At 55.4% G+C, this 57,671-nt stretch carries 46 protein-coding genes (2 of these 46 running past the window's edge); 27 read left to right on the top strand and 19 right to left on the bottom strand.

Annotated elements, in window-relative coordinates:
• The 5 genes from accB to ACOTX7_RS08410 form a co-directional block, all read right to left on the bottom strand.
• Nucleotides 1–131, bottom strand: partial view of an acetyl-CoA carboxylase biotin carboxyl carrier protein gene (gene accB / locus ACOTX7_RS08430; protein WP_003860389.1) — the beginning only. It extends 334 nt beyond the left edge of the window; 131 of the gene's 465 nt are visible here — the first part of the coding sequence; it begins with the start codon at nt 129–131; its stop codon lies beyond the left edge, outside the window.
• Between the two features lie 21 nt (nt 132–152).
• The gene (aroQ, locus tag ACOTX7_RS08425; protein WP_006812171.1) at nt 153–605 is read right to left on the bottom strand and encodes a type II 3-dehydroquinate dehydratase; all 453 of its coding nucleotides are present in this window, start codon (nt 603–605) and stop codon (nt 153–155) included.
• A gap of 234 nt (nt 606–839) precedes the next feature.
• A complete protein-coding gene (msrQ, locus tag ACOTX7_RS08420) occupies nt 840–1,439 on the bottom strand; it encodes a protein-methionine-sulfoxide reductase heme-binding subunit MsrQ (protein ID WP_006812170.1) in 600 nt (199 codons plus the stop codon).
• Nucleotides 1,440–2,441, bottom strand: coding sequence for a protein-methionine-sulfoxide reductase catalytic subunit MsrP (gene msrP / locus ACOTX7_RS08415; protein ID WP_047354090.1), 1,002 nt, complete (start codon nt 2,439–2,441; stop codon nt 1,440–1,442).
• A gap of 77 nt (nt 2,442–2,518) precedes the next feature.
• A complete protein-coding gene (locus tag ACOTX7_RS08410) occupies nt 2,519–3,493 on the bottom strand; it encodes an MDR family oxidoreductase (protein WP_221813307.1) in 975 nt (324 codons plus the stop codon).
• Between the two features lie 183 nt (nt 3,494–3,676).
• Here ACOTX7_RS08410 and csrD point away from each other — a divergent pair, with 183 nt between their 5' ends.
• From csrD to tldD, 8 genes are all read left to right on the top strand, one after another.
• On the top strand, nt 3,677–5,617 hold the full coding sequence (gene csrD, locus ACOTX7_RS08405; protein ID WP_221256530.1) for an RNase E specificity factor CsrD: 1,941 nt from the start codon (nt 3,677–3,679) through the stop codon (nt 5,615–5,617).
• A 282-nt stretch (nt 5,618–5,899) separates the two neighbouring features.
• Nucleotides 5,900–6,943: a rod shape-determining protein MreB gene (gene mreB, locus ACOTX7_RS08400; RefSeq protein WP_000913396.1), complete on the top strand. Its 1,044-nt coding sequence runs from the start codon at nt 5,900–5,902 to the stop codon at nt 6,941–6,943.
• Nucleotides 6,944–7,005: 62 nt separating this feature from the next.
• Nucleotides 7,006–8,022, top strand: a complete 1,017-nt coding sequence (gene mreC, locus ACOTX7_RS08395; protein ID WP_003860400.1) for a rod shape-determining protein MreC — start codon at nt 7,006–7,008, stop codon at nt 8,020–8,022.
• On the top strand, nt 8,022–8,510 hold the full coding sequence (gene mreD, locus ACOTX7_RS08390) for a rod shape-determining protein MreD (RefSeq protein WP_003860402.1): 489 nt from the start codon (nt 8,022–8,024) through the stop codon (nt 8,508–8,510). Before mreC ends, mreD begins: the two co-directional genes overlap by 1 nt.
• A gap of 9 nt (nt 8,511–8,519) precedes the next feature.
• Nucleotides 8,520–9,113 (top strand): Maf family protein, encoded by a 594-nt coding sequence (locus ACOTX7_RS08385; RefSeq protein WP_157506559.1) that lies wholly within the window; start codon nt 8,520–8,522, stop codon nt 9,111–9,113.
• Nucleotides 9,103–10,572 (top strand): ribonuclease G, encoded by a 1,470-nt coding sequence (gene rng / locus ACOTX7_RS08380; RefSeq protein ID WP_003860405.1) that lies wholly within the window; start codon nt 9,103–9,105, stop codon nt 10,570–10,572. The genes ACOTX7_RS08385 and rng overlap by 11 nt, the downstream gene beginning before the upstream one ends.
• Nucleotides 10,573–10,614: 42 nt before the next feature.
• Nucleotides 10,615–14,415 carry an AsmA2 domain-containing protein YhdP gene (gene yhdP / locus ACOTX7_RS08375; RefSeq protein ID WP_221813309.1) on the top strand — a complete coding sequence of 1,267 codons (3,801 nt, stop codon included), beginning with the start codon at nt 10,615–10,617 and terminating at the stop codon, nt 14,413–14,415.
• Between the two features lie 84 nt (nt 14,416–14,499).
• Nucleotides 14,500–15,945 carry a metalloprotease TldD gene (gene tldD, locus ACOTX7_RS08370; RefSeq protein WP_006812165.1) on the top strand — a complete coding sequence of 482 codons (1,446 nt, stop codon included), beginning with the start codon at nt 14,500–14,502 and terminating at the stop codon, nt 15,943–15,945.
• Between the two features lie 108 nt (nt 15,946–16,053).
• On the opposite strand, the gene aaeR is transcribed toward tldD, so the two are convergent.
• Nucleotides 16,054–16,980, bottom strand: coding sequence for an HTH-type transcriptional activator AaeR (gene aaeR, locus ACOTX7_RS08365; protein WP_006812164.1), 927 nt, complete (start codon nt 16,978–16,980; stop codon nt 16,054–16,056).
• Between the two features lie 179 nt (nt 16,981–17,159).
• Between aaeR and aaeX the strand changes: the two genes are divergently transcribed.
• The 5 genes from aaeX to ACOTX7_RS08340 all read left to right on the top strand — a co-directional run bounded on the left by aaeX (nt 17,160) and on the right by ACOTX7_RS08340 (nt 22,138).
• Nucleotides 17,160–17,363 (top strand): p-hydroxybenzoic acid efflux pump operon protein AaeX, encoded by a 204-nt coding sequence (gene aaeX / locus ACOTX7_RS08360; RefSeq protein ID WP_003860416.1) that lies wholly within the window; start codon nt 17,160–17,162, stop codon nt 17,361–17,363.
• A gap of 7 nt (nt 17,364–17,370) precedes the next feature.
• Nucleotides 17,371–18,303 carry a p-hydroxybenzoic acid efflux pump subunit AaeA gene (aaeA, locus tag ACOTX7_RS08355; RefSeq protein WP_221256528.1) on the top strand — a complete coding sequence of 311 codons (933 nt, stop codon included), beginning with the start codon at nt 17,371–17,373 and terminating at the stop codon, nt 18,301–18,303.
• Nucleotides 18,304–18,308: 5 nt separating this feature from the next.
• Nucleotides 18,309–20,276 (top strand): p-hydroxybenzoic acid efflux pump subunit AaeB, encoded by a 1,968-nt coding sequence (gene aaeB / locus ACOTX7_RS08350; RefSeq protein WP_006812163.1) that lies wholly within the window; start codon nt 18,309–18,311, stop codon nt 20,274–20,276.
• 86 nt (nt 20,277–20,362) lie between these two features.
• Nucleotides 20,363–21,817, top strand: coding sequence for an NAD-dependent succinate-semialdehyde dehydrogenase (locus tag ACOTX7_RS08345; protein ID WP_047354096.1), 1,455 nt, complete (start codon nt 20,363–20,365; stop codon nt 21,815–21,817).
• A 45-nt stretch (nt 21,818–21,862) separates the two neighbouring features.
• On the top strand, nt 21,863–22,138 hold the full coding sequence (locus tag ACOTX7_RS08340; RefSeq protein WP_221256526.1) for a barstar family protein: 276 nt from the start codon (nt 21,863–21,865) through the stop codon (nt 22,136–22,138).
• A gap of 56 nt (nt 22,139–22,194) precedes the next feature.
• Here the strand turns inward: ACOTX7_RS08340 and yhcN are convergent, their stop codons facing one another.
• Together yhcN and argR are read right to left on the bottom strand one after the other, a co-directional pair.
• Nucleotides 22,195–22,458, bottom strand: coding sequence for a peroxide/acid stress response protein YhcN (yhcN, locus tag ACOTX7_RS08335; protein ID WP_221256525.1), 264 nt, complete (start codon nt 22,456–22,458; stop codon nt 22,195–22,197).
• A 378-nt stretch (nt 22,459–22,836) separates the two neighbouring features.
• The gene (gene argR / locus ACOTX7_RS08330; protein WP_003860428.1) at nt 22,837–23,307 is read right to left on the bottom strand and encodes a transcriptional regulator ArgR; all 471 of its coding nucleotides are present in this window, start codon (nt 23,305–23,307) and stop codon (nt 22,837–22,839) included.
• Nucleotides 23,308–23,705: 398 nt separating this feature from the next.
• On the opposite strand from argR, the gene mdh reads away from it, so the two are divergent.
• Nucleotides 23,706–24,644: a malate dehydrogenase gene (gene mdh / locus ACOTX7_RS08325; protein ID WP_006812159.1), complete on the top strand. Its 939-nt coding sequence runs from the start codon at nt 23,706–23,708 to the stop codon at nt 24,642–24,644.
• Between the two features lie 51 nt (nt 24,645–24,695).
• On the opposite strand, the gene degS is transcribed toward mdh, so the two are convergent.
• The 3 genes from degS to zapG all read right to left on the bottom strand — a co-directional run bounded on the left by degS (nt 24,696) and on the right by zapG (nt 27,792).
• Nucleotides 24,696–25,763 (bottom strand): outer membrane-stress sensor serine endopeptidase DegS, encoded by a 1,068-nt coding sequence (gene degS / locus ACOTX7_RS08320; RefSeq protein ID WP_003860430.1) that lies wholly within the window; start codon nt 25,761–25,763, stop codon nt 24,696–24,698.
• 92 nt (nt 25,764–25,855) lie between these two features.
• Entirely contained in the window at nt 25,856–27,223 is a 1,368-nt protein-coding gene (gene degQ / locus ACOTX7_RS08315; RefSeq protein ID WP_221256524.1) for a serine endoprotease DegQ, read from the bottom strand.
• Between the two features lie 170 nt (nt 27,224–27,393).
• Nucleotides 27,394–27,792, bottom strand: coding sequence for a Z-ring associated protein ZapG (gene zapG, locus ACOTX7_RS08310; RefSeq protein WP_003860432.1), 399 nt, complete (start codon nt 27,790–27,792; stop codon nt 27,394–27,396).
• A 189-nt stretch (nt 27,793–27,981) separates the two neighbouring features.
• Here zapG and zapE point away from each other — a divergent pair, with 189 nt between their 5' ends.
• The 8 genes from zapE to ACOTX7_RS08270 all read left to right on the top strand — a co-directional run bounded on the left by zapE (nt 27,982) and on the right by ACOTX7_RS08270 (nt 36,038).
• The gene (zapE, locus tag ACOTX7_RS08305; protein WP_221256523.1) at nt 27,982–29,106 is read left to right on the top strand and encodes a cell division protein ZapE; all 1,125 of its coding nucleotides are present in this window, start codon (nt 27,982–27,984) and stop codon (nt 29,104–29,106) included.
• A 346-nt stretch (nt 29,107–29,452) separates the two neighbouring features.
• The gene (gene rplM, locus ACOTX7_RS08300; RefSeq protein WP_003860434.1) at nt 29,453–29,881 is read left to right on the top strand and encodes a 50S ribosomal protein L13; all 429 of its coding nucleotides are present in this window, start codon (nt 29,453–29,455) and stop codon (nt 29,879–29,881) included.
• 15 nt (nt 29,882–29,896) lie between these two features.
• On the top strand, nt 29,897–30,289 hold the full coding sequence (gene rpsI / locus ACOTX7_RS08295; protein ID WP_003860436.1) for a 30S ribosomal protein S9: 393 nt from the start codon (nt 29,897–29,899) through the stop codon (nt 30,287–30,289).
• A 307-nt stretch (nt 30,290–30,596) separates the two neighbouring features.
• Nucleotides 30,597–31,235 carry a stringent starvation protein SspA gene (sspA, locus tag ACOTX7_RS08290; RefSeq protein ID WP_006812155.1) on the top strand — a complete coding sequence of 213 codons (639 nt, stop codon included), beginning with the start codon at nt 30,597–30,599 and terminating at the stop codon, nt 31,233–31,235.
• 5 nt (nt 31,236–31,240) lie between these two features.
• Nucleotides 31,241–31,738, top strand: coding sequence for a ClpXP protease specificity-enhancing factor (gene sspB / locus ACOTX7_RS08285; RefSeq protein ID WP_032674148.1), 498 nt, complete (start codon nt 31,241–31,243; stop codon nt 31,736–31,738).
• Nucleotides 31,739–32,340: 602 nt separating this feature from the next.
• A complete protein-coding gene (locus ACOTX7_RS08280; protein WP_006812152.1) occupies nt 32,341–33,045 on the top strand; it encodes a fimbria/pilus chaperone family protein in 705 nt (234 codons plus the stop codon).
• Between the two features lie 9 nt (nt 33,046–33,054).
• Nucleotides 33,055–35,481, top strand: a complete 2,427-nt coding sequence (locus tag ACOTX7_RS08275; RefSeq protein WP_221813312.1) for a fimbrial biogenesis outer membrane usher protein — start codon at nt 33,055–33,057, stop codon at nt 35,479–35,481.
• Nucleotides 35,478–36,038: a hypothetical protein gene (locus ACOTX7_RS08270; protein WP_260630829.1), complete on the top strand. Its 561-nt coding sequence runs from the start codon at nt 35,478–35,480 to the stop codon at nt 36,036–36,038. Before ACOTX7_RS08275 ends, ACOTX7_RS08270 begins: the two co-directional genes overlap by 4 nt.
• Nucleotides 36,039–36,149: 111 nt before the next feature.
• On the opposite strand, the gene gltD is transcribed toward ACOTX7_RS08270, so the two are convergent.
• Together gltD and gltB are read right to left on the bottom strand one after the other, a co-directional pair.
• Nucleotides 36,150–37,568 carry a glutamate synthase small subunit gene (gene gltD / locus ACOTX7_RS08265; protein ID WP_205921362.1) on the bottom strand — a complete coding sequence of 473 codons (1,419 nt, stop codon included), beginning with the start codon at nt 37,566–37,568 and terminating at the stop codon, nt 36,150–36,152.
• A 9-nt stretch (nt 37,569–37,577) separates the two neighbouring features.
• Entirely contained in the window at nt 37,578–42,038 is a 4,461-nt protein-coding gene (gltB, locus tag ACOTX7_RS08260; RefSeq protein WP_047354101.1) for a glutamate synthase large subunit, read from the bottom strand.
• A gap of 687 nt (nt 42,039–42,725) precedes the next feature.
• Here gltB and ACOTX7_RS08255 point away from each other — a divergent pair.
• Nucleotides 42,726–43,667, top strand: coding sequence for a TIGR01212 family radical SAM protein (locus ACOTX7_RS08255; RefSeq protein WP_102765803.1), 942 nt, complete (start codon nt 42,726–42,728; stop codon nt 43,665–43,667).
• On the opposite strand, the gene ACOTX7_RS08250 is transcribed toward ACOTX7_RS08255, so the two are convergent.
• Complete coding sequence (locus ACOTX7_RS08250; RefSeq protein ID WP_205921364.1) at nt 43,647–45,149, bottom strand: helicase HerA-like C-terminal domain-containing protein; 1,503 nt, start codon at nt 45,147–45,149, stop codon at nt 43,647–43,649. The two genes, ACOTX7_RS08255 and ACOTX7_RS08250, sit on opposite strands and share 21 nt — an antisense overlap.
• A gap of 137 nt (nt 45,150–45,286) precedes the next feature.
• On the opposite strand from ACOTX7_RS08250, the gene ACOTX7_RS08245 reads away from it, so the two are divergent.
• Nucleotides 45,287–46,933, top strand: coding sequence for a dihydroxyacetone kinase subunit DhaK (locus tag ACOTX7_RS08245; protein WP_047354104.1), 1,647 nt, complete (start codon nt 45,287–45,289; stop codon nt 46,931–46,933).
• 92 nt (nt 46,934–47,025) lie between these two features.
• On the opposite strand, the gene ahr is transcribed toward ACOTX7_RS08245, so the two are convergent.
• From ahr to pepA, 5 genes are all read right to left on the bottom strand, one after another.
• Nucleotides 47,026–48,045 (bottom strand): NADPH-dependent aldehyde reductase Ahr, encoded by a 1,020-nt coding sequence (gene ahr / locus ACOTX7_RS08240; RefSeq protein ID WP_006812143.1) that lies wholly within the window; start codon nt 48,043–48,045, stop codon nt 47,026–47,028.
• Nucleotides 48,046–48,128: 83 nt separating this feature from the next.
• Nucleotides 48,129–48,632 (bottom strand): GNAT family N-acetyltransferase, encoded by a 504-nt coding sequence (locus tag ACOTX7_RS08235; protein ID WP_032674074.1) that lies wholly within the window; start codon nt 48,630–48,632, stop codon nt 48,129–48,131.
• Between the two features lie 123 nt (nt 48,633–48,755).
• Nucleotides 48,756–51,611: a valine--tRNA ligase gene (locus tag ACOTX7_RS08230; RefSeq protein WP_125358609.1), complete on the bottom strand. Its 2,856-nt coding sequence runs from the start codon at nt 51,609–51,611 to the stop codon at nt 48,756–48,758.
• Nucleotides 51,611–52,054: a DNA polymerase III subunit chi gene (gene holC / locus ACOTX7_RS08225; RefSeq protein WP_221256521.1), complete on the bottom strand. Its 444-nt coding sequence runs from the start codon at nt 52,052–52,054 to the stop codon at nt 51,611–51,613. The genes ACOTX7_RS08230 and holC overlap by 1 nt, the downstream gene beginning before the upstream one ends.
• 117 nt (nt 52,055–52,171) lie before the next feature.
• Nucleotides 52,172–53,683, bottom strand: a complete 1,512-nt coding sequence (gene pepA / locus ACOTX7_RS08220) for a leucyl aminopeptidase (protein ID WP_003861882.1) — start codon at nt 53,681–53,683, stop codon at nt 52,172–52,174.
• 265 nt (nt 53,684–53,948) lie between these two features.
• On the opposite strand from pepA, the gene lptF reads away from it, so the two are divergent.
• From lptF to arcB, 3 genes are all read left to right on the top strand, one after another.
• The gene (lptF, locus tag ACOTX7_RS08215; RefSeq protein ID WP_000584142.1) at nt 53,949–55,049 is read left to right on the top strand and encodes an LPS export ABC transporter permease LptF; all 1,101 of its coding nucleotides are present in this window, start codon (nt 53,949–53,951) and stop codon (nt 55,047–55,049) included.
• Entirely contained in the window at nt 55,049–56,131 is a 1,083-nt protein-coding gene (gene lptG, locus ACOTX7_RS08210) for an LPS export ABC transporter permease LptG (RefSeq protein ID WP_001147540.1), read from the top strand. The genes lptF and lptG overlap by 1 nt, the downstream gene beginning before the upstream one ends.
• 137 nt (nt 56,132–56,268) lie before the next feature.
• A protein-coding gene (gene arcB, locus ACOTX7_RS08205; RefSeq protein WP_221256520.1) for an aerobic respiration two-component sensor histidine kinase ArcB crosses the window boundary here: on the top strand, nt 56,269–57,671 show its 5' portion. 931 nt of this gene lie beyond the right edge of the window; only the first 1,403 of its 2,334 coding nucleotides appear in the window; its start codon is at nt 56,269–56,271; its stop codon lies beyond the right edge, outside the window.

The following is a 57,671-nucleotide window of genomic DNA, read 5'->3' as shown; positions in this document are numbered from 1 at the left end:
ATTACCGGGAAGCTAGCGGCTGGGGCTGCACGGCTGATGCGTACAGACTCTTCGCCTTCAGAAATTTCCAGTTCGGAGATGCCTGATTCTTCAACCAGCTCGATCAGTTTTTTAATCTTACGAATATCCATGAGTGGGTTCCGTACTCTTGTTTAGTGTGATTGTGACAAGCGTTTTACCGCTGTCTGTAAAGCGTATGAATAGCCGTCTGCACCCAGCCCACAAATCACGCCAGCGGCGATATCTGACAGGTAGGAATGGTGACGGAACGGCTCTCGGGCGTGCACGTTACTCAGGTGGATCTCGATAAACGGGATACTCACCGCGAGCAGTGCGTCGCGTATAGCAACACTGGTGTGCGTAAACGCGGCCGGATTGATCAGGATATAGTCCACAGTGTCTTTAGCCTGATGAATACGGTCGATGATTGCGTACTCCGCGTTTGACTGAAAATGGTCCAAATCCACATTCAGCGAAGCTGCTTCCGTACCCAGACGGTTAACAATTTCGTTCAATGTCAGCGTGCCGTACTTCTCTGGCTCACGGGTGCCGAGCATGTTCAGGTTCGGTCCGTTCAATACTAAAATTTGGAATTTGTCAGCCATTGTGCCGCTATCTCCTGCGATTTTCGGGTAAAAAACAACATATACCCTCAACGCGCAATTGTCACCCTTTCAGAGGCCTAAAACCCCTGTCCGGAAAACCGAAGTCGCACATTATAACGATTTCGTAGCATTTGGCAGCTAAATACTGGTCTTATCAGGGAAGATTATCAACCGCTATCCGAAAAAGATTCGCGGTTGATAAGTAATCTGCGGGAAAACGCACAGTTTCGTGAACTATCGCCACCACTGGCGGAACTTCTTGTAACGCCATGCTAAAAGGGCCAGTGCCAGCACGGCGTAGATGACCGGCTGAGGGGATAAAATCTTCACCGACCACAGATAATGGATGGGGGCGAGGATCGCGACAAGATAGACGAAGTTGTGCAGCAGTTGCCAGCGTCGACCCAGTTTTCGCTGCGCGTACTGCGTGGATGTCAGCGTCAGCGCCAGTAACACCAGCCAGCTTACGATACCCAGCGTCAGATAGGGACGCGTCACCAGTTCGCTGCCAAGGAGTGCCAGGTTGTTAATGCCCAGTTCCAGCAGGGCGTAGCTGGTGAGATGCAGCGTCGCCCAGGCAAAACACCATAGCCCCAAAAGCCGACGGGTGCGTATCAATAAGGGCTGTTTAGCGTAGCGCGCCAGCGGTGAGACGAGCAAGGTCGCCAGCAAAAATTTCAGAGCCATCCGACCCGTAAAATGCTGAATATCTTTCGCCGGATCGGCACTGAACTGTCCCTGACTGGCTGCCCAGAAGAGCCAGATAAAAGGGAGCAATCCGGCTAAATGCAGGAGTACCTTCAGCCAGGTTATCTGCTTTGCCGTTAAACGCACTTAGAAGTTCTCCCGTAAATTCAGCCCACGGTAGAGGGACGCCACCTCATCCGCATAGCCGTTAAACAGCAGCGTTGGTTGACGTTTAACATCCAGCGCGCCGCCGGAACCGATAAAACGTTCCGTCGCCTGCGACCAGCGCGGATGGTCAACGTGTGGGTTAACGTTGGCAAAAAAACCATACTCATCGGGTGCCGCCAGGTTCCAGGTGGTGGGTGGACGTTCGCGAGTGAGCTTAATGCTGACGATCGATTTGATGCCCTTGAAACCGTATTTCCACGGTACGGTTAAACGAATGGGCGCCCCGTTTTGCGGCGGCAGCGCTTTGCCGTAAACCCCGACGGTGAGCAGCGTAAGCGGATGCATGGCTTCGTCGAGACGTAATCCTTCTACATAGGGATACTCCAGCCCGCCGCCGATAAACCGATCCTTCTGGCCTGGCATCTCATCCGGGGCGTAGCGCGTCTGGAAGGAAACATACTTCGCGTTGCTGGTAGGCTCAACCAGCGCCAGCAGTTTGTGCAAAGGGAAACCCACCCACGGCACCACCATCGACCAGGCTTCCACACAACGCATCCGGTAAATGCGTTCTTCAAGAGGGAAGCGGGTGGTGAGGTCATGATGATCCAGCGTCAGCGGTTTTGCCACCTCGCCATCTATCTTCAGCGTCCAGGGATCGGTTTTCATGCTCCCGGCGTTGGCGGCAGGATCGGCCTTATCAAGACCAAACTCATAGAAGTTGTTATAGCCGGTGACTTTATCTTCCGGCGTCAGCGTCAGTTTATTCTGCCACTGCGCCGGTTTTGTGAAGGTAAGCGGTGCGCCGGAAGGGGCTTTCGGACGGTCATTGCCCTTAAACCAGTCGAGCAGATCGGCATGGGCCGCAGGGGTGAGGGTCAGGGCAGTGGCGCTGATGCCAAGCATTTTCAGGATCTGGCGGCGCTGTAGCATAAAGACAGACTCAGACGTTACGTCGGCTTCCGTCAGTTTTCGGGTTTTCATGGCATCCTCCGTCAGGCGTTTTTCTAAGCATGACGGAGGAGGAGGGTTAGCGCGAATATGTCACGAAAATTTGAAGATTAGGCGATCTTAACCAGCGCACGACCGTGGAACTGGTTGTCCATGATTTTATTCGCGAACTCTGGCGCCTGGCTCAGGGTAATCTCAGTGGCGCTTCGATCATAGAATGAGGCTGGCAGATCCCGTGCAAGACGTTCCCAGGCCTCTGTACGCCGCTCGGCTGGGGTCATGACCGAATCGACACCCTGGAGACGCACGTTACGCAGAATAAATGGCATCACCGTCGTCGGCAGGGCAAAACCACCCGCGAGACCACAGGCCGCCACGCAGCCACCGTAATTCATTTGCGCCAGCACTTTCGCCAGCACTTTGTCGCCAACGGTATCTACTGCGCCAGCCCAGACCTGTTTTTCCAGCGGGCGGGTCTCGGCGAACTCGTCGCGGCTCAGGATACGGTTTGCGCCCAGCTGACGCAGATAATCATGCGTACTTTCGCGGCCAGAGACGGCGGCGACCTGATACCCCAGCTTGTGCAGCAGCGTGACGGCCGTGCTGCCCACGCCGCCGCTGGCGCCGGTGACGACAATTTCGCCAGAGTCAGGACGGATCCCGGCCTCTTCCAGCGCCATCACGCAGAGCATGGCGGTGAAACCAGCGGTGCCGATGATCATCGCTTTACGACCGTCCAGGTCTTTCGGCATCGGGACCAGCCAGTCACCTTTTACGCGCGCCTGCGCTGCCAGTCCGCCCCAGTGGTTTTCACCCACACCCCAGCCGGTGAGCAGCACCTGCTGTCCGGCGTGAAAACGCGGATCTTCACTGGTATGTACGCGGCCTGCAAAGTCGATTCCTGGCACCATTGGGAAATTTCGGATGATTTTACCTTTTCCCGTAATGGCCAGTGCATCCTTATAGTTCAGGCTGGACCAGTCGATATCCACGGTCACGTCGCCCTCCGGCAGGCGGCTCTCCTCAATGGATTGCACCGAGGCAACGGTTTTGCCGTCCTGCTGTTCTAAGATCAAAGCCTGCATACAGGTCCTCACTAGGTTTGATGATGGGAAAATATGTTCTGAAGACTATACTCGCTCAGTGAAACGCAGTGCCGATTTAACGCAATAAATTGCCAGATACACCAGGTTTGGTAGTATGTCGCATTTAAAATGCAAGTTAGCGCTCACTTGCACCTCTCTTCAACCCACGGAGTAATCTCAAGGATGCGATTAACAACGAAGTTCTCAGCTTTTATCACCTTGCTGACGGGGCTGACCATATTTGTCACGCTAATCGGCTGCTCGCTGAGCTTTTATAATGCCATCCAGGATAAGCTGGTTAACCGTGTTGAATCGGTTGCATCGGTTATCGACACCCGCCTGATTACGACCTCCTTCCCGGCGCTTTCGCGTGAGCTGGATGAGTTAATGGTGCCTGTGGATATTGTGCAGATCGACATTAAACAGGGGAAGCGGACCGTTTTCAGCCATACCCGCCAGGGCAGCTATCGTCCTGCCGGTACGGTAGATCAGTATCGGGACGTAACGGTACACTCACTTAAACATCCGGGTATGACAATCCATCTGATGTACCAGGATCCGATGAGCAACTATTTACGCTCGCTCATGACCACCGCGCCCTTAACCATCGCCGTTGCCTTTATCGTACTGCTGATTTTTCTCGCCGTTCGCTGGCAGCGTCGTCAACTTTCCGGCCAGGAACTGCTGGAAACCCGCTCCGTGCGGATACTGAACGGCGAGCGGGGTCCGCAGGTGCGGGGATCGGTTTATGAATGGCCATCACGCACCAGTAGCGCTCTGGACGTGCTGCTCTCCGAAATTCAGTTTGCCAGCGATCAGCGTAGCCGTATGGACACGTTAATTCGCTCTTACGCCGCGCAGGATAACAAAACGGGCCTCAACAACCGTCTCTTCTTTGATAATCAGCTGGCTACGCTTCTTGATGACCCTGAAAAGGTGGGTACGCATGGCGTGGTAATGATGATTCGTCTGCCCGACTTCGATCTTCTCCGGGATACCTGGGGCCAGCGCGTGGCGGAAGAGAACCTCTTCACGCTGATCAACCTGCTGTCTACCTTTATTATGCGCTACCCCGGTGCGCTACTGGCGCGCTACCACCGCAGTGACTTTGCCGTCTTGCTGCCGCATCGCACCTTAAAGGAGTCCGAAAGTATCGCCAGCCAGTTGCTGAAAGCCGTCGACGCGCTACCCCAGAACAAAATGCTCGACAGAGACGACATGGTGCACATGGGCATCTGTGCCTGGCGCGGCGGTCAGTCGACGGAGCAGGTGATGGAACATGCGGAAGCGGCCACGCGCAACGCCGTCTTACAGGGGGCGAACGGCTGGGCGGTCTATGATGACACGCTGCCGGAGAAAGGGCGCGGCAACGTGCGCTGGCGAACCCTGATTGAACAGATGCTGAGCCGCGGTGGACCGCGCATCTATCAAAAACCGGCGGTCATGAAGAGTGGTCATGTCCATCATCGTGAACTGATGTGCCGTATCTTTGATGGGACCGAAGAGGTTATCTCCGCGGAGTATTTACCGATGGTGCTGCAATTCGGATTGTCCGAAGAGTATGACCGCCAGCAAATTACTCGTCTCATCCCGTTTTTATCGTACTGGCCTGAAGAAAATCTGGCTTTACAGGTGACCGTCGAATCGCTGATCCGCCCGCGCTTCCAGCGCTGGTTACGTGACACGTTAATGCAATGCGAAAAATCGCAACGCAAACGCATTATTTTTGAACTTGCAGAGGCAGATGTAGGTCAACACATCAGCCGGTTGCGCCCGGTGGTGCGTTTAATCAATGCGCTTGGGGCTCGCGTGGCGGTAACCCAGGCGGGTCTGACCCTGGTGAGCACCAGCTGGATCAAAGAGCTGGATGTCGAATTATTGAAGCTGCATCCGGGTCTGGTAAGGAATATTGAAAAACGCACGGAAAACCAGCTGCTGGTACAAAGCCTGGTGGAAGCGTGCAAAGGAACACAAACGCAAGTATTTGCCGCAGGCGTACGTTCACGAAGTGAATGGCAGATGTTGACAGAGCGCGGCGTGACGGGCGGTCAGGGGGATTTTTTTGCCGCCTCTCAGCCGCTTGACACCAATGTGAAAAAATATTTGCAAAGATACTCTGTTTGACCTGCCGTTTACTTTGTTTTCACGTAGAATATCGCGCCTGTAGCTTTGAGTAAGACGAGCATAAAAGCCAGTGAACGACCTTTAGTGGGTTACAAGTGAAAGTGAGGGACGCTGCTGTTTACTCAGCCCTGAGGGATTCAGGGGATGAATTTGTAACAAAGGAAACGTGCTGCACTAATTTTCACCGTAGCAGACTATTTTTGCGCCTTGTCGCTGCTGCGTGTGGTTGGTAAAGTAAGCGGATTTTGTTTTCCGCCCCAGCTTTCAGGATTATCCCTTAGTATGTTGAAAAAATTTCGTGGCATGTTTTCCAATGACCTGTCCATTGACCTGGGTACCGCGAATACCCTTATTTATGTAAAAGGACAAGGCATCGTATTGAATGAGCCTTCCGTTGTGGCCATTCGTCAGGATCGTGCCGGCTCGCCAAAAAGCGTGGCCGCAGTAGGTCATGATGCGAAGCAGATGCTGGGCCGTACGCCGGGCAACATCGCCGCGATCCGCCCAATGAAAGACGGCGTTATTGCTGATTTCTTCGTGACCGAAAAAATGCTTCAGCACTTCATCAAGCAGGTTCACAGCAACAGCTTCATGCGCCCAAGCCCGCGCGTACTGGTGTGTGTGCCGGTTGGCGCAACCCAGGTTGAACGCCGTGCGATCCGTGAATCCGCTCAGGGTGCCGGTGCGCGTGAAGTGTTCCTGATTGAAGAGCCGATGGCTGCGGCAATTGGTGCGGGTCTGCCGGTTTCTGAAGCAACCGGTTCTATGGTGGTGGATATTGGTGGCGGTACCACTGAAGTGGCCGTTATCTCCCTGAACGGTGTGGTTTATTCCTCCTCCGTGCGTATCGGCGGCGACCGTTTCGACGAAGCCATCATCAATTATGTTCGCCGTAACTACGGCTCTCTGATCGGTGAAGCGACCGCAGAGCGCATCAAGCACGAAATCGGTTCTGCTTATCCGGGTGATGAAGTTCGCGAGATCGAAGTTCGCGGTCGTAACCTGGCTGAAGGTGTGCCACGCGGATTCACCCTGAACTCCAACGAAATCCTGGAAGCGTTGCAGGAGCCGCTGACCGGCATCGTGAGCGCGGTGATGGTTGCACTGGAACAGTGCCCGCCAGAGCTGGCCTCCGATATCTCCGAGCGCGGCATGGTGCTGACCGGTGGTGGTGCGCTGCTGCGTAACCTCGACCGCCTGTTAATGGAAGAGACAGGGATTCCTGTCGTAGTTGCAGAAGATCCACTGACTTGCGTCGCCCGTGGTGGTGGCAAGGCGCTGGAAATGATCGACATGCACGGCGGCGACTTGTTTAGCGAAGAGTAGTCGGGTGTGAGAGGGTAGCAATTTGCTACCCTTTCTCTCTGACGCGAGAATACGCATAGCCTATGAAGCCAATTTTTAGCCGTGGCCCGTCGCTACAGTTTCGCCTGATCCTGGCGGTTCTGGTTGCGCTCGGGGTCATTATTGCCGATAGCCGCCTCGGTACGTTCAGCCAGATCCGAACGTACATGGATACCGCCGTCAGTCCTTTCTACTTTATTTCAAATGGTCCCCGTGAACTGCTCGACTCCGTGTCGCAAACGCTCTCATCACGTGACCAGCTCGAACTCGAAAACCGTGCGTTACGCCAGGAACTGCTGCTGAAAAACAGCGAGCTGCTGATGCTGGGGCAATATAAGCAGGAAAACGCACGTCTGCGTGAACTGCTTGGCTCGCCGCTGCGCCAGGATGAACAGAAAATGGTCACCCAGGTGATCTCCACCGTAAACGATCCGTACAGCGATCAGGTGGTGATTGATAAAGGCAGCGTGAACGGCGTCTACGAAGGTCAGCCTGTGATCAGCGATAAAGGCGTCGTGGGCCAGGTTGTGGCGGTTGCCAAACTGACCAGCCGCGTGCTGCTGATTTGCGATGCCACCCATGCACTGCCGATTCAGGTGCTGCGTAATGATATTCGCGTGATTGCCGCCGGTAACGGCTGTACCGACGATCTGCAACTGGAACACCTGCCTGCCAACACGGATATCCGCGTGGGCGACGTGCTGGTGACGTCCGGTCTGGGCGGTCGTTTCCCGGAAGGCTACCCGGTTGCGGTTGTCTCTTCCGTGAAGCTCGACACTCAGCGTGCCTACACCGTGATCCAGGCGCGTCCAACGGCTGGCTTGCAGCGTTTGCGCTACCTGCTGCTGTTGTGGGGTGCCGATCGTAACGGTGCTAACCCGATGACGCCGGAAGATGTGCATCGTGTGGCCAATGAACGCCTGATGCAGATGATGCCACAGGTGCTGCCTGCGCCGGATGCGATGGGGCCACCTGCGCCCGTACCGGCTCCGGCGACAGGGTTAACGCAGCCGCTGCCAGATGCGCCGCCACCGCCGCAAGTTTCGGGTGGAGGGCAGTAGTGGCCAGTTATCGTAGCCAGGGGCGCTGGGTAATCTGGCTCTCATTCCTCGTTGCACTGTTGCTGCAAATTATGCCCTGGCCGGACGACATTCTTGTTTTCCGGCCAAACTGGGTATTGCTCATTTTGCTCTACTGGATCCTGGCCCTGCCGCACCGCGTAAATGTCGGCACAGGTTTTGTGATGGGTGCCATACTGGATCTTATCAGTGGCTCTACGCTTGGCGTCCGCGCCTTATCCATGAGCATTATTGCGTATCTCGTCGCACTCAAATTCCAGCTCTTTCGTAACCTTGCGCTCTGGCAACAGGCGCTGGTGGTGATGTTGTTGTCGCTCGCTGCGGATATCGTTGTTTTCTGGGCAGAGTTTTTAGTGATCAACGTCTCTTTCCGACCGGAAGTGTTCTGGAGTAGTGTAGTAAACGGTGTGCTCTGGCCGTGGCTGTTCCTGCTGATGCGTAAAATTCGCCAGCAGTTTGCCGTGCAATAAAAGGTTTCTATGACGTCTCTGTATCTTGCCTCCGGTTCTCCGCGTCGCCAGGAACTGCTCGCGCAGTTGGGTGTCTCCTTCGAACGCATCGTTACCGGCATCGAAGAAAAACGTGCTGAGGGCGAAAGCGCTCAGCAGTATGTTTCTCGTCTGGCGCGTGAAAAAGCGCAGGCGGGCGTCGCATGCGTGCCGCGTGACTTACCGGTGCTGGGTGCGGATACCATCGTCATTCTCAATGGCGAGGTGCTTGAGAAACCCCGCGACACAGACCATGCGGCGCGGATGCTGCGTAACATGTCCGGACAAACCCATCAGGTAATGACGGCAGTGGCGCTGGCGGACAGCCAGTACGTTCTGGATTGCCTTGTGGTAACGGAAGTGACGTTCAGAGTCCTCACCGACGAGGAGATCGCCGGCTATATCGCCAGCGGTGAACCTATGGATAAAGCAGGTGCATACGGTATTCAAGGGTTGGGTGGCTGTTTTGTCAGGAAGATAAATGGCAGCTATCACGCCGTAGTCGGCTTACCGCTGGTGGAAACGTATGAGTTGCTGAGCAATTTTAACTCACTGCGTGAGGGAAGGGATAATTATGACGGCTGAATTGTTGGTAAACGTAACGCCATCGGAAACCCGTGTGGCCTACATTGATGGTGGCATTCTTCAGGAAATTCATATTGAGCGTGAAGCGCGACGCGGAATCGTAGGCAATATCTACAAAGGTCGTGTCAGTCGTGTACTACCGGGTATGCAGGCGGCTTTTGTAGATATTGGGCTCGATAAGGCAGCGTTTTTACACGCCTCCGATATTATGCCGCACACCGAATGCGTGGCTGGCGAAGAGCAAAAGCAGTTTGCGGTACGTGATATTTCTGAACTGGTGCGTCAGGGCCAGGATCTGATGGTGCAGGTGGTAAAAGATCCGCTGGGTACCAAAGGCGCGCGTCTGACCACCGACATCACCCTGCCTTCACGCTATCTGGTCTTTATGCCAGGTGCGTCGCACGTTGGCGTGTCACAGCGTATTGAGAGCGAAAGCGAGCGCGAGCGCCTGAAAAAAGTGGTCAGCGCCTACTGCGACGAGCAGGGCGGGTTTATTATCCGTACTGCGGCGGAAGGGATCAGCGAAGAAGATCTGGCCTCGGATGCGGCCTACCTGAAGCGCGTCTGGACCAAAGTGATGGAGCGTAAAAAACGCAACCAGACCCGCTACCGGCTGTACGGTGAGCTGGCGCTCGCTCAGCGCGTATTACGCGATTTCGCCGATGCGCAGCTTGATCGCATTCGCGTGGACTCACGTCTGACGTATGAAGCGTTGCTCGAATTTACCGCCGAGTACATTCCCGAAATGCCGGGCCTGCTGGAGCATTACACCGGCCGCCAGCCGATATTTGACCTTTATGACGTGGAAAACGAAATCCAGCGCGCGCTGGAGCGTAAGGTTGAGCTGAAATCGGGTGGTTATCTGATCATCGATCAGACCGAAGCGATGACCACCGTCGATATCAACACCGGCGCGTTTGTCGGCCATCGCAACCTGGATGACACCATTTTCAACACCAATATCGAAGCGACGCAGGCCATCGCGCGCCAGCTTCGCCTGCGCAATCTGGGCGGCATTATCATCATCGACTTTATCGATATGAATAATGAAGATCACCGCCGTCGCGTGCTGCACTCCCTGGAGCAGGCACTGAGTAAAGATCGCGTGAAAACCAGCATCAATGGCTTCTCGCAGCTCGGCCTGGTGGAAATGACCCGGAAACGGACCCGCGAAAGCGTGGAACATGTCCTGTGTAATGAGTGTCCAACCTGCCATGGACGCGGAACGGTAAAGACGGTGGAGACGGTCTGCTACGAGATCATGCGTGAGATTGTCCGTGTCCATCATGCCTACGACTCAGACCGTTTTCTGGTCTATGCTTCCCCTGCGGTGGCGGAGGCCCTGAAAGGGGAAGAGTCGCACGCGCTGGCGGAAGTGGAAATCTTTGTCGGCAAACAGGTAAAAGTGCAAATTGAGCCGCTCTATAACCAGGAGCAGTTTGACGTCGTCATGATGTAAACGCAGTTCGCTGCGAGATTAAAGGCTGACAAGGAGAGACGCGTGAGGCGATTGCCGGGGATTTTACTGCTTACTGGGGCAACGCTGGTCGTGATTGTCGCGCTGCTCGTGAGCGGGCTGCGTCTCGTCTTACCGCACCTGGACAGCTGGCGTCCGCAAATCCTGGCCAAAATCGAATCCGCCACCGGCCTGCCGGTGGACGTGAGCCATATCGAAGCAAGCTGGCAGAACTTTGGCCCGACGCTTGATGCACGGGATATCAGCGCCAGCCTGAAAGATGGCGGCCATCTTAAAATCAAACGCGTCACCCTGGCGCTGGATGTCTGGCAAAGCCTGCTGCATCTGCGCTGGCAGTTTCGCGATCTCACCTTCTGGCAACTTCAGCTGATGACCAACACGCCGCTGCGCAGCGGCGACAGCGATCGTGGTCTGGAAACCAGCCGTATCAGCGATTTGTTCCTGCGGCAGTTCGATCATTTCGATCTGCGCGACAGCGAAGTGAGCTTTATTACGCTTTCCGGTCAGCGCGCCGAGCTGGCAATCCCGCAGCTGACCTGGCTAAACGGGAAAGAGCGTCACCGCGCCGAGGGGCAGGTGAATCTTTCCAGCCTGAACGGGCAGCACGGCGTTATGCAGGTGCGGATGGATCTGCGGGACGACAATGGCCTGCTGAACAATGGCAGGGTTTGGCTACAGGCGGACGACGTGGATGTGAAGCCGTGGCTCGGTGAGTGGCTTCAGCAGAACATGCAGCTGGAAACCGCACGTTTCAGCCTCGAAGGCTGGATGACCCTGACGAACGGCGCGTTCGCCAGCGGTGATATCTGGCTTAAGCAGGGAGGTGCGAGCTGGAAAGGTGAACGTCATCAACATCAACTTTCCGTCGATAACCTTACCGCTCACGTCACGCAGGAAAAGGGCGGCTGGCAGTTCGCTATTCCGGATACGCGTATCTCCATGGATAACAAACCCTGGCCGCGCGGCGCGCTGACGCTGGCGTGGATGCCGGAGCAGTACGTCGGCGGGGTAAACGGCAAACGCAGCGACGAATTGCGTATCCGCGCCAGTAACCTGGATCTGACGGCGATCGAAGGTCTGCGTTCAATGGCCGCAAAACTCTCCCCGGATCTGGGCGAAACCTGGCTGGCGACGCAACCGAGCGGGCAGATAAACCGTCTGGCACTCGATATTCCACTTCAGGCCACGGAAAAGACGCGTTTTCAGGCGGCATGGAAAAATCTTGCGTGGAAACAGTGGAAACTGCTGCCGGGTGCTGAGCACTTCAGCGGTAAGCTGGAAGGAAGCGTGGAAAACGGCAGGCTGACGGCAGAAATGCAGGACGCGAAAATGCCGTACGAAACAGTCTTCCGTGCGCCACTGGAGATCGAAAAGGGAAACGCCACCCTTAACTGGCTGAAGAATGACAAAGGTTTTCAGCTTGATGGCCGCGATATCGATGTGAAAGCCAAAGCGGTACATGCCCGCGGTAATTTCCGTTATCTACAGCCTGAAGGTGATGAGCCATGGTTGGGTATTCTGGCGGGCATCAGCACGGATGACGGTTCGCAGGCGTGGCGCTACTTCCCGGAAAACCTGATGGGGAAAGCGCTGGTGGACTATCTCAGCGGTGCCATCCAGGGCGGTCAGGCGGATAACGCCACGCTGGTCTACGGCGGCAACCCGCACCTGTTCCCGTATAAGCATAATGAAGGTCAGTTCCAGGTTCTGGTGCCGCTGCGCAACGCCACCTATGCCTTCCAGCCGGACTGGCCCGCGCTGAAGAATCTGGATATTGAACTCAACTTCCTCAATGACGGCCTGTGGATGAAGACGGACAGCGTTGCGCTGGGTGGCGTGACGGCAAGCAACCTGACGGCAAACATCCCGGATTACTCCAAAGAGAAATTGCTGATTGATGCGGACATCAAGGGACCGGGTAAAGCGGTTGGCCCGTACTTTGAAGATACGCCGCTGAATGACTCCCTGGCAGCCACCCTTCAGCAATTGCAGTTAGATGGCGATGTGAATGCTCGCTTACATCTGGATATCCCGCTGGACGGTGAAATGACCACCGCCAAAGGCGACGTTCGCCTTAACAACAACAGCCTCTATATCAAGCCGCTGGACAGCACGCTAAAAAACCTCAGCGGTCAGTTCAGCTTTGTTAACGGCACGCTGAAAAGTGAGCCGCTGAAAGCAACCTGGTTCAATCAACCCGTCAATATCGATTTCTCCACCACCGAGGGCGATAAAGCCTACCAGGTGGCAGTCAATATGGACGCGAACTGGCAGCCGTCACGCATGGATGTTCTGCCGAAGCCGATTGAGAATGCGGTGGACGGGGCGGTGTCATGGAATGGCAAAGTTGCCATCGACCTGCCTTATCATGCCGGTGCGCGTTATAACGTCGACATTACGGGCGATCTGAAAAACCTCAGCAGCCAGCTTCCGGCACCGCTGAATAAGAAAAGCGGTGAAGCATTGCCTGTCAACGTCAAGGTTGCGGGCAACCTCAACAGCTTCGAGCTAACCGGCAACGCGGGCGGGACAAACCACTTCAACAGCCGCTGGCTGCTTAACCGCAAGCTGACGCTGGACAGGGCGATCTGGACGACGGACAGCCGCACCACGCCACCGCTGCCGGAGCAGGCGGGCGTTGAACTGAATCTTCCGCCGATGGATGGCGCCGAGTGGCTGGCACTGTTCCAGAAAGGTGTCGGGCAAAACGTCGACCAAACGGCGCAGTTCCCGCAGTCCATTACCTTGCGAACGCCAGCGCTGACGCTGGGTGGGCAGCAGTGGAACAACCTGAGTATTGTCTCCAGCCCGACGGTAAACGGTTCAAAGGTCGAGGCGCAGGGGCGTGAAATTAACGGTTCGTTGACGATGCGCGATAACGCGCCATGGCAGGCGGCTATCCGTTATCTCTATTACAACCCGACCTTTGCGGCATCTCACGCTCAGTCGACAAGCGCTTCTCCGTTAAGCGAGGCCACGCGCGTGGATTTCAGCGGCTGGCCCGATCTCCAGCTGCGCTGTGCGGAGTGCTGGCTGTGGGGGCAAAAATATGGCCGTATCGACGGCGACTTCGCCATCCAGGGCAACACGTTGAGTCTCTCTGGGGGGCTGGTCGATACCGGCTTTGGCCGCCTGACTGCCGCAGGCGAATGGGTGAACAAACCGGGTGAACAGCGCACCTCGCTGAAAGGCGATATTAAAGGCAACAAGCTCGACGCCGCGGCTAACTTCTTTGGTATCAGCACGCCGCTTCGGGGATCGTCGTTCGATGTGAATTACGATCTGCACTGGCGCGCAGCGCCGTGGACGCCGGATGAAGCTTCGCTTAACGGCATCCTGAAAACCAACTTCGGTAAGGGTGAGATTGCCGATGTGAGCACGGGGCGCGCCGGGCAGATCCTGCGTCTGCTGAGTTTTGACGCGCTGCTGCGCAAGCTGCGCTTCGACTTTAGCGACACCTTCAGCGAAGGTTTCTACTACGATTCCATTCGCAGCACGGCGTGGATCAAAGACGGCGTTCTGCACACCGACGACACGCTGGTGGACGGCCTGGAAGCGGATATCGCGATGAAAGGGTCAGTGGATCTCGTGCGCCGCGAGCTGGATATGGAAGCCGTGGTGGCGCCGGAGATTTCCGCAAGCGTGGGCGTTGCGGCAGCCTTTGTGGTCAATCCGATCGTCGGGGCGGCGGTATTTGCCGCCAGCAAAGTGCTGGGACCGCTGTGGAGTAAAGTCTCGATTCTGCGCTATCGCATTACCGGGCCGGTTGATAAACCACAGATTAATGAAGTGCTGCGCCAGCCGCGCAAAGAAGCACAGCAATGATTTGACGTGGGCAGGTAATTGCCTCACTCTCAATAAATACGATCTTTATACCGCCACTGGCGGCAACGAACGAGTAGCAATACGATGAGTCTGAACCTGGTAAGTGAACATTTGCTCGCAGCGAACGGCCTGAGCCATCAGGACCTGTTCTCCATTCTTGGTCAACTGACCGAACGCCGCCTCGACTACGGCGATCTCTATTTCCAGTCGAGCTATCACGAATCCTGGGTTTTAGAAGACAGCATCATTAAAGATGGCTCTTATAACATTGATCAGGGCGTCGGCGTACGCGCCGTCAGCGGCGAAAAAACCGGTTTTGCCTATGCAGACCAGATAAGCCTGGCCGCGCTGGAACAGAGCGCGCAGGCGGCTCGAACCATTGTGCGCGATACCGGCGACGGTCGCGTGAAAACGCTGGGCGAAGTGCAACACACCGCGCTCTATACCAGCATCGATCCGCTGCAAAGCATGAGCCGTGAAGAGAAGCTGGACATCCTGCGTCGCGTGGACAAAGTGGCTCGCGCAGCGGACAAGCGCGTGCAGGAAGTTTCTGCCAGCCTGAGCGGGGTCTATGAACTGATACTGGTGGCGGCGACAGACGGTACTCTGGCCGCCGACGTGCGTCCGCTGGTGCGTCTTTCCATCAGCGTTCAGGTGGAAGACGACGGCAAGCGCGAGCGCGGCTCAAGCGGTGGCGGCGGTCGTTTTGGCTATGACTGGTTCCTGGGCGATGTTGATGGCGAAGCCCGCGCGGATGCGTGGGCGAAAGAAGCCGTGCGCATGGCGCTGGTTAACCTGTCTGCCGTGGCGGCACCCGCCGGTACGCTGCCGGTGGTTCTTGGCGCAGGCTGGCCGGGCGTGCTGCTGCACGAAGCGGTCGGTCACGGCCTGGAAGGGGATTTCAACCGTCGCGGGACGTCCGTATTCAGCGGTCAGATGGGGCAGCTCGTCTCCTCCGAACTGTGTACCGTGGTGGATGATGGCACCATGCTCGACCGTCGCGGCTCGATTTCTATCGACGACGAAGGTACGCCGGGCCAGTACAACGTGCTGATTGAAAACGGCGTGCTGAAAGGCTACATGCAGGACAAGCTTAACGCACGGTTGATGGGCGTAGCGCCAACGGGTAACGGCCGTCGCGAATCCTACGCGCACCTGCCGATGCCGCGCATGACCAACACCTACATGCTGCCGGGTAAATCCACGCCGCAGGAGATTATCGAATCTGTTGATTACGGGATCTTCGCGCCAAACTTTGGTGGCGGTCAGGTGGATATCACCTCCGGCAAATTTGTCTTCTCTACCTCCGAGGCGTATCTGATTGAGAAAGGCAAAGTGACCAAAGCGGTGAAGGGCGCAACGTTGATTGGGTCCGGCATCGAAGCGATGCAGCAGATTTCCATGGTCGGTAACGACCTGAAGCTGGATAACGGCGTGGGCGTTTGCGGCAAAGAGGGCCAGAGCCTGCCTGTGGGCGTGGGCCAGCCAACGCTGAAGGTTGATAACCTGACGGTGGGCGGCACGGCGTAAATTTTCCCCCTCACCCCGGCCCTCTCCCCAAAGGGGCGAGGGAGAAAAGACCGCACGGAGCAGTCCCCTCTCCCCGTTGGGGAGAGGGTTAGGGTGAGGGGCGAATGCCTACTCTTTCCTTCTCCCCCGCATGCCCTGAAACAGCTCCGCCACTTCCACAAAATAGTCCGTCAGATAGTTAATACAGACCTGCACCTTCAGCGGCAGCTTGTCCTTTTCGGTATACAACGCGTACACCGGGCGCGGATCGGACTGGTAGCGCGGGAAGAGGATCTCCAGTTCGCCGCTGTTGATCTCGTTGATCACCCACATCAGCGGCACGTAGGCGATCCCGGCCCCGGCCACCAGCCATCGCGAGATTGTCATCGGATCATTGGTCACGAAGCGACCTTCTGGCAGCAGTTTAGTGGAAAGCCCTTCCGGCGCAATCAGTTCAAATTCGTTATCTGGCCGTACGCTGTATTCCAGCCACGAGTGGTTGCTCAGGTCGGCGGGTTTTTCCGGTACGCCATACTGTGCCAGATAGCTCTTCGAAGCGCAGACCACCATCGGCATGCTGCCCAGTCGACGCGAGAACAGGCTCGAGTCCTGCAATGCGCCAACGCGTATCACCACGTCTAACCCATCGGCAATCAGGTCCGGTGCTGGAATGCCCGTGACCAGATTGACGGATAAACCGGGATACTCTTTCAGCATTTCCGCCGTCATGGCAGCGAGAACATTTTGTGCCATAGTTGAAGAACACCCGATGCGCAGCGTGCCGATAGGGGTGTTATTAAAGGCATAGAGCTGCTCATGAACATCCTGCACTTCATGCAGCATTCGACGGCAGCCCTGATAGTAAATTTTCCCCGCTTCCGTCAGCCCGATGCTGCGGGTGCTGCGGTTGAGCAGCTTCACCTGAAGCTCATCCTCCAGTTTTGACACCGTCTGGCTAATGGATGAGACGCTCATTTGTAGCTGACGTGCTGCGGCGGTAAAAGAGCCTTGCTCGACAACTTTGGCAAACACCGACATGCGTTTAAGACGTTCCATTATTCACTCTGGCTTAAAAGTGATTTAGATCACATATGATAGATAACAGCATAACAGTTACGTTAATATATTATTAATTACATAACGGCTGCGCCACTCTCGCCCGGCAATTCTTGCTCTCCTGCGGCGGTGCGAGCTTAAAAATCCAGTAACCTGCACTCTCTTTAATCAAGGTCAACATGAGTCTGTTTCCCGTTATCGTGGTGTTCGGTTTGTCGTTCCCACCGATATTTTTCGAGCTTCTTTTATCACTGGCGATCTTCTGGCTGGTGCGCAAGGTGCTGGTCCCTACCGGGATTTATGATTTCGTCTGGCATCCTGCATTGTTCAATACCGCGCTGTATTGCTGCCTGTTCTATTTAATATCGCGCATGTTTGTCTGAGGTTGATGTGAAAACGCTAACAAGAAAAATCTCCCGCACTGCCATCACTATGGCGCTGGTCATCCTGGCGTTCATCGCTATTTTTCGCGCCTGGGTTTATTACACCGAATCCCCGTGGACGCGCGATGCGCGTTTCAGCGCGGAGGTGGTCGCGATAGCGCCCGATGTCGCCGGTCTTATTACGGCAGTCAACGTTCACGATAACCAGCTGGTGAAAAAAGATCAGGTGCTGTTCACCATCGACCAGCCGCGCTATCAAAAAGCGCTGGAAGAAGCGGAAGCCGACGTGGCCTATTACAACGCGCTGGCCTCTGAAAAACGCCGTGAAGCAGGACGCCGTAACAAGCTGGGCATCCAGGCCATGTCCCGGGAAGAGATTGACCAGTCCAATAACGTGCTGCAAACCGTGCTGCATCAGCTGGCAAAAGCGCAGGCGACGCGCGATCTGGCAAAGCTCGATCTGGAACGTACCGTTATCCGCGCCCCGTCCGATGGCTGGGTGACCAACCTCAACGTCTATGCGGGTGAGTTTATCACGCGCGGCTCAACCGCCGTTGCGCTGGTGAAACAGAACTCCTTCTACGTCCTCGCCTATATGGAAGAGACCAAGCTGGAAGGCGTGCGTCCGGGCTATCGCGCCGAAATCACGCCGCTCGGCAGCAACCGGGTGCTGAAAGGTACCGTGGACAGCGTTGCTGCGGGGGTGACCAACTCCAGCAGTACCAATGATTCAAAAGGAATGGCGACCGTCGATTCCAACCTCGAGTGGGTTCGCCTGGCGCAGCGCGTACCAGTACGCATTCGTCTGGATGAGCAGCAGAGCAACTTCTGGCCCGCAGGCACCACGGCGACGGTGGTGATCACCGGTGAAACCGACCGTGACGCCAGTCAGGACTCCATCTTCCGTCAAATCGCCCACCGCCTGCGCGAGTTTGGTTAATCACTATGGGCATTTTTTCCATCGCCAGCCAGCACATCCGCTTCGCCGTGAAGCTGGCATGCGCCATTGTGCTGGCGCTGTTTATTGGATTTCACTTCCAGCTTGAAACGCCGCGCTGGGCCGTTCTGACCGCTGCCATTGTCGCCGCCGGTCCCGCCTTCGCTGCGGGTGGCGAACCCTACTCCGGGGCAATCCGCTATCGCGGGATGCTGCGTATTATCGGGACCTTTATCGGCTGTATCGCCGCCCTGACCATTATCATCCTGATGATCCGCACCCCGCTGCTGATGCTGATCGTGTGCTGTATCTGGGCCGGTTTCTGCACCTGGATCTCTTCCCTGGTTAAGGTCGAGAACTCGTACGCCTGGGGGCTGGCGGGTTATACCGCGCTGATTATCATCATCACCATTCAGTCCGAACCCCTGCTCGCCCCGCAGTTCGCGGTAGAGCGGTGCAGTGAGATTGTGATTGGTATTGTCTGCGCGATTGTCGCAGATCTGCTTTTCTCTCCGCGATCCATCAAGCAGGAAGTGGATCGTGAGCTGGATGCGCTGATCGTTGCCCAGTACCAGCTGATGCAGTTGTGCATTAAGCATGGCGACAGCGAGGAGGTCGACAAGGCCTGGAGTGCGCTGGTGCGCCGCACGCAGGCGCTTGAAGGGATGCGCAGTAATCTCAATATGGAGTCTTCCCGCTGGGAGCGCGCCAATCGTCGTCTTAAAGCGATCAATACCGTCTCGTTAACGCTGATCACCCAGGCGTGTGAAACCTACCTGATTCAGAACACCCGTCCCGAGGTGGTAACGGATACCTTCCGCGAACTGTTTGACGAGCCCGTGGAGACGGTGCAGGACGTGCATCGACAGCTCAAACGCATGCGCCGTGTGATTGCCTGGACGGGAGAACGGGATACGCCAGTCACCATTTATACCTGGGTTGGTGCCGCAACGCGCTACCTGCTCCTGAAACGCGGCGTGATAAGCAACACCAAAATCAGTGCGGCGGAAGAAGAGGTGTTACAGGGCGAAGTGGTCATCAAACCGGAATCCGCCGAGCGTCATCATGCGATGGTCAACTTCTGGCGTACCACTCTGGCCTGTATACTCGGCACGCTGTTCTGGCTGTGGACCGGCTGGACGTCCGGTAGCGGCGCGATGGTGATGATTGCGGTCGTCACCGCGCTGGCGATGCGTCTGCCCAACCCGCGCATGGTCGCTATCGATTTTCTGTACGGCACCATTGCGGCGTTACCCATTGGCGCGCTCTATTTCCTGGTGATTATCCCCTCGACGCAGCAAAGCATGCTTTTGCTCTGCATCAGCCTGGCGGTAATGGCGTTCTTTATCGGGATAGAGGTACAAAAACGCCGTCTGGGATCGTTAGGTGCGCTGGCGAGTACGATTAACATCATCGTGCTGGATAACCCGATGACCTTCCATTTCAGCCAGTTCCTGGACAGCGCACTAGGCCAGCTGGTGGGGTGTTTCCTGGCGATGATGGTGATCCTGCTGGTACGGGATAACTCTCAGGCGCGGACTGGACGCGTGCTGCTGAATCAGTTTGTATCCGCCGCTGTTTCGTCCATGACCACCAACACCGCGCGGCGCAAGGAGAACCACCTGCCGGCGCTCTATCAGCAGTTGTTCCTGTTGCTGAATAAATTCCCGGGAGATGTGGCCCGCTTCCGGCTGGCGTTAACCATGATTATCGCGCACCAGCGTTTGCGGAACGCGCCCGTGCCGATCAACGACGATTTGTCCGCTTTCCACCGCCAGCTACGGCGAACGGCGGACCATGTGATATCGGCATCCAGTGATGACAAACGTCGCCGCTACTTTAAGCAACTGCTGGAGGAGCTGGATATCTACCAGGAGAAACTGCGAGTCTGGGAAGCGCCGCCGCAGGTTACCGAGCCGGTAGAGCGGCTGGTGTTTATGCTGCACCGCTACCAGAATGCGCTGACAGACAGCTAACGAAGAGAAAACCGACGCCAAAAGCGTCGGTTTTTTTGTGGCTATACTTATTCTTGCAGGTTCAAACATTCAGGAAGGGAGGACACATGACAACCCAGGCTCTTCAGGACAGTATTCTTTTTCAGACCGGCTATCTGGTTAACGGTATCTGGAAAACACTCGACACCACGTTTGATGTGTTAAACCCGGCCACGGGCGAGGTGGTCGCGAAAGTGGCGAAAGCAGGGAAAGCCGAAACCGAAGAGGCTATTGCGGCCGCGACGAAAGCCTTTCCCGCATGGCGCGCGAAAACGGCAAAAGAGCGTTCCGCGATCCTCTATCGCTGGTATGAACTGATTATCGAGAACAAAAGCTGGCTCGGGCGGCTGATGACCACCGAGCAGGGCAAGCCGCTGAAAGAGGCTGAGGGTGAAGTGGACTACGCTGCCAGCTTCATTCAGTGGTTTGCCGAGCAGGCCAAGCGCGCCAACGGTGAAATCATTCCTCCGGTTAAACCCGGTTCCCGTATTCTGGCCACTCGTGAACCTGTCGGGGTGGTTGCTGCTATCACGCCATGGAACTTCCCGATGGCCATGCTCACCCGTAAGCTCGGCCCGGCGCTGGCAGCAGGGTGTACCGGTGTGATCAAACCTGCAAACAACACGCCGCTGAGTGCCTTTGCGCTGCTGACGCTGGCGAAGCAGGCCGGTGTGCCGGATGGTGTGCTGAATGCGGTCGCGGGGAGCACCTCTGAAATTAGCGACGCCATTATGGCCAGCCATGACGTGCGCAAAATCTCGTTTACCGGTTCAACCGCCGTCGGGAAAACGCTGGTTCGCAATTCCGCAGAGACCATGAAAAAAGTGTCGATGGAGCTGGGCGGTAATGCGCCGTATATCGTATTTGAGGATGCGGACATTGACGCTGCCGTCAAAGGCGCGATCGCCAACAAGTTCCGTAACGCCGGACAGGTGTGTGTCAGCGTCAACCGCTTTTATATTCAGGAAACGGTCTACGACAAGTTTGTCAATCAGCTTGCCGATGCGGTGAAGGCGCTGAAGGTGGGCAACGGTCTGGACGAGGGCGTCGTTGTCGGCCCGCTGATAGAGCCTTCGGCTGTCGATAAAGTGCGTGAGCACGTCGAAGATGCGGTAGCGAAGGGCGCCACGGTGCTGGCTGGCGGTAAACCGCACGAGCTGGGCGGCAACTTCTGGATGCCAACTGTGCTCGGTGACTGCCATGAAGGCATGAAGCTGGCAGAAGAGGAGACCTTTGGTCCCGTTGCCGCCTGCTTCCGCTTCACGTCGGAAGACGAAGTGGTTATGCGTGCTAACAATACGCCTTTCGGGCTGGCGGCCTACTTTTATACCCAGAATCTCTCGCGCGTGTTCCGCGTCTCACAGGCCATTGAGAGCGGCATGATCGGGATTAATGAATGTGCGGTCTCGACCGAGCTGGGGCCGTTTGGGGGGGTAAAAGAGTCCGGGCTGGGCCGTGAGGGGTCCGTGCTGGGGCTGGAGGAGTTTCTGGAAGTTAAAACCCTGCATATCGGGGGATTATAATAGACAGGGCGGCATCTGCCGCCCGCCTGTACCGGGTGGCTGGCAATGAAAATTTATACCTTTGATTTTGACGAAATTGAGAGTCAGGAAGACTTCTATCGCGAGTTTACTCGGGCGTTCGACCTGGAGCGGGGCAGCGTAAACAATCTTGATATGCTGTGGGATATAGTGACCGGCGATCGGCTGCCGTTACCGCTGGAGATCGAGTTTATCCATCTGCCTGAAAAACTGCGCAGACGCTTTGGCGCATTGATTTTATTGTTTGATGAAGCGGAGGAGGAACTGGAAGGACAACTGCGTTTTAACGTGCGTCATTCATAAAAAAGCCCCTGACCGGGAGGTCAGGGGCAAGTCGTATGATGAGATACGACGAGGGTTTATTTGTACAGTTCTGCGGTAGCGTGCCAGTGATCACCACTGCGCGCTTCGATGATGCGATAGGATGACGCACCCTGTTCTTCCGCTTTTTTGTTCAGCATTTCGTGCATGTCCATCGGAGAAGTACCGATGGCACCAACAGAAACAGTCCCGATAGCCTGACGGGATTGTGCCTGTTCGGCATTAATGGTGTCGGCTGCAAACGCACCGAATGACAGGACTGACAGTACGCTCAGGGCAGCTACAGTGGCTTTGATTTTCATGATTATTTACCTCGTCAATTATTTTACTGGGGTCTTTGTTCTGTGACCCTCATCACAAAATCAAGTATACACTAATCACGCAAAAAATTAATACCAGACTAATGGTTGCGCCTGTTATTACGTGTTAAAAAAATCAATTTTTATAACGAGAATGCATAAAAAGTGCGTTGCAAGGTGAAAGGTAAAGATTTTTTGATTTAAAAATCAAAAAGATAAGTGAATTTGATTTTTAGTGCGATTTTGCGGCAGATCATTCACTGGGTGAATGTTAATGGACGGTAAAAAGCACTATTTGCAAAAGTAGCAGGCAGAGAAAAGCAGGGTAAAACGAGGTAACAGCAGAAGGATCCCCGCAGCCAGAGGCTACGGGGCAGACAATTACAGCTCTTGTTCGAACAGAACCAGAATCGCTTCGTAGAGGTCTTTCACGGAGAAACCGTTTGCCGGGGTTGTAAAAATGGTGTCATCCCCGGCGATAGTCCCGAGGATCCCCTCTGCTTTACCCAGCGAATCCAGCAGGCGAGCGATCAGCTGTGCTGCGCCTGGGCTGGTGTGGATCACGACCACGGCATCGTTATAGTCGATGTCCAGAACCAGGTTCTTCAGCGGGCTGGAGGTCGTCGGCACGCCAAGTTCAGCAGGCAGGCAATAGACCATCTCCATTTTGGCGTTGCGCGTACGCACTGCACCAAACTTGGTTAACATGCGAGAGACCTTCGACTGGTTAATATTGTCGAAGCCTTGTTCCTGCAACGCCTGAACAATTTCTCCCTGAGAACTGAATTTCTCTTCTTTGAGCAGCGCTTTAAACGCCTTTACTAATTCTTCTTGCTTAGACGAGCTTCGCATAAGTCACCCGGAATATGACGATAGAAACAACATTATTATGCATGTGGATGAATTTTTATGCAAATTATCTACCTGACACCAGGCTGAAATAATGTTATGAAAGGGAGTGATTTTATCAGATTTCGTTATCGGAAAACATGCCTGGGTCACGCCGCGCAAATAAGCTTAAAAGTAAATTAAATGTTATCAAAATGATGTTGTTTTGGTGGCGTGGCAGGGTGTATTGTAACCCCCTCTTAATTCGTTGTTTGCCCATAGCCCGATAGCATTCAGGTGAAGGCGAAAGACGTGCGACCTCAAATTCTTTAGCGATGAAAATTGTAATTAATGACGTGCTGAATTATGGTCGCCGCAACGGAGTTACAGATACTTAAGTTAACCATAATAAGGAGTTTAGGATGAAAGTCGCAGTCCTCGGCGCTGCTGGTGGTATCGGCCAGGCGCTTGCCCTACTACTGAAAACCCAACTGCCTTCAGGCTCAGAACTCTCCCTGTACGATATTGCCCCGGTTACCCCAGGTGTGGCGGTTGACCTGAGCCACATCCCGACAGCTGTGAAAATCAAAGGCTTCTCCGGTGAAGATGCGCGTCCTGCGTTGCAGGGTGCCGACGTGGTGCTGATCTCTGCGGGCGTCGCGCGTAAACCGGGTATGGATCGTTCAGACCTGTTTAACGTCAACGCGGGCATCGTGAAAAACCTGGTTCAGCAGATCGCTGAAACCTGCCCGAAAGCATGCATCGGTATCATCACCAACCCGGTGAACACCACCGTGGCCATCGCAGCAGAAGTGCTGAAGAAAGCAGGCGTTTACGACAAGAACAAACTGTTCGGCGTGACGACGCTGGATATTATCCGTTCCAATACCTTCGTGGCTGAGCTGAAAGGCAAGCAGCCAACGGAAGTGGAAGTGCCGGTTATCGGCGGTCACTCTGGCGTGACCATCCTGCCTCTGCTGTCGCAGATCCCGGGCGTGAGCTTCACCGAGCAGGAAGTGGCTGACCTGACCAAACGTATTCAGAACGCAGGCACCGAAGTGGTGGAAGCGAAGGCGGGTGGCGGTTCTGCAACCCTGTCTATGGGCCAGGCGGCGGCACGTTTCGGCCTGTCTCTGGTTCGCGCATTGCAGGGTGAAAAAGACGTTGTTGAATGCGCCTATGTTGAAGGCGACGGTGAACACGCGCGCTTCTTCTCTCAGCCGCTGCTGCTGGGTAAAAACGGTGTTGAAGAGCGTAAGTCTATCGGCACGCTGAGCGCGTTTGAGCAAAACGCGATGGAAGGCATGCTGGATACGCTGAAGAAAGATATTACGCTGGGCGAAGAGTTCGTTAACAAGTGATCTTGTCCCGGTAAAAAAAACGGAGCGTTAAGCTCCGTTTTTTTATGCCCGTCAGTTAGTGGCCGGGTATTCCTGAATCGTGACCTGAATCGTCAGCTTCTTGTCATTACGCATGACTTCAACAGGGATGATGGAGCCAGGGCGAATCTCAGCCACCTGGTCCATGGTTTCCAGCGCAGAGACCGCTGGCGTGCCGTTGACGGAAAGGATAACGTCGTTCACCTGGATACCCGCATTAGCCGCCGGGCCGCCAGGGGCCACTTCGTTGACCACAATCCCCTGGATCTGATCGATACCACCGCCCTGAGTATGCATCGGCGCGATTTCACGCCCGCCGATACCAATGTAGCCACGGATCACGCGGCCATCGCGGATCAGCTTATCCATAATCTTGGTCGCCAGCTGGAACGGAATGGCAAAGCCAATCCCTTCTGGCGTTTCGCCGTCGTTGCTCTTGTCGAAGGAGAGGGTGTTAATGCCCATCAGTTCGCCCAGGGAGTTGACCAGTGCGCCGCCGGAGTTACCGTGGTTGATGGAGGCATCGGTTTGCAGGAAGTTCTGCCTTCCTGACGGGTTCAGGCCGATTCGACCGGTCGCGCTGATGATCCCCTGAGTGATGGTCTGACCCAGGTTGTACGGGTTACCAATCGCCAGCACCACATCGCCGATGTGCGGCGTTCGTTTGCGATTAATCGGGATAGTCGGCAGACCGCCCGTGGCGTTGATCTTCAGCACCGCCAGATCGGTCAGGCTGTCCGACCCCACCAGCAGGGCTTCAAAGACACGTCCATCCTGCAAGGCGACGATAATCTGGTCGGCATCGTTAATGACGTGTTTATTGGTGATGATGTAACCCCGGTCATCCATGATCACACCGGAACCGAGCGTGCGGATCTCCAGCTGGTTATGAGCGGAACTGTTAAGCCCGCGGTTATAGACGTTAACCACGGCGGGGGCGGCACGGCGTACCGCCTGATTGTACGTCGCAGGCGTTTCATCCGTGCTGTCGAACTGGGGAGCCGACAGTTTGTTGAACTGGCGTAAAGATGGCATAGCCACCAGAAGCAGGCCGGCAACGATCAAACCAATGACAATTGAACGAAAGAGCTTTAAAAGCATGATGCGTGTGTCGTTAAAAAAGGAACGGTTTGCAGCATAACATGAGTTATCCGGACATCACACGCAGCGGCGATGCCCGGAGTCGCAAATGGTTAACGCAGTAAAATGTAGAGGGTGTCGTTGCCACGGATAATTTGTAGGGCAATGACCGCCGGTTTACTCTCCAGCACCTTACGCATTTCGGCAATAGACTGCACGCGAGTGCGATTCACGCCCACGATCACATCGTCCTGATGTAAACCTGCCTGCGCGGCCGGGCTACTCTTTTCAACGGTGGTGACAGAGATGCCTTTCGTGCCGTTTTTAAGCTGGCCGTCGCTCAGCGTAGCGCCCTGTAGCGCCGGGGAGATCTGTTCGGCACTGGCGGAAGAGGAGGTGCTCTTGTCCAGCGTCACTTCCACGGTCAGCGGTTTGCCCTCGCGGATCAGGCCCAGCTTCACTTTAGCGCCTGGCTCCGTGGTGGCAATACGTGAACGCAATTCAGCGAAGCTGCTCAGCGGTTTATCGTTCAGGCTGACAATAACGTCGCCGGATTTCACGCCCGCTTTCGCAGAGCCGGAGTTGGGCAGCACTTCGCTGACAAACGCCCCGCGCTGCACGTTGAGCTTAAAGGCTTTGGCGATATCGGCGCTCATTTCCATGCCTTTGATGCCCAGCAGCCCGCGCTTAACCTCGCCAAACTGAATTAACTGTTGAGACAGGGTTTTCGCCATGTTACTCGGAATGGCAAAACCAATCCCGATGCTGCCGCCGCCTGGCGCGAGGATAGCGGTGTTGATGCCGATCAGCTCACCGTTCAGGTTAAGCAGCGCACCGCCGGAGTTGCCCCGGTTGATGGAGGCATCGGTCTGGATGAAGTTTTCCAGCCCTTCGAGATTCAGGCCGCTGCGCCCCAGAGCGGAGACAATCCCGGAGGTGGCGGTCTGGCCTAAACCGAACGGGTTACCGACCGCGACAGCAAAATCACCGACGCGCAGTTTATCGGAATCTGCAATGGCGATCTGGGTCAGGTTGCTGGGGTTTTGCACCTGTAACAGGGCGATATCACTCTGATCGTCACCGCCGATCAGTTTGGCGTCAAACTCCCGGCCATCGTTTAGCTGAACGCTGATTTTATCAGCCTGGCTGATCACGTGGTTATTGGTCAGGATATAGCCTTTGGCCGCGTCGATAATCACCCCTGAGCCCAGACCTTCAAACGGCTGGGCCTGCTGATCCGGCGCGTCCTCGCCAAAATATTTCTTCAGCTCTTCGGGAATGCGCTGGCTTTGGCGGGTCGTCCCTTCCACCTGAACGCTGACCACCGCAGGCAGTACTTTCTCAAGCATTGGCGCGAGGCTGGGAATGGCTTCTTGTCCTGGCACCTGCGAAGGCAGTGCCGCACTGGCAGGGAAGGAGGCCGAGAGAGATAACCCGACACTTAACGCTAAGGCGCTCAACAGCTGGTTTTTTTTCTTCATCGATGCTGACTCTCGTATCCTGGAATGAAAAAGAACGGCCCCAAAAACATCTTGATGTTATTGAATTTTCAACCGCTGAACAATGAGGTGTTTGACTAAATAATAGCTGGGGACGGGAAGAAAGGACGGGCGCTTAAGGTGCGCCCGTAAAATTTATTCAGGTTGTGCGATTAATCGCGTTTTACGCCACCGCGCAGCAGGCCGGACGCGCCGTCTGAATAGTCGCGTGGCATCTGAACCGGTGCCTGATCGTTACCGGCTTCAGAGTCCGCCAGACGATTGCGGAATGGGTTGGTCTCCGCGGTCATTTCCGGCAGCAGGCTGCTGGAGCTTTTCGCCATGTGCTGGTAGAGCTGGCGATAATCTGTCGCCATGTTGTCCAGCAGCTCAGCGCTACGGGCAAAGTGGCTGACCAGCTCTTCGCGATATTCTTCCAGTTCGGCTTTGTTCTTTTCCAGTTCGTATTGCAGTGACTGCTGCTGACGCAATTTGCGGTTACCGAAACGCATGGCCACAGCACCAATGATGATGCCGACGACTAAACCGATTAGCGCATATTCCCAGGTCATGAACTTCTCCCGTTGTCTTGTTGTTCCGTAGGGTGTTGGCTCGGCTCCTGCCTGTGCCTGATTATGCCACTATAACCGCTATTTCCGCAGAAGTGGAATCCTGACGTATCATCGCGTAGTGTAGAACGGCCTTTTTTTCATCAGCCACGCGCGCTGGTGAGGTTTAACTAAAGGAATAACAACAACATCATGCAAAACCTGTCCCCTTCATCGCGTTACCAACTGGCCCTGAGTGAGGGCACACACCAGCCGGATGATGTCCAGCGTGAAGCGGTTAACCGCCTGGACACGATTTATCAGGAACACCTGGCGAAACCCGCCGATGCGGTGCAGAGCAGTGGGCTGAAGGCGGCATTCGGCCGTTTACTGGGCAAAAAAGAGCCTATGATAAACGCACCGGTTCGTGGCTTATATATGTGGGGCGGCGTGGGACGGGGTAAAACCTGGCTGATGGATATGTTCTACCAGAGCCTGCCCGGCACGCGTAAGCAGCGTCTGCACTTTCACCGTTTTATGCTGCGGGTTCATGAAGAGCTGACGGCGCTCCAGGGTGAAACTGACCCGCTGGAAATCGTGGCGGACCGCTTTAAGGCGGAAACCGACGTGCTCTGCTTCGACGAATTCTTTGTTTCCGATATTACGGACGCCATGCTGCTGGGGGGACTCATGAAAGCGCTGTTTGCGCGTGGGATCACCCTGGTAGCGACCTCAAATATCCCGCCGGATGAGCTTTATCGCAATGGTCTCCAGCGGGCGCGTTTCCTGCCAGCCATTGACGCTATTAAACAGCACTGCGACATCATGAACGTCGATGCCGGTGTCGATTATCGTCTGCGTACGCTGACGCAGGCGCACCTGTGGCTTTCGCCTTTGAATGCCGACACCGCCCGCGAGATGGATAAACTGTGGCTGGCCCTGGCGGGTGCGCCGCGGGGTAACGCGCCAGCGCTGGAGATTAATCATCGTCCATTGCCGACGCTTGGCGTAGAGAACCAGACGCTGGCCGTCTCGTTTGCCACGCTGTGTGTGGATGCCCGCAGCCAGCATGACTACATTGCCCTTTCGCGTCTGTTCCATACCGTTATGTTGTGGGATGTACCCGTCATGACCCCGCTCATGGAGAGCGAAGCGCGCCGCTTCATCGCGCTGGTAGATGAGTTTTACGAGCGTCACGTTAAACTGGTGGTCAGCGCCGAGGTGCCTTTATATGAGATCTATCAGGGCGAGCGCCTGAAGTTTGAGTTCCAGCGCTGCCTGTCGCGCCTGCAAGAGATGCAGAGCGAGGAGTACCTCAAGCGTGAGCATATGCCATAAATACTCCCCTCTCCCCGTGGGAGAGGGGCCGGGGGTGAGGGCACCAGGCCTTAACAAACGCTACCCTCTCCCCGTGGGAGAGGGGCTGGGGGTGAGGGCACCAGACCGCACAATACCTGACCCCGAAAAACCCATTCCAAATCACATTTAAGGGTCGATCTTTGACCTCAACTTCTCTATAATCTTGCGACCCCACGTTACGAGAAGGTTTTTTTCCCGAAACTTTCTATGTGTCGGCATGTGCTATTCGAAGGGGTAGGTTTGCCGGACTTTGTCGTGTGAACCTCAACTGACTAAACGTTTGGGTGTTCACCAACGTGTAACTTATTATTTGGGTAAGCTTTTAATGAAAACTTTTACAGCTAAACCAGAAACCGTACAGCGCGACTGGTATGTTGTTGACGCGACCGGTAAAACTCTGGGCCGTCTGGCTACTGAACTGGCTCGTCGCCTGCGCGGTAAGCATAAAGCGGAATACACTCCGCACGTTGATACCGGTGATTACATCATCGTTCTGAACGCTGACAAAGTTGCTGTTACCGGCAACAAGCGTACTGACAAAATGTACTACCACCACACCGGCCACATCGGTGGTATCAAAGAAGCGACCTTTGAAGAGATGATTGCCCGCCGTCCTGAGCGTGTGATTGAAATCGCGGTTAAAGGCATGCTGCCAAAAGGCCCGCTGGGTCGTGCTATGTTCCGTAAACTGAAAGTTTACGCAGGCAACGAGCACAACCACGCGGCACAGCAACCGCAAGTTCTTGACATCTAATCGGGATTATAGGCAATGGCTGAAAATCAATACTACGGCACTGGTCGCCGCAAAAGTTCCGCAGCTCGCGTTTTCATCAAACCGGGCAGTGGTAAAATCGTAATCAACCAGCGTTCTCTGGAACAATACTTCGGTCGCGAAACTGCCCGCATGGTAGTTCGCCAGCCGCTGGAACTGGTTGATATGGTAGAAAAACTGGATCTGTACATCACCGTTAAAGGTGGTGGTATCTCCGGTCAGGCAGGTGCGATCCGTCACGGTATCACCCGCGCTCTGATGGAGTACGACGAATCCCTGCGTTCTGAACTGCGTAAAGCTGGCTTCGTTACTCGTGACGCTCGTCAGGTTGAACGTAAGAAAGTGGGTCTGCGTAAAGCACGTCGTCGTCCACAGTTCTCCAAACGTTAATCCATTCTGCTTACGCAGAACGATTGGCGAAAAACCCGCTTCGGCGGGTTTTTTTATGGATAATGCGCAGGTTATCCACAGTAACATTTCATATATCTTCTCTTTTTCCACATTTCCGGAATCCCCTCACCACAAAGCCATCAAAATCTGGTAAACTATCATCCAATTTTCTGCCCAAATATCGGTGAATACTCGATTTTTGTTCGATTCTTGAACAATGTGTCTTCTCTGGGATGGGCGATACATCATCTGGCTGGCCCCGTTGGGCTGGTAGCAGTAAAAATTCTGAATATACCTGGAGGTTTTCATGGCTGTCGCTGCCAACAAACGTTCGGTAATGACGCTGTTTTCTGGTCCTACTGACATTTATAGCCATCAGGTTCGTATCGTGCTGGCCGAGAAAGGTGTCAGTTTTGAGATCGAGCATGTGGAAAAGGATAACCCGCCTCAGGATCTGATCGATCTCAACCCGAGCCAAAGCGTACCGACGCTGGTGGATCGCGAGCTGACCCTGTGGGAATCCCGTATCATTATGGAATACCTGGATGAGCGTTTCCCGCATCCGCCACTGATGCCTGTTTATCCTGTTGCGCGTGGTGAAAGCCGCCTGTACATGCAGCGTATCGAGAAAGACTGGTACTCGCTGATGAACGTTATCGTCACCGGCTCCTCTTCAGAAGCGGATGCTGCGCGTAAGCAGCTGCGTGAAGAGCTGCTGGCGATTGCGCCGGTATTTGGTCAAAAACCTTTCTTCCTGAGCGACGAATTCAGCCTGGTGGATTGCTACCTGGCTCCGTTGCTGTGGCGTCTGCCAACCCTGGGCGTAGAGTTCAGCGGCCCTGGCGCGAAAGAGCTGAAAGGCTACATGACTCGCGTCTTTGAACGCGACTCTTTCCTGGCATCCTTAACTGAACCGGAACGTGAAATGCGTCTCGGCCGAGGCTAATGACTGTGGAAATGTCACAACTTTCACCACGCCGTCCGTATCTGCTGCGCGCCTTCTATGAATGGCTGCTGGATAACCAGCTCACGCCGCACCTGGTTGTGGATGTGACGTTGCCGGGCGTGCTGGTGCCGATGGAATACGCACGTGATGGACAGATTGTACTGAACATTGCGCCGCGTGCGGTGGGCAACCTGGAACTGGCAAACGACGAAGTGCGCTTCAACGCGCGTTTTGGCGGTGTGCCGCGTCAGGTTTCCGTTCCGCTGGCAGCGGTACTGGCCATCTACGCCCGTGAAAACGGTGCCGGCACCATGTTCGAGCCGGAAGCGGCTTATGATGAAGATGTTGCCAGCCTGAACGATGATGAGTCAGCACCCGATTCAGAAAGTGAAACGGTCATGTCCATTATTGATGGTGATAAGCCGGACCATGCCGACGATAACGATCCGGATGACGACCCACCACCGCGTGGGGGGCGCCCGGCGCTACGCGTCGTTAAATAGATTCAGCTTCGTTATAAACCAGACAGTTAACATTACCTGGCTGGTTTTTTTTTGGGAAAATTTTGCCCGGGTTTTTATTTTGTAATTGATAATGCATATGTTTTTTTATTTCGAACACATTAAAATGAAAATTTGAAGCGCAAACTCATAACTTTTGTGAATAATATAATCCATTTTTTTCATTGAAACTTCTGATTTTATAGTTATGCCATATCTTATGAGTGGTTCTTAATTTATTAATTAATAATGCTAAATTGCATGTATTTATAAAAATAATATTATGATAACCAATGCTGGAGGCTGTCATCGATTATTGACACATCTGTACCAGCATAATATTCGCATATGTTAAGGAATAACAGGTGAAAAAGGTTTTACTCGCCTCGGCTTAGTCTCCTTGCGTTGTTTCTACATGAACTCCAGATACCCCAGCACTGAAATGTCAGTAGGCCTACCAGGCCGCGGTGGCGTAGTGGATTGCGGTACAGTTAAATAACGTGGGTTAAATAAACCCAGAGAGTAAATAAATCATGCGTTTATTCTCTTTTTAACAGCACGATAGACATGGATTGTATTGTTGTCGCTTCTAAGGATTTATTCATATGTCATGCTTTAAAAGTGTATTATTAAACACATTAATTACTGCTGCATTATTCTCAGTGCAATTTTCTGGGCATGCCGCCGGGATGGTTCCCGAAACCAGTCTGCTCGTTATTGACGAAGCAACGCACAGTGGAATCATTAACGTCAAAAATACGGATAGCTTTCCGTCACTGCTGTATACCAATGTCGTGGACCTTCCTGACGATAAAGGGTTGAAGCTGATTGCTACGCAGCCTGTTGTTCGTCTGGAGCCGGGGCAAACCCAGCAGCTTCGTTTTATATTGCAGACAAAAGAGCCTCTGAGCGTCGAGCATTATAAACGTGTCACTTTTGAAGGCATTCCGCCAAAAAGCGATGATAAAAAAATAAAAATTGGTATTAACATCCGCCAGGATATTCCCGTGCTTATCCGTCCAAAATCACTCGCGGTTGTGACGGACGCCTGGAAAGAGCTGAAGTGGAGTGCCAACGGCAAATCACTGAAGGTCAACAACCCGAGCAAATACGTCGTTCGTCTGGCGCAAAAAGTGGTAACTCAGCCCTCGGGTGCGGCTGGCTCGCTGTCTAAAACCTACATCCTGCCGGGTGAAACGCTCACCACGACTTTAGATAAAACGCCGGTGAGTGATAACAAGGTGAAGTTTTTCCCAGCAAGCCGCTATGGGGTTGAAGTACCAAGCTTTATTTCGGACTTGAATAAATAAAATAGGGATATGACGGTGTGTAAAAAAAGCCGCCTTGCACTTTGTGTCCGCGCCATCCTTTGCGGCACGCTGCCTCTGGTATTACTGAATTCAACTTCCCTCCAGGCGAGGGAAGTGACGTTTGACACGGGGATCATTAAATCCCGTGGTTTAAGCATGGATCTCAACCATTACTTTGCAGAAGCCCCGCGCTTCCTCCCGGGTACTCACTCCGTACAGATTAAAGTGAATGGCAAAGGTCGTGGCACCGCGGCAGTACGCTTCAATGAAGAGGGTGTACTGTGTATTGATAATGATTTTCTTGAATTTGCAGGCATCATGCCTGTTCCATTAAAAGCCAGTGAAACGTGCCACGATATTCGCAGCGATTATGCGCAGGCCGTTGTTAACTCACTGCCTAACCAGGAAGCGGTGGAACTGTTTTTACCTCAGGAAGCCATTAACAGCCTGACGGCGGACGTTAAAAACTTCCAGCACGGGGGAACCGCTGGACTCCTGAATTATTCCCTGTTTAGCACCCGTAATGAATACGGTAGCAGCGAAAGCAATCGATACTCGCAGGCGAGTCTGGAGGCAGGTTTTAATGCTCTGGACTGGTCGCTGCGCAGCCGTTATATCCTGACGGATGATCAGGGGAAAAGGAATGCAGAGAGCATCTACACCTACGCCGAGCATGTGTTTGTGCCTCAGCGTCTGACCATGCAGGTCGGTGAAATTAACGCCTCATCGCAGGTACTGAGCGGTGCCCCCATTTTGGGCGTTCAGTTGATGCCCACGACTGGCTTGCAAAAGCAGGGCAGTGGCGTGAGTGTCTCCGGCATCGCACGTACCCCGCAAGCCCGCGTTGAGATTCGTCAAAGCGGGCAGGTTATTTTCAGTACGTTAGTGCCAGCCGGTCCCTTCAAGCTGGACGATGTGCCAATGGTCCGTAGCAATGTGGACCTGGATGTCACCGTGGTCGAGACGGATGGCTCCAGCAGCCACTTTATCGTGCCTGCCGCGTCGGTGAGATCGCAGCAACTGTCGCGTCCGCAAGGTCTGACAATCTCAGCCGGTCAGGTGCGCGACATTGAAAGTGATTATGATGATCCGATGGTCGTGAACGTTTCTGATGGCTGGCGGATCCTGCCATGGATGAACTTCATGGCGTCCGGTGCGGCAGCGGAAGACTATCAAGCCGTAGGCGGCAGAACCGAGTTTAGGTTAACCGATCGCTGGGGGATTTCAACGAGTGCCGCAGCCAGTAAATCGAAATTTGGCGACAGCAACAGCGGCCTGAAGACGGAATTGCAGAGTGATTTGGCGCTGGGCGAAAACTTCGGACTCTCTGCAAGCGCGACGCATTACAGCGGCGGCTACCGTGAATTGACCGAAGCAATGGACGATGATTTTGAAGCCAGCGATAACGTCTATTCAGGCAATATCAGCTTCTCGACTGAAATGGCGGGCGCTTTCAGCGCCGGGTTTAACTACAACCAGAGCGCTGGTGATGAGCCTGACTCACGCTACCTGTTGCTGACATGGGGTAAAACCTTCAAATACGCCTCTGTGAACGTGAACTGGCAGACTTCGGTAGGGAACAATGATAGTGATGATGAACAGGATGATGACCTGCTCTATATCAATGTGAGTATTCCTCTCGGCGGTTCACAAAGCCTGAGCACCTATATGCGTAAGCAGGGTGACAGCACCAGCTATGGCGTTGCGAACAGCGGAGGCATTGGTGATAACACCAATTACTACATCTCTGCTGACCGCGATGATGAATCTCACGAAAACAGCTTTAACGGAAATATCACGACGAACCTGCACTATACCCAGCTTGGCCTGGGCGGCGGCACCAGCGGTAATAACAACCGCAACTATAATGCCTCGCTGTCTGGTGGGATCGCGATGCATAAAGATGGCGTGACTTTCTCGCCGTATACCATCAAAGACACTTTTGCGATTGCCAAAGTGAGCGAGCCTAAGAGCGGGATAGAGATTTCTACCCCACAGGGAACCGTCTGGACGGATCGCTGGGGACAAGCCGTGGTGCCGGGGCTGATTGAATGGCGTAACTCTCGTCTTGAAGTTGATGCGAACAAACTGCCTCAAAGTATGACTCTCGCGAACGGGACCAAATACGTGGCTGCGGGGCATGCATCTGTCAGTGAAGTGACCTTTAAAGTGCTCAACAGTCGTCGTGTAATGTTGCGTGTGAAGCGTACCGATGGCACACCATTGGCAAAAGGTATTTCGATTGTTGACGGCAAAGGTCACTACATCGTGACCACCGTAGATGACGGTCACGTCTTCCTGAACGATGCCGATCAGCTTGACGCGCTATATGCGATGGACGACAACAACAAACAACTGTGTCAGATCGATTTCACCCTCAGTGATAAGCGAGATGAAGACGCATTCTATGAGGAAGTGAACGGAGTATGCCGATGAGATTTCAGCGAAAAATGACACTCGCCGGGCTGTTGGCGTTCTGTTTACCCGCGATGGCGTTTGCCGAGGACTGTCAGATAACCCTCTCGCAGTCCGTGGTGGATTACCACCAACTACAGCGTGAAAACATTGTCACGACGCAGCAGGACTGGCACAAAATGCCGGAGCGCGAAGTCAATGTGAATGTTTACTGCCCCGAAAAACACCAGATCGGCGTGCTGCTCCAGGGGGCATCCGGCGAAAAAGGTCGTTTTCTCTTTGGTGAAAAGGGCGGGGTCGCGATCAAAATCGACAACATGATCGTTGATGGTAAAAATTACAATGTGGGTAAAACAGGCGACCAGGTTAACTTAACGCCTGAGAGTGATGGTGAACAGTCGTTATATTTGAGAAATAACGAAACCGTAGTGGCGGTAGAGAACAACCAGGTTCCTTTAGTTCAGCAGATGAGCTTCAGGGTGACGGTTTTCCCCGTCCTGAGAGATAACGCATTCAGAAACACTGCGGACATTACGCAACTGGAAAGCGATCTGAGCTGGAAAATCATTACGAAATAATGTTTCGCCATATGACGCGGTAGCGTTATAAGGCCTGGCACCGCTAACGATATTCAGTCCGTTGTTAGCCGCGTTAAAAAGCCGGATGGTCTGCACCATCCGGCTTATCTCTTACACTTCCAGGAAGTTCATAATCCCTTCAGCGGCTTTACGGCCTTCGGCAATCGCCGTGACCACCAGGTCAGAACCGCGAACGATATCACCACCGGCGAAAATTTTCGGGTTACTGGTCTGGAACGCGTTATCGCTGCCTTCCGGCGCAATCACGCGGCCCTGCGAATCCAGCTCGACGCTGTGCTTCGCCAGCCATTCCATACTGTGAGGACGGAAACCAAACGCCATCACTACGGCGTCAGCCGGGATCACGTGTTCAGAACCGGCAACGATCTCCGCGCGACGACGGCCTTTCGCATCCGGCGCACCCATCTCCGTACGCGCCATCTTCACGCCGCTCACTTTACCGTTGGCATTCACTTCAATACCCAGAGGCTGGATGTTGAACTGGAACTCCACGCCCTCTTCACGCGCGTTTTTCACTTCGCGCTTAGAGCCAGGCATGTTCTCTTCGTCACGACGATAGGCACAGATGACGTGCGCCGCGTTCTGACGAATAGACGTACGCACACAGTCCATCGCGGTATCACCGCCGCCCAGCACCACCACGCGTTTGCCTTCCATGCTAACGAACGGCTCATCGGCCGTTTCGCCGTAGCCCATCAGCTGTTTGGTATTCGCAATCAGGAACGGCAGCGCATCGTACACGCCTGGCGCATCTTCGTTTTCCAGACCACCGCGCATGGACTGATAAGTGCCTACGCCCAGGAACACGGCGTCGTAATCCTTCAGCAGATCGTCAAGCTGCACATCGCGACCTACTTCCACGTTCAGCTTGAACTCAATGCCCATGCCGGTGAAGATTTCGCGGCGGCGGGTCATCACCTCTTTTTCCAGCTTAAAGGCCGGAATACCGAAGGTCAGCAGACCGCCGATTTCCGGGTGGCGATCGAAGACCACCGCCTTCACGCCGTTACGGGTCAGCACGTCCGCACAGGCCAGGCCTGCCGGACCCGCGCCGATAATCGCCACGCGCTTGTCGGTTTGACGTACGCCGGTCATATCCGGACGCCAGCCCATTTCGAAGGCTTTATCGTTGATATAGCGCTCAATGTTGCCGATGGTCACCGCGCCAAACTCGTCGTTCAGCGTACAGGAGCCTTCGCACAGACGGTCCTGAGGACACACGCGGCCGCACACTTCCGGCAGGGTGTTGGTCTGGTGAGACAGCTCGGCGGCTTCAAAAATACGCCCTTCGTTGGCCAGCTTCAGCCAGTTCGGAATGTAGTTATGGACCGGACACTTCCATTCACAGTAAGGGTTACCGCAGGACAGGCAGCGGTCTGCCTGTGCTTTGGCCTGGCCTTCTGAAAACGGCTCATAGATTTCAACAAATTCAATTTTACGGATCTTCAGCGGTTTCTTTGGCGGATCAACACGCTGAAGGTCGATAAACTGGTAAACGTTCTGGCTCATCTGAATTCCTTACTGCGCCTGCACACGCAGCTCTGCTGCGCTACGACTACGGTGACCCAACAGGGCTTTAACATCGCTGGACTTCGGCTTAACCAGCGCGAATTTCGCAGAGAACGCCGGCCAGTTCGCCAGGATCTCTTCGCCGCGCGAAGAACCGGTATGCTGCACGTGTTCGGTAATCAAACCGCGCAGGTGTTCTTCGTGAATGGCCAGCGAATCAACGTCCAGCACTTCCACCAGTTCCGGGTTCACGCGTTTGCGGAACTCACCGTCTTCATCCAGGACGTAGGCAAAACCGCCCGTCATGCCCGCGCCAAAGTTCACGCCGGTTTTCCCCAGGACGCACACAATTCCGCCCGTCATGTATTCGCAGCCGTTATCGCCGATGCCTTCCACCACGGTGATGGCGCCGGAGTTACGTACCGCAAAACGCTCGCCTGCACGGCCCGCGGCAAACAGACGTCCGCCGGTCGCGCCGTACAGACAGGTGTTGCCGATGATGCTCGCTTCATGGCTGCGGAAGGCCGAGCCGACCGGAGGACGCACCGCCAGCAGACCGCCCGCCATGCCTTTTCCGACGTAGTCGTTGGCATCGCCGGTCAGGTATAACTCAACCCCGCCAGCGTTCCACACGCCGAAGCTCTGACCTGCGGTACCGCTGAAGTGCGCGGTAATCGGATCCGACGCCAGCCCCTGATCACCGTGCGTTTGCGCGATGTAACCGGAGAGGGACGCGCCGACTGAACGGTCGGTGTTGCGGATATCAAACCAGAACGTTTTGCTCTGCTTCTCATCCACATACGGCTTCGCCTGTTGCAGCAGCTGCGCGTTCAGCACGCCGTTGTCGAACGGCGGGTTGTTCTCGGTGCAGTAAACCGCTTTGCCAGGATGAGGCTGAGCGGTTTCCAGCAGCTTAGACAGCTCCAGCTTCTGCTGCTTGGCCGTGAAGCCCTCCAGTTCTTTCAGCAGGTCGGTACGACCAATGAGATCCACCAGACGTTTCACGCCCAACTGCGCCATCAGCTCGCGGGTTTCACGGGCGATGAAGTCAAAGTAGTTAGTCACTTTAAACGGCAGGCCGTGATAGTGATTCTTACGCAGCTTCTCGTCCTGGGTAGCAACGCCCGTTGCGCAGTTGTTCAGGTGGCAAATACGCAGGTATTTACAGCCGAGCGCAACCATCGGGCCGGTACCGAAGCCGAAGCTTTCCGCACCCAGAATCGCCGCTTTGATGATGTCGAGGCCGGTTTTCAGCCCGCCATCCACCTGCAAGCGGATCTTGTGACGCAGGCCGTTAGCGACCAGCGCCTGCTGGGTTTCCACCAGACCAAGCTCCCACGGACAACCCGCGTATTTCACGGAGGAGAGCGGGCTTGCGCCGGTGCCGCCGTCATAACCGGCGATGGTGATCAGATCCGCATAGGCTTTCGCCACGCCGGTGGCAATGGTGCCAACGCCCGGTTCGGAAACCAGCTTCACGGAGATCATCGCTTTCGGGTTGACCTGTTTCAGGTCGAAAATCAGCTGCGCTAAGTCCTCGATAGAGTAGATATCGTGGTGCGGCGGCGGGGAGATCAGCGTCACGCCCGGCACCGAGTAGCGCAGTTTGGCGATATACGGCGTCACTTTATCACCCGGTAACTGACCGCCTTCGCCCGGTTTAGCGCCCTGCGCGACCTTAATCTGGATCACGTCGGCGTTAACCAGGTACGCAGGCGTTACGCCGAAGCGACCGGACGCCACCTGCTTGATTCGGGATACTTTGTTAGTGCCGTAGCGGGCCGGATCTTCACCGCCTTCGCCGGAGTTAGAGTTGCCGCCGATGCTGTTCATGGCTTCCGCCAGCGCTTCGTGCGCTTCCGGGCTCAGCGCGCCGATGGACATCGCCGCGGTGTCGAAGCGTTTGAACAGCTCAGACGCAGGCTCTACGTCGTCGATGCTGACAGCCTCGTCACCCGGATTCAGCGCGATAAGGTCGCGCAGCGTCGCCGCCGGACGGTTGTTCACCAGCTCAGCATACTGCTGATAATCGCTGTACTCGCCGCTCTGCACCGCCTGTTGCAGCGTGCGCACCACGTCCGGGTTATAAGCGTGATACTCGCCCCCGTGGACGTATTTAAGCAGGCCGCCCTGTTCCAGCGGCTTACGTGCCAGCCAGGCGCGTTTCGACAGGTTCACCAGATCCTGCTGGAAGTCAGCAAAACCGGCGCCACCGATGCGGCTGACCACGCCCTGGAAGCAGAGATTGGCGACCTCGTCGTGCAGCCCGACCGCTTCAAACAGCTTCGAGCAGCGGTAAGAGGCGATGGTCGAGATGCCCATTTTGGACATGATCTTATACAGGCCTTTGTTGATGCCGTTACGGTAGTTCAGCATCACGGCGCGGTAGTCTTTGTCGATCGCGCGGGTATCCACCAGACGGGCCAGCGTTTCGTAGGCCAGGTACGGGTAGATCGCCGTCGCGCCGAAGCCTAACAGCACCGCAAAGTGATGCGGATCGCGCGCGCTCGCGGTTTCAACGATGATGTTGGCATCGCAGCGCAGGCTCTTGTCGACCAGACGCGTCTGGATAGCACCCACCGCCATTGGCGCAGGCACAGGCAGACGGTTTTTCGCAATGTTGCGGTCAGACAGCACCAGCAGAACGGTGCCGTTACGCACCATCTGCTCGGCTTTATCGCACAGCGCGTTCACCGTCTCTTCGAGGCTTGTTTCGGTCACGTCGAAGGTGATATCGAGCGTGTCGGCGCGATAGTGCTCCTCGGTCATGGTGGTGAGCTGTTTGAAATCGGAGTACAGCAGGATCGGTGATTTAAAGGTCAGACGGTGCGCCTGGCCTTCGGCTTCACAGAAGACGTTCATTTCACGCCCGATGCTGGTGGCCAGCGACATGACGTGTGCTTCGCGCAGCGGATCGATTGGCGGGTTGGTGACCTGCGCGAACTGCTGACGGAAATAGTCGTAAATAATGCGTGGCTGGCTGGAGAGCACGGCAAACGGGGTATCGTCACCCATGGAGCCGACCGCTTCCTGGCCGTTTTCCCCGAGCACGCGAATAACCGAGTCCAGCTCTTCCGCGCTGTAGTTAAACTGTTTCTGGAAGCTCGCGAGGGTGTCATCATCCATCTCGCGGCTGCCCACTTCTTCGTCCGGCAGATCTTCAAACGGCACCAGACGGCGCACGTTTTTCGCCATCCACTCTTTGTACGGATGGCGGCTTTTCAGATCGTTGTCGGTTTCGGCGGAGTGCAGAATACGGCCGCCGCGGGTATCGATCACCATCAGCTCGCCCGGACCGACGCGGCCTTTCTCGACCACTTCGTCTGGCTGGTAATCCCAGATACCGACTTCAGAGGCGCAGGTGATGAGCTTGTCTTTGGTGATAACGTAGCGCGCGGGACGCAGACCGTTACGGTCCAGGTTACAGGCGGCGAAACGACCGTCGGACATGACGATGCCTGCCGGGCCATCCCACGGCTCCATGTGCATGGAGTTAAAGTCGAAGAAGGCGCGCAGCTCCGGGTCCATATCCGGGTTGTTCTGCCAGGCCGGTGGTACCAGCAGACGCATGGCGCGCACGATATCCATCCCGCCCGCCAGCAGCAGTTCCAGCATGTTATCCATTGAGCTGGAGTCCGAGCCGGTTTCGTTCACGAACGGTGCGGCATCGTGCAGGTCCGGGATCAGTGGCGTCTGGAACTTATAAGTACGGGCGCGGGCCCACTGGCGGTTACCGGTGATGGTGTTGATCTCGCCGTTATGTGCCAGGTAGCGGAACGGCTGAGCCAGCGGCCAGCGTGGAACGGTGTTGGTGGAGAAGCGCTGGTGGAACAGGCAAATGGCCGATTCCAGACGCAGGTCCGCCAGGTCCAGGTAGAAGCGCGGCAGGTCAGCCGGCATACACAGACCTTTATAGATGTTCACCAGGTTAGAGAGGCTACAAACGTAAAACTCTTTATCGTCCTGGAGACGTTTTTCAATGCGGCGACGGGCGATGAACAGACGGCGTTCCATATCGCGCGGACGCCAGCCCGCAGGCGCGTTAACAAAAATCTGTTCAATACGAGGCAGCGAGGAGAGGGCGATTTCACCGAGCACCCCTTCGTTGGTTGGCACATCGCGCCAGCCGACAATCGACAGGGTTTCACGCTGAAGTTCTTCTTCAACAATGCGGCGTGAAGCGGCAGCCTTTTCAGGATCCTGATTCAGGAACAGCATGCCGACAGCGTAGTTTTTGGCTAAACGCCAGCCGCGCTCTTCCGCCACGATGCGGAAGAAACGATCCGGTTTTTGCAGCAGCAGGCCGCAACCGTCGCCGGTTTTACCATCGGCAAGGATGGCGCCACGGTGCTGCATACGGGCCAGTGCGTGAATAGCAGTACGCACTACCTTGTGGCTAGGTTCGCCTTCTATGTGGGCGATCAGGCCGAAACCACAGTTATCCTTCTCAAGGGATTTATCGTACAACATATCAGTGAACCTCCCCAGGCTCGTCGGGCTTCCCACTGAACTTTACCGTGGCGCACAGGCACAGAAAGAGCATGGCGACGGGGTTGGCGTTTCATACGCGGACCTCGCATTCGCCCTCTTTTTCATCCTTTCGCGCAGGTAAACAAGTTTGAGGACTTGCTTCAGAGGGAATCTCAATTACTGCATAAATATGATGAGCAGGCCGCTCATCCAGAAAGCTTCCAGCGGATTTCCAACTTATCGGGAATTAGCACACAGGTCAAATGGCAATCTTATTTATATAAAAATGTGCTAAAGAGTACTTATCTCATTGTTTAAAAAGGATATTTAACTATTTTTACAACCATCTAAAGGCCAGGGAAACCGCGAAGGAGTGTGATCTGACTCACTATATGAAAGCGGTATTATCGATGCAGCGTGCTGAAATGCTGATTTATAGCAGAATAATAATCTGGTGATGCATTCAAACCCGAATAAAATCACTGTTTTTCAGTGATGCCGCTATAAATGAAAAAAACAATCAGAACATAAGGAAAAGTAATCACAGATGGCGTGAATGAAATCGCAGTAATCTTGAGTATTTATTCATATAGATAAAGGCCGTCCAGGGCGATTGATCCAGGTCATCGCCGACAGAGGCTAAAAATGGCAGGCTTGTCCCCTTTCTTCGGGACGGTCTATCAGATTATGCAGTTACAGAAATTAGTCAATATGTTTGGTGGGGATCTTTTGCAGCGCTACGGGCAAAAGGTTCATAAGCTGACGCTGCACGGCGGCTTTAGCTGCCCGAATCGCGACGGCACCATCGGGCGTGGCGGCTGTACGTTCTGCAACGTGGCCTCGTTTGCTGACGAAGCCCAGCAGCATAAATCCATCGCAGAGCAGCTCGCGCATCAGGCCAGCCTCGTGAACCGTGCGAAGCAGTATCTGGCCTATTTTCAGGCTTACACCAGCACATGGGCAGAGGTACAGGTACTGCGCGCTATGTACCAACAGGCGGTTGCTCAAGCGAACATTGTCGGGCTGTGCGTGGGGACGCGTCCGGACTGCGTGCCTGACGCAGTGCTGGATTTACTGAGCGAGTACAAAGAGAAGGGCTATGAGATCTGGCTGGAACTGGGCTTGCAGACCGCGCATGACAAAACCCTCCACCGTATCAATCGCGGACATGATTTCGCCTGTTACCAGCGCACCACGCGTCTCGCCCGCGAGCGTGGATTAAAAGTCTGCTCGCATCTGATTGTCGGCTTGCCGGGAGAAGGGCGGCAGCACGGTCTGGACACGCTGGAAAAAGTCGTTGAGACCGGCGTGGACGGTATTAAGCTGCACCCTCTGCATATCGTGAAGGGCAGCATAATGGCGAAAGCCTGGGAAGCGGGGCGGTTAAGTGGTATCGCACTCGACGACTATACGGTGACGGCGGGGGAGATGATTCGCCATACGCCGCCGGAGATTGTTTACCACCGCATCTCGGCCAGCGCCCGCCGCCCAACGCTTCTGGCACCGCTCTGGTGCGAGAATCGCTGGACGGGAATGGTAGAAATTGACCGTTATCTGCATGAACACGGTGTGCAGGGGTCAGCGCTTGGCCGCCCGTGGGTTTCCCCGCTACCGGCGACGGCCGCCTAGCAGACTTCCCAGCATGCCGCGTACAATCTGATTAGTAATCTGTCGTGTCGCGCTTTTTGCCATGGTCTGCACCACGCCATCGCGCTTGCCGCCGCGTGGCCCGGTACTGCCGAACAGAATATCTTTCAGCCCGCCGAGAATGCCGTCATCCACGGCAACAGTTTGCCCTTTGGCGGCAGGCGCATCCTGTGATTCCGCAGTTGCCTGCACCCCTTTTTGCAGCATCTCGAACGCGGATTCGCGATCCACCTCGTCTTCATACTTCCCGTACACCGGGGAGTGGTTAATCAGGCCGTTGCGTTCATCGTCCGTTACTGGCCCCATACGCGAGCAGGGCGCAATCACCATCGCGCGCTCGACAACTGTCGGGCTGCCTTTGGCATCCAGGAAAGAAATCAGCGCTTCACCGGTGCCCAGCGCCTGAATGGCGGTTTCGGTATCAAAGGCCGGATTGGCACGCATGGTTTGCGCCGCGGCTTTCACCGCTTTCTGATCTTTCGGCGTAAAGGCACGCAGGGCGTGCTGCACGCGGTTACCCAGCTGCCCCAGCACGTTGTCAGGAATATCCGACGGGTTTTGCGACACAAACCAGACACCGACGCCTTTGGAGCGGATCAGACGGATAACCTGTTCAATTTTATCCAGCAGCACCTGCGGCGCGTCGTTAAACAGCAGATGCGCTTCGTCGAAGAAGAACACCAGTTTGGGTTTTTCCAGATCGCCTGCTTCCGGCAGTTGTTCGTACAGTTCAGAGAGCATCCACAGCAGGCTGGCGGCGTAAAGCTTCGGCATCTGGTAGAGCTTCTCTGCGCTCAGAATGTTGATGATGCCTTTGCCGCTGCTGTCGGTGCGCATCCAGTCTTTAATATCCAGCATCGGCTCGCCGAAGAAGTGTTCGGCTCCCTGTTGCTCCAGCGTCAGGAGTCCGCGCTGAATGGCGCCCACCGAGGCGCTGCTGATATTGCCGTACTGGTTCTGGAAGGATTTCGCGTTATCGCCAATATACTGGGTGATGGCGCGCAGATCTTTGAAGTCGAGCAGCAGCAGCCCCTGATCGTCGGCGATACGGAAGATAATGTTCAGCACCCCGGACTGCACATCGTTAAGGTTAAGCAGACGGGCCAGCAGCAAGGGGCCGAGATCGGAGACGGTGGCGCGCACCGGGTGCCCTTTTTCGCCGAAGATGTCCCAAGCCACTACCGGATTACCGTGCGGCGTCCAGTCTGTGATGCCGATATTTTTCAGGCGCTCGAGCAGTTTTTCTGATGCTGCACCTTCCTGAGCCACCCCGGTTAAATCGCCCTTCACGTCAGCCATAAACACCGGCACGCCAATCTCTGACAACGACTCAGCCAGCTTTTGCAGGGTGACGGTTTTTCCCGTCCCGGTCGCGCCGGTGATCAGGCCATGACGGTTCGCCATCCCAGGCAGTAAAAACAACTCTTTTTCCAGCGTCCGGGCGATTAACAATGGTGTACTCATGATGCACGTCCTCTCGTAGTCCTGGGTGGAGTATAGGCAACCTGACGGCAAAATGTCTGCGTAAATTCCTCACTTTGCGGCGCATTATCCAGTGCGGACTATGCTTTTGCATACGGTAAACAAAATTTTGGGAAACTATGTCCAGATTCTTTTTTAACGACCGCAAACAGCTTGTCAACGATGCCATTGAAGGCATACTTCTCTCCGCGCCGCACGGTAATCTCGTCAAACTGGATATCGATCCGGCCATCCGCGTGGTGGCACGCGGCGACTGGGATAAAAGCCGCGTAGCGGTGATCTCCGGTGGCGGCTCCGGCCACGAACCGGCACATGCCGGGTTCGTAGGTAAAGGCATGCTTACCGCAGCGGTGTGTGGCGATCTGTTCGCCTCCCCAAGCGTGGATGCGGTCCTCAATGCCATTGTGGCGGTGACGGGCGACCGTGGCTGCCTGCTGATTGTGAAAAACTACACCGGCGACCGTCTTAACTTTGGCCTGGCCGCGGAAAAAGCCAAACGCTACGGCCTGAAGGTGGAGATGGTTATCGTGGCGGATGATATCGCCCTGCCGGATAACAAGCAGCCGCGCGGTATCGCGGGAACGGCGCTGGTGCATAAGATTGCGGGATATGCGGCAGAGCAGGGGAAATCGCTAACCGACGTGCGGGATATTGCGCAACAGGCCTGCGATAACCTCTGGAGCCTGGGGGTTGCGATGCAAACCTGTAACCTGCCGGGTAGCGATGATGAAGAAGGGCGTATTAAGCAAGGCCATGTGGAGCTGGGGCTGGGCATTCACGGCGAGCCGGGGGCCTCGGTGGTGGATACGCAGAACAGCAGGGCGATTATCGATACGCTGGTGACGCCGTTGAAAGCCCAGGCGGGTGACGGGCGCTTTGCGGTGCTGATCAACAACCTCGGCGGTGTGTCAGCGCTGGAGATGGCTCTGCTCACCAAAGAGCTGGCGCATTCGGCGCTGAAAACGGAGATCGCTTACCTGATTGGTCCCGCGCCACTGGTGAGTGCGCTGGATATGAAAGGCTTTTCGCTGACGCTGTTAAAGCTCAACGACTTCTTCGAGAAGGCGATTCACGCCGAGGTCGAGACCCTGGGCTGGCAGAAGCCCGTCGCGTTTGCGCCTCTGCGTACCGTCCCACATAGCGCTCTTCATGACCGCGTGGAATATACCCCGTCGGACAATCCGCAGGTGGGGGCGTTAGTCTCCTCGGTAACTAAGACATTGATCCAGCTGGAAAATCGCCTTAACGCGCTGGATGCCAAAGTGGGCGATGGCGATACGGGCTCTACCTTTGCGCAAGGGGCGCGGGATATTGCGCAGCGTCTTGAGGAGAACAACCTGCCCCTCAACGATGTGCCGACATTACTCGTGCTGGTGGGTGAGCGGCTGGCGACGGTGATGGGCGGATCGAGCGGCGTACTGATGTCGATCTTCTTTACGGCGGCCGGGCAAAAGCTGCATGACGGACACTCCCTGCCGGATGCACTGTTAAGCGGACTGGCGCAGATGAAGCAGTATGGCGGGGCCGATCTCGGGGATCGCACGCTGATCGACGCCCTGCAACCGGCGCTGGAGGCATTACAGAAAGGCAACATTCAGGCGGCAGCCCAGGCCGCACAGCAGGGCGCCGAAGCAACGGCGAAAATGGCGAAAGCCGGCGCGGGGCGCTCGTCGTATGTGAATAAAGAGAATCTGGACGGGGTGATGGATCCGGGGGCAGTCGCGGTGGCGGAAGTGTTTAAGACCATGGTAGATGCAAAACGGTAACAACCGTTACCGTTTTTAGTGTTTGCGCCCTCTCCCTGTGGGAGAGGGTTGGGGTGAGGGCATCAGGCCGCACATTCCCCGGCAAACTTACATCAGAAATCCGCTTTCAACACCACGCGGTAGCGGGCTTTGCCGTCGCGCACGTGCTGGATCGCTTCGTTGATTTTTGACATTGGGTACAGCTCGGTAGTCGGTGCCACTTTGGTGCGTCCGGCAAACTTCATCAGCTTGCGTAACTCATATGGCGTACCGGTCGCGGAGCCTGACACGCTGCGATCCCCGCCGATCAGGGTAAAGGCCGGAACAGGCAGCGGCTTCATCACCGCACCCACGGTGTGGAAGTTACCGCCGTAGGCCAGGGCTTCAAAGTACGGTTGCCAGTCGAGATCCACGTTCACAGTGTTGATGATCAGATCAAACTGACCCGCCAGTGCGGTAAGCGCCTGCGGATCGCGACTGTTCACGACTTTATCGGCCCCCATCGCCAGCACTTCCTGCTCTTTTGCCGGGTTGGAGCTGAACGCCGTCACCTCACAGCCCATCGCGTGCAGCAGTTTGATGGCAATATGCCCCAGACCGCCAATACCGATCACGCCCACGCGGCTGGTGGCGGTCACGTGGTGCATCAGCAGCGGTTTAAAGACGGTAATACCGCCGCACAGCAGCGGACCTGCGGATTCAATATCAATGCTGTCCGGCAGCGGGATAACCCATTGCCAGTCGGCGCGCAGTTTATCGGCGAAACCGCCCTTGTTCAGGATGGTAGGCACTGCGCCCTCAAGGCAGTTGATCTGGTTGCCGCTGATACAGGCGTCGCAGTGGCCACAGCTGCGTGCCGTCCAGCCGATGCCCACGCGCTGGCCCACTTTCAGCCCTTTGTCCTGCGCGGCGCTGCCGAGCGCCACGACGCGGCCAATGACTTCGTGCCCGGCAACCAGCGGATAGCTGGAGAAGCCCCATTCGTTGTCGATCATCGAGAGATCTGAGTGGCAGATCCCGCAGTAATCAACCTGTACTTCGACGTCTTCCGCTTTTAGTTCGCCCGCATCGTACTCGTACAGCTCAAGTTCTGCACCCGCCTGCGGTGCTGCGTAGCTTTTTATCTTCGACATCGCATTTCCCCTGTTTTGGTGTGAACTGTGAGTGTAGAGCATTCAGTTTACAGACGCTTAACAGAAGACGGCAGGAACGAAACTTACAGACTTTTCAGCATTCTGACTTCGCAGTCCACATGGCCTGTGCAGCCCAGTGGCGCATCGATATGCTCGAAGCCCAGATGTTCATACAGGCCAATGGCCTCTTTAAGGAAAGCGGTGGTTTCAAGGTAGCAACGTTTAAAGCCCTGTGAGCGTGCATATTCCAGGGCGACCAGCGCCAGCTTTTTCGCCAGCCCTTGTCCGCGTATCGTTGGCAGGAAATACATTTTCTGTAGTTCACAGATATCCGGCTCGCTGCAAAGCAGTGGGGCAATGCCGCCGCCGCCCACGACCTGACCGTCCTGCTCGATGACCCAGTAGGCATGACCCGGCTGGCTGTACAGCTGAAAAAGTTCGTCCAGATTTGGGTCGGCCACGGTGTAGCCTTTGTCGGCGGTCAGGCCGTATTCGGCAGAAACCGTGCGGATAACGGCGGCGATAGCCGGGTTGTCTTGCTCAGTGATCCGACGCATTGTCGTCGCGACGGGGGTAATCACGCTCATAGCATTACTCATGACAAAAATTGACACACAACTGCTGTTAATAGCACCGCGGAAAGGGGAGTGCAAGCGAGGAGTTTTCAGGAAGGATACCCCTTACGCCCTGAAGCGTAAGGGGTAAAAGCATTACAGGGCTGCGATAACCGCCTGCTGCTCGATCAGTTTGGTCTTCGCATCGGCGAAGGCAACCAGACGCTCACGCTCTTTGGCGATGACCGCTTCCGGCGCGCGGGCCACAAAGCCTTCGTTCGCCAGTTTGCTTTCGATTTTGCCAATTTCCACGTCGACTTTCGCCACTTCTTTCGCCAGACGCGCCAGCTCAGCATCTTTGTCGATCAGACCCGCCATCGGGATCAGCAGTTCCGCGCCATCGATGATTTTGGTCACGGAAACCGGACCTTTGTCATCGGCAGGCAGCACGGTGATGCTTTCCAGACGCGCCATGGTTTTCAGGAAGGTGTTGTTCTCGGTGACACGACGAACGGCAGCTTCGCTGCAACCGCGCAGCAGCAGTTCCAGTGGTTTACCCGGAGCGATATTCATTTCCGCGCGGATGTTACGTACCGCAACGATTGCCTGTTTCAGCCACTCGGTATCCGCAGATGCAGCGTCGTCCACTTTCGCGGCGTCGAATGCCGGGAACGGCTGGAGCATGATGGTATCGGCGTTGATACCGGCAATCACCTTCACACGCTGCCAGATGGTTTCGGTGATGAATGGAATAATCGGGTGCGCAAGGCGCAGCAGACCTTCCAGGACGGTAATTAGCGTATTACGCGTACCGCGCAGTTCCGCCTCAGTCCCGCCGTTCATCACCGGCTTCGCCAGCTCTAGATACCAGTCACAGAACTGGTTCCAGGTGAATTCGTACAGGATGCCTGCCGCAATGTCGAAGCGGTAGCTGTCCAGCGCGTCGCGGAAGGCTTTCACCGTCTGGTTAAATTCCGCCAGGATCCAGCGGTCCGCCAGAGAGAGGGTCATTTCGCCGCCGTTGAAGCCGCAGTCCTGATCTTCGGTGTTCATCAGCACGAAGCGGCTGGCGTTCCACAGCTTGTTACAGAAGTTACGGTAACCTTCCAGACGCTTCATATCCCAGTTGATGTCACGGCCAGTAGAGGCCAGCGCCGCCAGGGTGAAGCGCAGGGCGTCGGTACCGTGAGATTCGATCCCGTTCGGGAACTGCTTCTCGGTACGCTTGCGGATTTTCTCCGCCAGCTGCGGCTGCATCATGTTACCGGTACGTTTTTCCAGCAGCTCTTCCAGCGAGATACCATCCACCATGTCCAGCGGGTCGATAACGTTACCCTTAGATTTGGACATCTTCTGGCCTTCGTCGTCGCGGATCAGGCCGGTCATGTAGACGGTATGGAACGGAACCTGCGGCTTGCCGTCTTCGTCTTTGATGAAGTGCATGGTCATCATGATCATGCGGGCGATCCAGAAGAAGATGATGTCGAAGCCGGAGACCATCACGCTGGTTGGGTGGAACTGACGCAGCGCGTCGGTGTTTTCTGGCCAGCCGAGGGTGGAGAAGGTCCACAGCGCGGAGGAGAACCAGGTATCCAGAACGTCTTCGTCCTGGCGCAGCGCCACGTCAGCGCCCAGGTTGTTTTCCTGACGCACTTCCTCTTCGGTGCGGCCAACGTAGACATTGCCTTCGTTGTCGTACCACGCCGGGATACGGTGACCCCACCACAGCTGACGGGAGATACACCAGTCCTGAATATCGCGCATCCAGGAGAAATACATGTTTTCGTACTGCTTCGGCACGAACTGAATGCTGCCGTTCTCAACCGCTTCCACAGCCGGTTTCGCCAGCACGTCGGCACGCACGTACCACTGGTCGGTCAGCATTGGCTCGATAACCACGCCGCCACGGTCGCCGTACGGCACGGTCAGATCGTGAGGCTTAATCTCTTCCAGCAGGCCAAGCGCGTCAACGGCGGCCACAATCGCTTTACGCGCGGCAAAGCGTTCCAGTTTCTGGAACTCAGCCGGGATGTCGCTGGAGTAAACGTCGGATTCGTTGCCTTTGGTGTCGTACACTTCTGCACTTTCGCGGATATCGCCGTCGAAGGTCAGAATGTTGATCATCGGAAGTTGATGACGACGGCCCACTTCATAGTCGTTGAAGTCATGCGCCGGGGTGATTTTCACGCAGCCGGTGCCTTTCTCCATGTCGGCGTGTTCATCGCCCACAATTGGAATACGGCGGTTCACCAGCGGCAGCACCACGAATTTGCCGATCAGATCTTTATAACGCGGATCTTCCGGGTTAACGGCCACGCCAGTATCGCCCAGCAGGGTTTCCGGACGGGTGGTCGCCACCACCAGGTAATCTTTACCGTCGGCGGTTTTTGCGCCGTCGGCCAGCGGATAGCGGATGTGCCACATGGAGCCTTTAGACTCGCGGTTTTCCACTTCCAGGTCAGAAATTGCGGTGCGCAGTTTCGGGTCCCAGTTGACCAGGCGCTTGCCGCGGTAAATCAGGTCTTCTTTGTACAGGCGCACGAAGACTTCTTTCACGGCGTTGGACAGGCCCTCGTCCATGGTGAAGCGCTCGCGCTCCCAGTCCACGGAGTTGCCGAGACGGCGCATCTGACGGGTAATGGTGCCGCCGGATTCTGCCTTCCACTGCCAGATTTTGTCGATGAACGCGTCGCGACCGTAGTCGTGGCGGGTTTTACCCTCTTCAGCGGCAATTTTACGCTCAACCACCATCTGGGTCGCGATACCCGCGTGGTCAGTCCCCGCCTGCCACAGGGTATTTTTGCCCTGCATGCGCTGGTAGCGGATCATGGTATCCATGATGGTCTGCTGGAAAGCATGCCCCATATGCAAACTGCCGGTGACGTTCGGCGGCGGGATCATGATGCAGAAGGACTCTTTGCTTTCGTCGCCGTTAGGCTTGAAATAGCCCTGCTGTTCCCAGTGCTCGTAAAGCGGCTGTTCGATATCGCGTGGGTTATATGTCTTTTCCATTATTTCCAGGTTGCCGTATTCAGGTTAAAACCGGCCAGGCGGTACGCTTTGTAGCGTTCGCGCGCCAGTTGTTTCAAAGATTCTTCGTAAGGGACAAAGTCTACCACTTCTGTGAAAGCGGTGGCAAAATCTGCAAAGTCTGTCCGCAGGCTAATGAGAATGTCGCGCGTGCTACTGTTGCGTTTTTGTGGCCAGGCAATTTCGACCGGTGCCCCGCCGCGCGGACCTTCGCCCGACAGGTTATGCGGCACAAAACTCTCCGGCGGGCGCGCCCATAGCGCTTCATCCAGGCGAATGGCCTGCTGCTCATCTTCACAGGCAATCAACACGCGTTTACCTGCGCGCCAACGTTCTGCGGCAATTTCACACACCAGCTGTTCGACGGCGCTAAGGCCATCCTGATGGGTGTCGTTGTCCAGAAGGTAGAACGTTGCATTCTTCATATATGGGGCTTCTTGTCGTGGATTTAAATGCAAAGCCGGGTGGCGCTTCGCTTACCCGGCCTACGGTTGAGTGGCGTGTAGGCCGGGTAAGGCGTAGCCGCCACCCGGCGTTTTACATCACTCGTCGCCGTTAAAACCCGCACGATTGAGCAGGAACTGCGACAGCAGCGCCACCGGACGTCCGGTCGCGCCTTTGGCTTTACCGGAGCGCCATGCGGTGCCAGCAATGTCCAGGTGCGCCCAGTTGTACTTGCGGGTGAAGCGCGCCAGGAAGCAGCCTGCGGTAATTGCGCCGCCAGGACGACCGCCAATGTTCGCCATGTCTGCGAAGTTAGACTCCAGCTGTTCCTGGAACTCATCCCCCAGCGGCAGACGCCACGCGCGGTCGCCAGCCTGTTCGGACGCGCCGATCAGCTCATGCGCCAGCGGGTTGTGGTTCGACATCAGGCCGGTGATGTGATGGCCCAGCGCGATCACGCAGGCGCCGGTCAGGGTAGCCACGTCAATCACCGCTTCAGGCTCGAAGCGCTCAACGTAGGTCAGCACGTCGCACAGTACCAGACGGCCTTCGGCGTCGGTGTTCAGCACCTCAACGGTCTGACCGGACATGGTGGTCAGCACATCACCCGGACGATACGCGCGGCCGCCAGGCATGTTTTCGCAGCCCGCCAGCACGCCGATCACGTTGATGGGTAACTGAAGTTCCGCGACCATGCGCATCACGCCGTAAACCGCCGCTGCGCCACACATGTCGTATTTCATCTCATCCATGCCTTCTGAAGGCTTGATGGAGATACCGCCGGAGTCGAATGTCAGCCCTTTACCGACGAGCACGATGGGACGCGCATCTTCAGATGGATTGCCTTTGTATTCGATGACCGACATCAGGGATTCGTTCTGGGAGCCGTTACCGACCGCCAGATAAGAGTGCATTCCCAGCTCTTTCATCTGCTGTTCGCCGATGACGCGGGTGATGACGTTCTTGCTGTAGGCGTCAGCCAGCTGGCGCGCCTGAGAGGCGAGATACGCGGCGTTACAGATGTTTGGCGGCATATTGCCAAGATCTTTTGCCGCTTTAATACCGGCGGCAATCGCCAGACCGTGCTGAATAGCGCGCTCGCCGCTGGTCAGCTCGCGACGGGTTGGCACGTTAAAGACCATTTTACGCAGCGGGCGACGTGGCTCGCTTTTGGTGGTCTTAAGCTGATCAAAGCTGTAGAGGCTCTCTTTTGCGGTTTCGACGGCCTGACGTACTTTCCAGTACGTGTTGCGGCCCTTAACGTGCAGCTCAGTCAGGAAGCAGACCGCTTCCATCGAACCAGTATCATTCAGTGTATTAATGGTTTTCTGAATAACCTGCTTGTACTGGCGCTCATCAAGCTCACGTTCTTTACCACAGCCAATCAGCAGAATACGCTCGGACAGGACGTTCGGAACATGGTGCAGCAACAGGGTTTGCCCTGGTTTGCCTTCCAGTTCGCCACGGCGCAGCAGGGCGCTGATATAGCCGTCGCTGATTTTATCGAGTTGCTCGGCGATCGGGGAGAGTCGGCGTGGTTCAAAGACGCCCACAACGATGCAGGCACTCCGCTGTTTCTCCGGGCTACCGCTTTTTACACTGAACTCCATGCACTACGCTCCTGAATCTTAAAGACAACGGCGGCGGCTACGGATAGAATTGAAACCTTTCGTAACTCATGTCCGCCGTTGTGGTGACTTCGTGTTAATCTTACGTTACTACGGTTTCGACACGTCAATAAATGTCATGAAGCGCGAATCCGCCGGGTTTTTTAATCTTAGCGATGATTTCGACGACTCAAGAGAATAAATGACGTTTAAGCCATGAAACAAGCTAAATTCCTGCATAAGACGAGTTTTAACGGGCGTATTTAAAGTGATAATCATAAGATATCTGGTTCGGGAGACGCTGAAGAGCCAACTGGCGATCCTCTTTATCCTCCTTCTGATCTTTTTCTGTCAGAAGCTGGTCAGGATCCTCGGCGCGGCGGTTGATGGCGAAATCCCAACGAATCTGGTGCTTTCCCTGCTCGGGCTTGGCGTGCCGGAAATGGCGCAGCTTATCCTGCCGTTAAGCCTGTTCCTTGGTCTGCTGATGACCCTGGGTAAGCTCTATACCGAAAGTGAAATCACCGTGATGCATGCCTGCGGCCTCAGTAAAGCCGTACTGGTAAAAGCAGCCATGGTGCTGGCGCTGTTCACGGGCATTGTTGCCGCGGTTAACGTCATGTGGGCGGGGCCGACCTCTTCCCGTCATCAGGATGAGGTGCTGGCGGAAGCCAAAGCTAACCCGGGGCTGGCGGCGCTGGCGCAGGGGCAGTTCCAGCAGGCGACCGACGGTAACTCCGTGCTGTTTATCGAAAGCGTGGATGGCAACCGCTTTAATGACGTGTTTCTTGCTCAACTGCGCCCGAAAGGTAACGCTCGCCCTTCTGTGGTGGTGGCAGACTCCGGTCAGCTGGCGCAGCGTAAAGATGGCTCTCAGGTTGTCACGCTGAACAAAGGAACGCGTTTCGAAGGCACGGCAATGCTGCGTGACTTCCGTATTACCGATTTCCAGAACTATCAGGCCATCATTGGTCATCAGGCCGTCGCGCTCGATCCAACGGATACTGAGCAGATGGATATGCGTACCTTAATGAATACCGATACCGATCGTGCGCGTGCTGAATTGCACTGGCGTATCACTCTGGTATTCACCGTATTTATGATGGCGCTGATGGTGGTTCCACTGAGTGTGGTGAACCCGCGTCAGGGGCGCGTGCTGTCGATGCTGCCAGCGATGCTGCTGTATCTGGTGTTCTTCCTGCTGCAAACCTCAATCAAGTCTAACGGCGGGAAAGGAAAAATTGACCCGATGATCTGGACCTGGGTCGTGAATGGTTTGTATCTGCTGCTGGCAGTCGGACTCAACTTGTGGGACACGGTGCCTGTGCGTCGTCTTCGTGCCCGGTTTACGCGTAAAGGAGCCATCTAATGCAGGCGTTTGGCGTACTTGACCGCTATATCGGTAAAACGATTTTTACCACCATCATGATGACCCTGTTCATGCTGGTGTCGCTCTCGGGCATTATCAAATTTGTCGACCAGTTGAAAAAAGCCGGGCAGGGGAGTTACGACGCGTTAGGCGCGGGGATGTATACCCTGCTCAGCGTACCAAAAGATGTGCAGATCTTCTTCCCGATGGCGGCCCTGCTGGGTGCGCTGCTGGGGCTGGGGATGCTGGCTCAGCGTAGCGAGCTGGTGGTGATGCAGGCATCGGGCTTTACCCGTATGCAGGTTGCGCTGTCGGTGATGAAAACCGCGATCCCGCTGGTGCTGTTGACCATGGCGATTGGCGAATGGGTCGCGCCGCAGGGTGAACAGATGGCGCGTAACTACCGTGCTCAGGCTATGTACGGCGGTTCACTGCTCTCCACACAGCAGGGGTTATGGGCGAAAGATGGTCAGAACTTCGTCTATATCGAACGCGTGAAAGGGGACGATGAACTGGGCGGCGTGAGCATCTACGCTTTCAACAACGATCGTCGTTTGCAGTCGGTGCGTTATGCCGCCTCCGCTAAATTTGATGCGAACAACAAGCTGTGGCGGTTATCCCAGGTTGATGAATCTGACCTGACGAACCCGAAACAGATCACCGGTTCGCAGACTGTTAGCGGTACCTGGAAAACCAACCTGACGCCGGACAAGCTCGGCGTCGTGGCGCTGGATCCGGATGCGCTCTCCATCAGTGGTCTGCATAACTACGTGAAGTATCTGAAATCCAGCGGACAGGATGCGGGGCGTTACCAGCTCAACATGTGGAGCAAAATCTTCCAGCCGCTGTCCGTTGCGGTGATGATGCTGATGGCGCTGTCGTTCATCTTTGGGCCACTGCGTAGCGTGCCGATGGGGGTTCGCGTGGTAACCGGTATCAGCTTTGGTTTCGTGTTCTACGTCCTCGATCAGATTTTCGGTCCACTGACGCTGGTGTATGGCATTCCGCCGATTATCGGTGCGCTGTTGCCGAGCGCCAGTTTCTTCCTGATCAGCCTCTGGATGCTGCTAAAACGCTCCTGATCACTCCTCTTCCTCGCTCCCGGTTGCACGGGGGCGAGGCTAATCTCCTGTTTCACCCCGCACTTTTTCTCACAACCTGCAACGCCTCGCCGTGAATTTGAGTATTATTGAGCGATAAAGTCGTGAAGGGATCCTCTATGAAGCAAATTCGAATGCTGGCCCAGTACTACGTCGACCTGATGATGAAGCTTGGGCTGGTGCGTTTTTCCATGCTGCTGGCGCTGGCACTGGTCGTTCTGGCGATAGTTGTTCAAATGGCCGTGACCATGGTTCTGCATGGTCAGGTCGAGAGCATCGACGTGATCCGCTCTATTTTCTTTGGCCTGCTGATCACCCCCTGGGCGGTCTATTTCCTTTCCGTAGTGGTTGAGCAACTGGAAGAGTCCCGACAGCGTTTATCGAAACTGGTGGATAAGCTGGAAGAGATGCGCGAACGCGATCTCAAACTCAACGTTCAGCTAAAGGACAACATTGCCCAGCTGAATCAGGAAATTTCAGACCGTGAGAAGGCGGAAGCCGAGCGCCAGACCACGCTTGAGCAGCTGAAAATTGAGATGAAAGAGCGTGAAGTGACGCAGATCCAGCTTGAACAGCAATCCTCTTTCCTGCGCTCGTTCCTCGATGCGTCGCCAGATCTGGTGTTCTATCGTAATGAAGATAAAGAGTTCTCCGGCTGTAACCGGGCGATGGAACTGTTGACCGGGAAAAGCGAAAAGCAGCTGATCCACCTGAAGCCTCAGGATGTCTATTCCGAAGAGGCGGCAGCAAAAGTGATGGAGACGGATGAAAAGGTCTTCCGCCATAACGTTTCGCTGACCTATGAGCAGTGGCTGGACTATCCCGACGGACGTAAAGCCTGCTTTGAGATCCGCAAAGTGCCTTATTACGACCGGGTGGGAAAACGTCATGGTCTGATGGGCTTTGGCCGTGATATCACCGAGCGTAAGCGTTATCAGGATGCGCTGGAGCGCGCCAGCCGGGATAAAACCACCTTCATCTCCACCATCAGCCATGAACTGCGCACCCCGCTGAATGGCATTGTGGGGCTGAGCCGCATTCTGCTGGATACCGAGCTGACCAGCGAGCAGGAAAAATACCTCAAAACGATCCACGTCTCGGCGGTCACGCTGGGCAATATCTTCAATGATATTATCGACATGGATAAGATGGAGCGCCGTAAAGTTCAGCTCGACAACCAGCCAGTTGATTTTACCGGCTTCCTCGCGGACCTGGAAAACCTGTCAGGTTTGCAGGCTCAGCAAAAAGGGTTGAGCTTTGTGATGGAGCCAACCCTGCCGCTGCCGCATAAAGTGGTGACGGACGGCACGCGTCTGCGTCAGATCCTGTGGAACCTCATCAGCAATGCCGTGAAGTTTACCCAGAAGGGGCAGGTTGCGGTGCGTATTCGCTATGACGAAGGGGACATGCTGCACTTTGAAGTTGAGGACTCGGGTATCGGCATTCCTCAGGAGGAGCAGGATAAGATCTTCGCCATGTACTATCAGGTTAAAGACAGCCACGGCGGTAAACCGGCGACCGG

This window comes from Enterobacter cloacae complex sp. IR5418 (assembly GCF_049238105.1).
Classification (GTDB): Bacteria; Pseudomonadota; Gammaproteobacteria; order Enterobacterales; family Enterobacteriaceae; genus Enterobacter; species Enterobacter hormaechei.
Note: the sequence above shows the minus strand (reverse complement) of the source record. Positions and strands in the feature narration are given on the sequence as shown.

Excerpts from the sequence above, each read along its gene's own strand:
- msrP (WP_047354090.1), bottom strand. The coding sequence starts at position 2,441 with ATGAAAACCCGAAAACTGACGGAAGCCGACGTAACGTCTGAGTCTGTC.
- ACOTX7_RS08340 (WP_221256526.1), top strand. The coding sequence starts at position 21,863 with ATGAAAATTTATACCTTTGATTTTGACGAAATTGAGAGTCAGGAAGAC.
- argR (WP_003860428.1), bottom strand. The coding sequence starts at position 23,307 with ATGCGAAGCTCGTCTAAGCAAGAAGAATTAGTAAAGGCGTTTAAAGCG.
- mreB (WP_000913396.1), top strand. The coding sequence starts at position 5,900 with ATGTTGAAAAAATTTCGTGGCATGTTTTCCAATGACCTGTCCATTGAC.
- aaeB (WP_006812163.1), top strand. The coding sequence starts at position 18,309 with ATGGGCATTTTTTCCATCGCCAGCCAGCACATCCGCTTCGCCGTGAAG.
- ACOTX7_RS08270 (WP_260630829.1), top strand. The coding sequence starts at position 35,478 with ATGAGATTTCAGCGAAAAATGACACTCGCCGGGCTGTTGGCGTTCTGT.
- degS (WP_003860430.1), bottom strand. The coding sequence starts at position 25,763 with ATGCTTTTAAAGCTCTTTCGTTCAATTGTCATTGGTTTGATCGTTGCC.
- degQ (WP_221256524.1), bottom strand. The coding sequence starts at position 27,223 with ATGAAGAAAAAAAACCAGCTGTTGAGCGCCTTAGCGTTAAGTGTCGGG.
- ACOTX7_RS08250 (WP_205921364.1), bottom strand. The coding sequence starts at position 45,149 with ATGAGTACACCATTGTTAATCGCCCGGACGCTGGAAAAAGAGTTGTTT.
- gltD (WP_205921362.1), bottom strand. The coding sequence starts at position 37,568 with ATGAGCCAGAACGTTTACCAGTTTATCGACCTTCAGCGTGTTGATCCG.
- rpsI (WP_003860436.1), top strand. The coding sequence starts at position 29,897 with ATGGCTGAAAATCAATACTACGGCACTGGTCGCCGCAAAAGTTCCGCA.
- mreC (WP_003860400.1), top strand. The coding sequence starts at position 7,006 with ATGAAGCCAATTTTTAGCCGTGGCCCGTCGCTACAGTTTCGCCTGATC.
- ahr (WP_006812143.1), bottom strand. The coding sequence starts at position 48,045 with ATGTCGAAGATAAAAAGCTACGCAGCACCGCAGGCGGGTGCAGAACTT.
- ACOTX7_RS08235 (WP_032674074.1), bottom strand. The coding sequence starts at position 48,632 with ATGAGCGTGATTACCCCCGTCGCGACGACAATGCGTCGGATCACTGAG.
- zapE (WP_221256523.1), top strand. The coding sequence starts at position 27,982 with ATGCAAAACCTGTCCCCTTCATCGCGTTACCAACTGGCCCTGAGTGAG.
- ACOTX7_RS08385 (WP_157506559.1), top strand. The coding sequence starts at position 8,520 with ATGACGTCTCTGTATCTTGCCTCCGGTTCTCCGCGTCGCCAGGAACTG.
- ACOTX7_RS08255 (WP_102765803.1), top strand. The coding sequence starts at position 42,726 with ATGCAGTTACAGAAATTAGTCAATATGTTTGGTGGGGATCTTTTGCAG.
- zapG (WP_003860432.1), bottom strand. The coding sequence starts at position 27,792 with ATGACCTGGGAATATGCGCTAATCGGTTTAGTCGTCGGCATCATCATT.
- holC (WP_221256521.1), bottom strand. The coding sequence starts at position 52,054 with ATGAAGAATGCAACGTTCTACCTTCTGGACAACGACACCCATCAGGAT.
- yhcN (WP_221256525.1), bottom strand. The coding sequence starts at position 22,458 with ATGAAAATCAAAGCCACTGTAGCTGCCCTGAGCGTACTGTCAGTCCTG.
- ACOTX7_RS08280 (WP_006812152.1), top strand. The coding sequence starts at position 32,341 with ATGTCATGCTTTAAAAGTGTATTATTAAACACATTAATTACTGCTGCA.
- ACOTX7_RS08245 (WP_047354104.1), top strand. The coding sequence starts at position 45,287 with ATGTCCAGATTCTTTTTTAACGACCGCAAACAGCTTGTCAACGATGCC.
- aaeR (WP_006812164.1), bottom strand. The coding sequence starts at position 16,980 with ATGGAACGTCTTAAACGCATGTCGGTGTTTGCCAAAGTTGTCGAGCAA.
- ACOTX7_RS08275 (WP_221813312.1), top strand. The coding sequence starts at position 33,055 with ATGACGGTGTGTAAAAAAAGCCGCCTTGCACTTTGTGTCCGCGCCATC.
- ACOTX7_RS08410 (WP_221813307.1), bottom strand. The coding sequence starts at position 3,493 with ATGCAGGCTTTGATCTTAGAACAGCAGGACGGCAAAACCGTTGCCTCG.
- aroQ (WP_006812171.1), bottom strand. The coding sequence starts at position 605 with ATGGCTGACAAATTCCAAATTTTAGTATTGAACGGACCGAACCTGAAC.
- mdh (WP_006812159.1), top strand. The coding sequence starts at position 23,706 with ATGAAAGTCGCAGTCCTCGGCGCTGCTGGTGGTATCGGCCAGGCGCTT.
- rplM (WP_003860434.1), top strand. The coding sequence starts at position 29,453 with ATGAAAACTTTTACAGCTAAACCAGAAACCGTACAGCGCGACTGGTAT.
- pepA (WP_003861882.1), bottom strand. The coding sequence starts at position 53,683 with ATGGAGTTCAGTGTAAAAAGCGGTAGCCCGGAGAAACAGCGGAGTGCC.
- tldD (WP_006812165.1), top strand. The coding sequence starts at position 14,500 with ATGAGTCTGAACCTGGTAAGTGAACATTTGCTCGCAGCGAACGGCCTG.
- csrD (WP_221256530.1), top strand. The coding sequence starts at position 3,677 with ATGCGATTAACAACGAAGTTCTCAGCTTTTATCACCTTGCTGACGGGG.
- rng (WP_003860405.1), top strand. The coding sequence starts at position 9,103 with ATGACGGCTGAATTGTTGGTAAACGTAACGCCATCGGAAACCCGTGTG.
- sspA (WP_006812155.1), top strand. The coding sequence starts at position 30,597 with ATGGCTGTCGCTGCCAACAAACGTTCGGTAATGACGCTGTTTTCTGGT.
- ACOTX7_RS08230 (WP_125358609.1), bottom strand. The coding sequence starts at position 51,611 with ATGGAAAAGACATATAACCCACGCGATATCGAACAGCCGCTTTACGAG.
- lptG (WP_001147540.1), top strand. The coding sequence starts at position 55,049 with ATGCAGGCGTTTGGCGTACTTGACCGCTATATCGGTAAAACGATTTTT.
- aaeX (WP_003860416.1), top strand. The coding sequence starts at position 17,160 with ATGAGTCTGTTTCCCGTTATCGTGGTGTTCGGTTTGTCGTTCCCACCG.
- gltB (WP_047354101.1), bottom strand. The coding sequence starts at position 42,038 with ATGTTGTACGATAAATCCCTTGAGAAGGATAACTGTGGTTTCGGCCTG.
- ACOTX7_RS08345 (WP_047354096.1), top strand. The coding sequence starts at position 20,363 with ATGACAACCCAGGCTCTTCAGGACAGTATTCTTTTTCAGACCGGCTAT.